The 56614-nt window shown below is 63.5% G+C and carries 53 protein-coding genes (1 of these 53 running past the window's edge); 36 read left to right on the top strand and 17 right to left on the bottom strand.

All coding sequences use genetic code 11. From position 1 onward, the window contains the following. Positions 1 to 14 precede the first annotated feature (14 nt). From ileS to AU381_RS08120, 3 genes are all read left to right on the top strand, one after another. The gene (gene ileS, locus AU381_RS08130; protein WP_064241863.1) at positions 15 to 2924 is read left to right on the top strand and encodes an isoleucine--tRNA ligase; all 2910 of its coding nucleotides are present in this window, start codon (positions 15 to 17) and stop codon (positions 2922 to 2924) included. Between the two features lie 145 nt (positions 2925 to 3069). Beyond that, positions 3070 to 3690 (top strand): hypothetical protein, encoded by a 621-nt coding sequence (locus AU381_RS08125; RefSeq protein ID WP_064241231.1) that lies wholly within the window; start codon positions 3070 to 3072, stop codon positions 3688 to 3690. Between the two features lie 3 nt (positions 3691 to 3693). After that, entirely contained in the window at positions 3694 to 4173 is a 480-nt protein-coding gene (locus AU381_RS08120) for a GNAT family N-acetyltransferase (protein WP_064241230.1), read from the top strand. Between the two features lie 10 nt (positions 4174 to 4183). Here AU381_RS08120 and AU381_RS08115 read toward each other — a convergent pair whose 3' ends face one another. Further along, a complete protein-coding gene (locus AU381_RS08115) occupies positions 4184 to 4633 on the bottom strand; it encodes a nucleoside deaminase (protein WP_064241229.1) in 450 nt (149 codons plus the stop codon). A gap of 72 nt (positions 4634 to 4705) precedes the next feature. Here AU381_RS08115 and AU381_RS08110 point away from each other — a divergent pair, with 72 nt between their 5' ends. From AU381_RS08110 to AU381_RS08100, 3 genes are all read left to right on the top strand, one after another. After that, positions 4706 to 6544 (top strand): pseudouridine synthase, encoded by a 1839-nt coding sequence (locus AU381_RS08110; protein ID WP_064241228.1) that lies wholly within the window; start codon positions 4706 to 4708, stop codon positions 6542 to 6544. Positions 6545 to 6550: 6 nt separating this feature from the next. Then, the gene (gene rsmD / locus AU381_RS08105; protein ID WP_064241227.1) at positions 6551 to 7111 is read left to right on the top strand and encodes a 16S rRNA (guanine(966)-N(2))-methyltransferase RsmD; all 561 of its coding nucleotides are present in this window, start codon (positions 6551 to 6553) and stop codon (positions 7109 to 7111) included. Between the two features lie 69 nt (positions 7112 to 7180). Continuing rightward, positions 7181 to 8065, top strand: a complete 885-nt coding sequence (locus AU381_RS08100) for a patatin-like phospholipase family protein (RefSeq protein WP_064241226.1) — start codon at positions 7181 to 7183, stop codon at positions 8063 to 8065. 29 nt (positions 8066 to 8094) lie between these two features. Here the strand turns inward: AU381_RS08100 and AU381_RS08095 are convergent, their stop codons facing one another. Beyond that, positions 8095 to 9954, bottom strand: coding sequence for a monovalent cation:proton antiporter-2 (CPA2) family protein (locus tag AU381_RS08095; protein WP_064241225.1), 1860 nt, complete (start codon positions 9952 to 9954; stop codon positions 8095 to 8097). Between the two features lie 152 nt (positions 9955 to 10106). Here AU381_RS08095 and AU381_RS08090 point away from each other — a divergent pair, with 152 nt between their 5' ends. The 6 genes from AU381_RS08090 (at position 10107) to lpxK (ending at position 15874) form a co-directional block, all read left to right on the top strand. After that, entirely contained in the window at positions 10107 to 11453 is a 1347-nt protein-coding gene (locus AU381_RS08090; RefSeq protein ID WP_064241224.1) for a TldD/PmbA family protein, read from the top strand. A gap of 63 nt (positions 11454 to 11516) precedes the next feature. Next, on the top strand, positions 11517 to 12335 hold the full coding sequence (locus tag AU381_RS08085; RefSeq protein WP_064241223.1) for a 3'(2'),5'-bisphosphate nucleotidase CysQ: 819 nt from the start codon (positions 11517 to 11519) through the stop codon (positions 12333 to 12335). 58 nt (positions 12336 to 12393) lie between these two features. Continuing rightward, positions 12394 to 12630 (top strand): DUF4170 domain-containing protein, encoded by a 237-nt coding sequence (locus AU381_RS08080; protein ID WP_064241222.1) that lies wholly within the window; start codon positions 12394 to 12396, stop codon positions 12628 to 12630. A gap of 33 nt (positions 12631 to 12663) precedes the next feature. Next, positions 12664 to 13977: a lipid IV(A) 3-deoxy-D-manno-octulosonic acid transferase gene (gene waaA, locus AU381_RS08075; RefSeq protein WP_064241221.1), complete on the top strand. Its 1314-nt coding sequence runs from the start codon at positions 12664 to 12666 to the stop codon at positions 13975 to 13977. An 18-nt stretch (positions 13978 to 13995) separates the two neighbouring features. Then, on the top strand, positions 13996 to 14709 hold the full coding sequence (locus AU381_RS08070) for an HAD family hydrolase (RefSeq protein WP_064241220.1): 714 nt from the start codon (positions 13996 to 13998) through the stop codon (positions 14707 to 14709). Positions 14710 to 14833: 124 nt separating this feature from the next. Beyond that, positions 14834 to 15874: a tetraacyldisaccharide 4'-kinase gene (gene lpxK / locus AU381_RS08065; RefSeq protein ID WP_064241219.1), complete on the top strand. Its 1041-nt coding sequence runs from the start codon at positions 14834 to 14836 to the stop codon at positions 15872 to 15874. Between the two features lie 9 nt (positions 15875 to 15883). Here the strand turns inward: lpxK and AU381_RS08060 are convergent, their stop codons facing one another. Together AU381_RS08060 and mutL are read right to left on the bottom strand one after the other, a co-directional pair. Beyond that, on the bottom strand, positions 15884 to 16117 hold the full coding sequence (locus AU381_RS08060; RefSeq protein ID WP_064241218.1) for a DUF2093 domain-containing protein: 234 nt from the start codon (positions 16115 to 16117) through the stop codon (positions 15884 to 15886). Positions 16118 to 16254: 137 nt separating this feature from the next. Continuing rightward, positions 16255 to 18072, bottom strand: coding sequence for a DNA mismatch repair endonuclease MutL (mutL, locus tag AU381_RS08055; RefSeq protein WP_064241217.1), 1818 nt, complete (start codon positions 18070 to 18072; stop codon positions 16255 to 16257). A gap of 464 nt (positions 18073 to 18536) precedes the next feature. Here mutL and AU381_RS08050 point away from each other — a divergent pair, with 464 nt between their 5' ends. The 3 genes from AU381_RS08050 (at position 18537) to AU381_RS08040 (ending at position 22771) form a co-directional block, all read left to right on the top strand. After that, complete coding sequence (locus AU381_RS08050) at positions 18537 to 19031, top strand: nucleoside deaminase (protein ID WP_064241216.1); 495 nt, start codon at positions 18537 to 18539, stop codon at positions 19029 to 19031. Between the two features lie 400 nt (positions 19032 to 19431). Then, complete coding sequence (locus AU381_RS08045; RefSeq protein ID WP_064241215.1) at positions 19432 to 21156, top strand: response regulator; 1725 nt, start codon at positions 19432 to 19434, stop codon at positions 21154 to 21156. A gap of 274 nt (positions 21157 to 21430) precedes the next feature. Continuing rightward, the gene (locus tag AU381_RS08040; protein WP_064241214.1) at positions 21431 to 22771 is read left to right on the top strand and encodes a putative bifunctional diguanylate cyclase/phosphodiesterase; all 1341 of its coding nucleotides are present in this window, start codon (positions 21431 to 21433) and stop codon (positions 22769 to 22771) included. Here the strand turns inward: AU381_RS08040 and AU381_RS08035 are convergent. After that, on the bottom strand, positions 22744 to 23718 hold the full coding sequence (locus AU381_RS08035) for a LysR substrate-binding domain-containing protein (RefSeq protein WP_064241213.1): 975 nt from the start codon (positions 23716 to 23718) through the stop codon (positions 22744 to 22746). The two genes, AU381_RS08040 and AU381_RS08035, sit on opposite strands and share 28 nt — an antisense overlap. A gap of 90 nt (positions 23719 to 23808) precedes the next feature. Between AU381_RS08035 and AU381_RS08030 the strand changes: the two genes are divergently transcribed. Continuing rightward, complete coding sequence (locus tag AU381_RS08030; protein WP_064241862.1) at positions 23809 to 25359, top strand: trimethylamine methyltransferase family protein; 1551 nt, start codon at positions 23809 to 23811, stop codon at positions 25357 to 25359. A 122-nt stretch (positions 25360 to 25481) separates the two neighbouring features. Here AU381_RS08030 and AU381_RS08025 read toward each other — a convergent pair whose 3' ends face one another. The 6 genes from AU381_RS08025 to AU381_RS08000 all read right to left on the bottom strand — a co-directional run bounded on the left by AU381_RS08025 (position 25482) and on the right by AU381_RS08000 (position 31473). Further along, positions 25482 to 26132 (bottom strand): PRC-barrel domain-containing protein, encoded by a 651-nt coding sequence (locus tag AU381_RS08025; protein WP_064241212.1) that lies wholly within the window; start codon positions 26130 to 26132, stop codon positions 25482 to 25484. Positions 26133 to 26402: 270 nt separating this feature from the next. Next, a complete protein-coding gene (locus AU381_RS08020; protein ID WP_064241211.1) occupies positions 26403 to 28127 on the bottom strand; it encodes an IlvD/Edd family dehydratase in 1725 nt (574 codons plus the stop codon). A gap of 126 nt (positions 28128 to 28253) precedes the next feature. Beyond that, a complete protein-coding gene (locus AU381_RS08015; RefSeq protein ID WP_064241210.1) occupies positions 28254 to 29138 on the bottom strand; it encodes an SMP-30/gluconolactonase/LRE family protein in 885 nt (294 codons plus the stop codon). Continuing rightward, entirely contained in the window at positions 29135 to 29773 is a 639-nt protein-coding gene (locus AU381_RS08010) for a 2-dehydro-3-deoxy-6-phosphogalactonate aldolase (RefSeq protein ID WP_064241209.1), read from the bottom strand. The genes AU381_RS08015 and AU381_RS08010 overlap by 4 nt, the downstream gene beginning before the upstream one ends. Before the next feature lie 12 nt (positions 29774 to 29785). Next, positions 29786 to 30703: a 2-dehydro-3-deoxygalactonokinase gene (locus tag AU381_RS08005; protein WP_064241208.1), complete on the bottom strand. Its 918-nt coding sequence runs from the start codon at positions 30701 to 30703 to the stop codon at positions 29786 to 29788. Then, positions 30703 to 31473: an SDR family NAD(P)-dependent oxidoreductase gene (locus tag AU381_RS08000; protein WP_064241207.1), complete on the bottom strand. Its 771-nt coding sequence runs from the start codon at positions 31471 to 31473 to the stop codon at positions 30703 to 30705. The genes AU381_RS08005 and AU381_RS08000 overlap by 1 nt, the downstream gene beginning before the upstream one ends. Before the next feature lie 128 nt (positions 31474 to 31601). Between AU381_RS08000 and AU381_RS07995 the strand changes: the two genes are divergently transcribed. The 12 genes from AU381_RS07995 to AU381_RS07940 all read left to right on the top strand — a co-directional run bounded on the left by AU381_RS07995 (position 31602) and on the right by AU381_RS07940 (position 43478). Continuing rightward, the gene (locus AU381_RS07995; RefSeq protein WP_064241206.1) at positions 31602 to 32414 is read left to right on the top strand and encodes an IclR family transcriptional regulator; all 813 of its coding nucleotides are present in this window, start codon (positions 31602 to 31604) and stop codon (positions 32412 to 32414) included. Positions 32415 to 32613: 199 nt separating this feature from the next. Further along, the gene (locus tag AU381_RS07990; RefSeq protein WP_064241205.1) at positions 32614 to 33354 is read left to right on the top strand and encodes a LuxR family transcriptional regulator; all 741 of its coding nucleotides are present in this window, start codon (positions 32614 to 32616) and stop codon (positions 33352 to 33354) included. A 155-nt stretch (positions 33355 to 33509) separates the two neighbouring features. Next, the gene (locus AU381_RS07985) at positions 33510 to 34265 is read left to right on the top strand and encodes an autoinducer binding domain-containing protein (protein ID WP_064241204.1); all 756 of its coding nucleotides are present in this window, start codon (positions 33510 to 33512) and stop codon (positions 34263 to 34265) included. Between the two features lie 472 nt (positions 34266 to 34737). Continuing rightward, a complete protein-coding gene (apbC, locus tag AU381_RS07980) occupies positions 34738 to 35889 on the top strand; it encodes an iron-sulfur cluster carrier protein ApbC (protein WP_064241203.1) in 1152 nt (383 codons plus the stop codon). A gap of 358 nt (positions 35890 to 36247) precedes the next feature. Continuing rightward, complete coding sequence (locus tag AU381_RS07975) at positions 36248 to 37225, top strand: magnesium transporter CorA family protein (RefSeq protein ID WP_064241861.1); 978 nt, start codon at positions 36248 to 36250, stop codon at positions 37223 to 37225. A 15-nt stretch (positions 37226 to 37240) separates the two neighbouring features. After that, complete coding sequence (locus tag AU381_RS07970; protein WP_064241202.1) at positions 37241 to 39142, top strand: potassium transporter Kup; 1902 nt, start codon at positions 37241 to 37243, stop codon at positions 39140 to 39142. Positions 39143 to 39334: 192 nt separating this feature from the next. After that, a complete protein-coding gene (locus AU381_RS07965; protein ID WP_064241860.1) occupies positions 39335 to 40516 on the top strand; it encodes a cell wall hydrolase in 1182 nt (393 codons plus the stop codon). A 286-nt stretch (positions 40517 to 40802) separates the two neighbouring features. Continuing rightward, positions 40803 to 41162: an AtpZ/AtpI family protein gene (locus AU381_RS07960; RefSeq protein WP_064241201.1), complete on the top strand. Its 360-nt coding sequence runs from the start codon at positions 40803 to 40805 to the stop codon at positions 41160 to 41162. Positions 41163 to 41222: 60 nt separating this feature from the next. Next, the gene (locus tag AU381_RS07955; protein ID WP_064241200.1) at positions 41223 to 41975 is read left to right on the top strand and encodes a F0F1 ATP synthase subunit A; all 753 of its coding nucleotides are present in this window, start codon (positions 41223 to 41225) and stop codon (positions 41973 to 41975) included. An 83-nt stretch (positions 41976 to 42058) separates the two neighbouring features. Beyond that, positions 42059 to 42286 (top strand): F0F1 ATP synthase subunit C, encoded by a 228-nt coding sequence (locus AU381_RS07950; protein WP_026612986.1) that lies wholly within the window; start codon positions 42059 to 42061, stop codon positions 42284 to 42286. A 75-nt stretch (positions 42287 to 42361) separates the two neighbouring features. Next, complete coding sequence (locus AU381_RS07945; protein WP_064241199.1) at positions 42362 to 42979, top strand: F0F1 ATP synthase subunit B; 618 nt, start codon at positions 42362 to 42364, stop codon at positions 42977 to 42979. 13 nt (positions 42980 to 42992) lie between these two features. Beyond that, positions 42993 to 43478, top strand: coding sequence for a F0F1 ATP synthase subunit B (locus AU381_RS07940; protein WP_064241198.1), 486 nt, complete (start codon positions 42993 to 42995; stop codon positions 43476 to 43478). Positions 43479 to 43813: 335 nt separating this feature from the next. Here the strand turns inward: AU381_RS07940 and AU381_RS07935 are convergent, their stop codons facing one another. Continuing rightward, on the bottom strand, positions 43814 to 44512 hold the full coding sequence (locus AU381_RS07935; protein ID WP_064241197.1) for a ribonuclease HII: 699 nt from the start codon (positions 44510 to 44512) through the stop codon (positions 43814 to 43816). Between the two features lie 174 nt (positions 44513 to 44686). Continuing rightward, positions 44687 to 45844, bottom strand: coding sequence for a PA0069 family radical SAM protein (locus AU381_RS07930; RefSeq protein WP_064241196.1), 1158 nt, complete (start codon positions 45842 to 45844; stop codon positions 44687 to 44689). A 173-nt stretch (positions 45845 to 46017) separates the two neighbouring features. On the opposite strand from AU381_RS07930, the gene AU381_RS07925 reads away from it, so the two are divergent. After that, positions 46018 to 46557 carry a glycosyltransferase family protein gene (locus AU381_RS07925; RefSeq protein ID WP_064241195.1) on the top strand — a complete coding sequence of 180 codons (540 nt, stop codon included), beginning with the start codon at positions 46018 to 46020 and terminating at the stop codon, positions 46555 to 46557. A gap of 304 nt (positions 46558 to 46861) precedes the next feature. Here the strand turns inward: AU381_RS07925 and moaB are convergent, their stop codons facing one another. From moaB to AU381_RS07905, 4 genes are all read right to left on the bottom strand, one after another. Then, the gene (gene moaB / locus AU381_RS07920) at positions 46862 to 47404 is read right to left on the bottom strand and encodes a molybdenum cofactor biosynthesis protein B (RefSeq protein ID WP_064241194.1); all 543 of its coding nucleotides are present in this window, start codon (positions 47402 to 47404) and stop codon (positions 46862 to 46864) included. Between the two features lie 3 nt (positions 47405 to 47407). Then, positions 47408 to 48319 carry a 4-(cytidine 5'-diphospho)-2-C-methyl-D-erythritol kinase gene (locus AU381_RS07915; protein ID WP_064241193.1) on the bottom strand — a complete coding sequence of 304 codons (912 nt, stop codon included), beginning with the start codon at positions 48317 to 48319 and terminating at the stop codon, positions 47408 to 47410. Positions 48320 to 48322: 3 nt separating this feature from the next. Further along, positions 48323 to 50155, bottom strand: coding sequence for a tetratricopeptide repeat protein (locus tag AU381_RS07910; RefSeq protein ID WP_064241192.1), 1833 nt, complete (start codon positions 50153 to 50155; stop codon positions 48323 to 48325). Between the two features lie 165 nt (positions 50156 to 50320). Next, positions 50321 to 51337, bottom strand: coding sequence for a polyprenyl synthetase family protein (locus tag AU381_RS07905; RefSeq protein WP_064241191.1), 1017 nt, complete (start codon positions 51335 to 51337; stop codon positions 50321 to 50323). A 111-nt stretch (positions 51338 to 51448) separates the two neighbouring features. On the opposite strand from AU381_RS07905, the gene AU381_RS07900 reads away from it, so the two are divergent. From AU381_RS07900 to AU381_RS07870, 7 genes are all read left to right on the top strand, one after another. Next, positions 51449 to 51670 (top strand): putative signal transducing protein, encoded by a 222-nt coding sequence (locus AU381_RS07900; RefSeq protein WP_064241190.1) that lies wholly within the window; start codon positions 51449 to 51451, stop codon positions 51668 to 51670. A 46-nt stretch (positions 51671 to 51716) separates the two neighbouring features. Continuing rightward, positions 51717 to 52490 (top strand): tRNA1(Val) (adenine(37)-N6)-methyltransferase, encoded by a 774-nt coding sequence (locus AU381_RS07895; RefSeq protein ID WP_064241189.1) that lies wholly within the window; start codon positions 51717 to 51719, stop codon positions 52488 to 52490. A 78-nt stretch (positions 52491 to 52568) separates the two neighbouring features. After that, positions 52569 to 53435, top strand: coding sequence for a S49 family peptidase (locus tag AU381_RS07890; protein ID WP_064241188.1), 867 nt, complete (start codon positions 52569 to 52571; stop codon positions 53433 to 53435). 110 nt (positions 53436 to 53545) lie between these two features. Next, on the top strand, positions 53546 to 53737 hold the full coding sequence (locus tag AU381_RS07885; protein WP_064241187.1) for a hypothetical protein: 192 nt from the start codon (positions 53546 to 53548) through the stop codon (positions 53735 to 53737). 226 nt (positions 53738 to 53963) lie between these two features. Next, the gene (locus AU381_RS07880; RefSeq protein ID WP_064241186.1) at positions 53964 to 54926 is read left to right on the top strand and encodes a glycine--tRNA ligase subunit alpha; all 963 of its coding nucleotides are present in this window, start codon (positions 53964 to 53966) and stop codon (positions 54924 to 54926) included. A 572-nt stretch (positions 54927 to 55498) separates the two neighbouring features. Beyond that, on the top strand, positions 55499 to 56047 hold the full coding sequence (locus AU381_RS07875; RefSeq protein WP_064241185.1) for a LemA family protein: 549 nt from the start codon (positions 55499 to 55501) through the stop codon (positions 56045 to 56047). Positions 56048 to 56072: 25 nt separating this feature from the next. Further along, on the top strand, positions 56073 to 56614 hold the beginning of the coding sequence (locus tag AU381_RS07870; protein ID WP_064241184.1) for a DUF2207 domain-containing protein. It continues 1396 nt past the right edge of the window; 542 of the gene's 1938 nt are visible here — the first part of the coding sequence; it begins with the start codon at positions 56073 to 56075; its stop codon lies beyond the right edge, outside the window.

Below are 56614 nucleotides of genomic sequence, written 5' to 3'. Positions count from 1 at the left end.
GAATGCAAAAGACCATGACAGAGACCGCTGAAAAGATCGACTATTCCTCGACGCTCTACCTGCCGCAGACGGAGTTTCCGATGCGCGCGGGCCTGCCGCAGAAGGAGCCGGAATTCGTCGCCCGCTGGCAGAAGATGGAGCTCTACAAGAAGCTTCGCGCTTCCGCTGCCGGCCGCGACAAGTTCGTGCTGCACGACGGCCCGCCCTATGCGAACGGCAACATCCATATCGGCCATGCGCTGAACAAGATCCTCAAGGATGTCATCAACCGCTCGTTCCAGATGCGCGGCTTCGATGCCAACTATGTCCCGGGCTGGGACTGCCACGGCCTGCCGATCGAATGGAAGATCGAGGAGAAATACCGAGAGAAGGGCAGGAACAAGGACGACGTTCCGGTCAACGAGTTCCGCAAGGAGTGCCGCGATTTCGCCGCCGGCTGGATCGAGGTGCAGACCGAAGAATTCAAGCGCCTTGGCATCGAAGGCGATTTCGAGCGGCCCTACACGACGATGAACTTCCATGCGGAGGCGCGCATCGCCGGCGAATTGATGAAGATCGCCAGGGCCGGCCAGCTCTATCGCGGCTCGAAACCGGTGATGTGGTCGGTCGTCGAGCGAACCGCGCTCGCCGAAGCCGAAGTCGAATATGCCGATGTCGAAAGCGACATGATCTGGGTGAAGTTCCCGGTCACCGAAGGACCGGATGCACTTGCCGGCGCCTTCGTCGTCATCTGGACCACGACGCCCTGGACGATCCCCGGCAACCGGGCGATCGCCTATTCGTCGCGCTACGCCTATGGTCTCTACGAGGTCGCCACCGCCGAGAACGATTATGGCCCGCAGCCGGGCGAAAAGCTGATCTTCGCCAAGCGTCTTGCCGAAGAGTCCGCAGCCAAGGCAAAGGTGACGTTCAATTTCGTCCGCGATGTCGAAGCGGGCGAGCTCGCGGCGATCACTTGCGCTCATCCGCTGCACGGTCTCGGCGGCGGCTATGCCTTCCATGTGCCGTTGCTCGATGGCGACCACGTGACGGACGATGCCGGTACCGGCTTTGTCCACACGGCTCCGGGCCACGGCCGCGAGGACTTTGACGCCTGGATGGATAGCGCGCGGGCACTCGAAGCACGCGGCATCTCCTCTGCCATCCCCTTCACCGTCGACGATGCCGGTTACTTCACGGCCGAGGCGCACGGCTTCGGACCCGATGCCGAAGGCGGCGCCGGACGCGTCATCGACGACAAGGGCAAGAAGGGCGACGCCAACGATCGCGTCATCAAGGCGCTGATCGCCCGCCATGCGCTCTTTGCCCGCGGCCGGTTGAAGCATTCCTATCCGCATTCCTGGCGCTCGAAGAAGCCGGTCATCTTCCGCAACACGCCGCAATGGTTCGTCTACATGGACAAGGACTTCGGCGACGGCACGACGCTGCGCTCGCGGGCGCTCAATGCAATCGACGAAACCCGTTTCGTGCCCGGCGCCGGGCAGAACCGCCTGCGCGCCATGATCGAGCAGCGCCCGGACTGGGTGCTGTCGCGCCAGCGCGCATGGGGCGTGCCGATCGCGATCTTCGCCGACGACCAGGGCGAAATCCTCTTGGACGAAGCGGTCAACGCCCGCATTCTCGAAGCCTTCGAGAAGGAAGGGGCCGACGCCTGGTTTGCCCAGGGTGCCAAGGAGCGCTTCCTTGGAAACGACCACGACCATGGCCGCTGGCACCAGGTCATGGACATCCTCGATGTGTGGTTCGATTCCGGCTCGACCCACACCTTCACGCTCGAGGACCGTCCTGACCTGAAATGGCCGGCGGACGTCTATCTCGAAGGCTCCGACCAGCACCGCGGCTGGTTCCACTCCTCGCTCTTGGAAAGCTGCGCGACCCGCGGCCGTGCGCCCTACAATGCCGTTGTCACCCATGGCTTCACCATGGATGAGAAGGGCGAGAAGATGTCGAAGTCGAAAGGCAACACCGTCACGCCGCAGGAGGTGATGAAGGATGCCGGCGCCGACATCCTGCGCCTCTGGGTGATGACGACCGACTATTGGGAAGACCAGCGGCTCGGCAAGACGATCATCCAGACCAACATCGATGCCTACCGCAAGCTCAGGAACACCATCCGCTGGATGCTCGGAACGCTCGCCCACGACGAGGGCGAGGTGGTCGCGACCAGCGACATGCCGGAACTCGAGCAGCTGATGCTGCATCGTCTCGCCGAGCTCGACCGGCTGGTGCGCGAAGGCTACGACGCCTTCGACTTCAAGAGGATCGCCCGCGCGCTGATCGATTTCTCGAATGTCGAACTTTCGGCCTTCTATTTCGACATCCGCAAGGACGCGCTCTACTGCGATGCGCCTTCGTCGCTCCGCCGCCGCGCCGCGCTGCACGTCATCCGCACGCTGTTCGATTGCCTGGTGACCTGGCTGGCGCCGATGCTGCCCTTCACCGCCGAGGAAGCCTGGCTTTCCCGCAATCCGCAAGCGGTCTCCGTGCATCTCGAGCAATTCCCCGACGTGCCGGCGGAGTGGCGAAACGATGCGCTGGCCGAGAAGTGGCGGAAGATCCGTGAAGTGCGCAAGGTCGTCACCGGGGCTCTCGAGATTGAGCGCAAAGACAAGCGCATCGGCTCCTCGCTCGAGGCCGCGCCGACCGTCCACGTCGCCGATCCGGATCTGAGAGTAGCGCTCGACGGTCAGGACTTCGCCGAAATCTGCATCACCTCGGCGATCGAGATCGACGACGCCGAGGGGCCGGGCGCCGCCTTCACCCTGCCTGAAGTGGCAAAGGTCAGCGTCGTGCCGAAGCTTGCCGAAGGCCGCAAATGCGCACGCTCCTGGCGGATCACCACGGATGTCGGATCCGATCCGCTCTATCCGGACGTGTCGGCGCGCGACGCAGCCGCATTGCGGGAGCTCGGCTTCAAACCTTGATCGACGTTTTACCGGGTGAATTGCGCTTGCCGCATTCATCCGGTACAACCTGCCCGAAATTTGGCGGATTTTTCCGCCATGGGGGCGCGTGAATGGCCGCGGCGGGCGCGGCGCGGCGGGGGCTTAGGGGGCTTAAAGGAAGTTCATGGAAATGACGCGAGCGTTGCGGGTGTTTGCGGGCATCGCTGCTGTCGTGGCAGGGAGCCTGGTGCTTTCCGGCTGCATCGGCGGCCCGACCTATGGAACCGACAAGACGGCAGGCGAACAGCTGGTCGACGACCTCGGCAGCGCCATCAGCCTGGCTCCGCCGAAGAAAGACCCGGTCAAGTACCAGCCGCGCGCGGGCCTGGTGTTGCCGCCTAAAGGCGAGCAGGCCGCGCTGATCCAGCCGCAGCAGTCGCTCGCAAGTCGCGAGGCCAATCCCGCCTGGGTCGAGTCGCCCGAGGAGGTGCGCGACCGGTTGCGCGAAGAGGCCGACGCCAACAAGAACAATCCCAACTACGTCTCGCCGCTTGCAAAGGCGAGCGCCAATGGTCGTCGCCTTTCCGCCAAGGAACAGCAGGCGGCCTATCGCGAAGCCCGCAAGATCGAAATGGGCGCCTATTCGGACAAGCGACGCTTCCTGAGCGACCCGCCGCTCGAATACCGCCGCCTGCCCGAGGGTGCCGAAATGGATCTCGGCGAGGCAGAAAAGGACAAGGAACGCCGGCGCAAGAAGGCGGCCCAGATCGCCAACAGCGGCAGCAAGTGGTACTGGCCGTTCTAAGCCATGGCAATCGGCATTCGCGACGCGGTTCCGGAAGATGCGGCGACGATCCTGCGCTTCATCACCGAACTCGCCATTTATGAGAAGGCCGAGCACGAGGTCGAGGCGACCGTCGAACTCCTGACTGCGTCGCTGTTCGGGCCGGGCTCGATCAGCCGTGCGGTGATCTGCGAGGTCGATGGCGCGCCGGCCGGCTTTGCCATCTGGTTCTACAATTATTCGACCTGGCAGGCGCGCAAGGGCCTCTATCTCGAGGATCTGTACGTGACGCCGGAGCACCGCGGTTCCGGGGCGGGCAAGATGCTGCTCAAGCACCTGGCGCGGATTGCAATTGCCGAGGGTTGCGGCCGCTTCGAGTGGAGCGTTCTCGATTGGAACGAGCCTGCCATCCGTGTCTACGAGGCGATTGGGGCGGAACCGCTCTCGGAATGGACACGCTATCGGCTGGTGGGCAAGGAACTCGAAGCGCTCGCCGCCAGCTGACGACTCCCTGTCAGCGTCGGGCGGCGAAAAAATCTCGAAGAATATCGCCGGCCTCTCGCTCGGCGAGGCCGGAATAGACATCCGGAACATGGTGGCACGTCGGCGAGCCATAGAACCTGACGCCGTTCTCGACGGCGCCGCCTTTCGGATCCTCGGCGCCATAGTAAAGGCGGCGTATGCGCGCAAAGGAGATCGCCGCCGCGCACATGGTGCAGGGTTCGAGCGTCACATAGAGGTCGGCACCCGATAGCCGCTCGTCGCCGACGGCCGCGGCCGCCTGCCGGATCGCCTCGATCTCGGCATGGGCGGTAATGTCCCGCAATTCGCGCGTGCGGTTCCCGGCCGCGGCAACCACCTCGCCGTCGAGCACCACGACGGCGCCGATCGGCACCTCGCCGCGCGCCGCCGCTCTCCGCGCCTCCTCGAGCGCCGCATCCATGTAGCGCTTCGTTTCCGCCATCACTTGCTCATAATTTCTCTTAACCCAGGGCCTTCGACCTGATAGGACAGCCGCAAAAGGCAGGCAACAGAAATGACATTCAAAGACAAGTCCACCGGGCCCGGCAAGGGTAAAGGTCGGAAGGGCAATTTTCCTTCCGGCGAGAAGAGGGCCAACGCGGCACGACCCGGCAAGGGCGCGGCGCCGAAGCCCGACGTCGGCATCGACGAGCCGCAGCGCATTTCCAAGATCCTGTCGCGCGCCGGCGTTGCCTCGCGACGCGACGTCGAGCGCATGATCGTGGAAGGGCGAGTCAAGCTCAACGGCGTCGTGCTCGAGACGCCGGTCGTCAATGCGACGCTCGCCGACAGAATCGAGGTCGACGGCCATCCGATCCGCGGCATCGAGCGGACGCGCCTTTGGCTCTATCACAAGCCGGCCGGTCTGGTGACAACCAATGCCGACCCTGAAGGCCGCCCCACGGTGTTCGACAACCTGCCGGATGAGCTGCCGCGCGTGCTGTCGATCGGCCGCCTCGACATCAATACCGAGGGCCTGCTGCTCCTGACGAACGACGGGGGACTTGCCCGCGCCCTTGAATTGCCGGCGACCGGCTGGTTGCGGCGTTATCGCGTCCGCGCGCATGGCGAGATCGACCAGGAAGCGCTTGACCGGTTGAAGGAGGGGATCGCCGTCGATGGCGTCCTCTACGGGGCGATCGAGGCGACGCTCGACCGGGTTCAGGGATCGAATGTCTGGATCACCATGGGCTTGCGCGAAGGCAAGAACCGCGAGATCAAGAACGTGCTCGGAGCCCTCGGCCTCGATGTGAACCGCCTGATCCGCATCTCCTATGGTCCGTTCCAGCTGGGTGACCTGCCGGAGGGCCATGTCCAGGAAATCCGCGGCCGTACGCTGAGGGAACAGCTTGGCCCGCGCCTGATCGCAGAGGCGAAGGCGAATTTCGACGCGCCGCTCTACAACGACCAGCCGGCCGCGGCGGAAAGGGAGGTCCACGGCGAGGACGTTCCTGACAAGGGCAGGCCGGAACGCGGCACTTGGCGCGAAAAGCCCGAGGACAAGCGTGAACGTGCGCTTGCTCGCCTTGATACGCAGCGAGATGACAGCCGCTCCCGCGATCGCAGGGAACGCCCCCGCGAGAAGTTCGAGGATCGCCCCGCCCGGGCGCCGGCAAAGCGCAGCCGCACGGCGAATGTCTGGATGGCGCCTGGCGCGCGGCCGGTCGCTGAGAAGAAACCGAAAACGCCCGAGGAAGAGGCTTCACCGAAGCCAGCGCGTCGCGAGCGTCCGGAAGGCGCGCCGAAGGCAAAGCGCTACGGCCGCACGAAGGACGGCTCGGCCACGAGAACATCGGCAAAGTTCGATCCCGACCGCAAGGCAAGTGCGAAAGGCTCTGTCCGGCCGGACCGTGCCCCGCGGCCGCCGGTCAAACGCGCCGACGAGGATGGCGACTGGATCAGCGCCAGTGAGCCGGTCCGCCGCAAGGATGATGCTCGCGATGGCGGATTTGAACGGCGCCGGCCTTTCGATCCCAGCGAACGGAAATCACGCGACCACGGCGATCGCCCGCCGCGTCGCGAAGGCAGCGAGCGCCCTCGTGGCGAGCGTCCGGCGCGGGCCGGAGGCGACAATCGCGCATTTTCGGAAAAGCCGCGGACAAGCCGCGGCAAGGACGACGCCCGCGAGAGCCGCGAAGGTGGAGATCGTCCCTTCGGCGATAAGCATCGTGGAAAGCCGGGCGGCGGCAAGCCAGCGGGGGGGAAGTCCTTCGGCCAGCGTTCCGGTGGTCCGCGTGGCGGCAAGCTTGGGGGCGGCAAGCCCGGCGGTGGCAGGCCGGGCGGCGGCAAGCCTGCCGGTAGCAAGCCCGGCGGTCGCACGGGCGGCGGCAAGCCGCGCGGCAAGGGGAAGTAATCGGTCGTGCGCATCGTCGGCGGAGAGTTTCGGGGACGCACACTCGTCACGCCCAAATCCAACGATATCCGGCCGACCACCGACCGGACGCGCGAGAGCCTGTTCAACATCCTGAGCCACAGCTACCCCGAAGCGCTCGACGGCGCCCGTGTACTCGACCTCTTCGCCGGTACGGGTGCGGTTGGACTCGAGGCCCTGTCGCGAGGCTGCCGGCAGGCGCTTTTCGTCGAACAGGGCGTCGAGGGCCGCGGGCTCATCCGCGTCAATATCGAAGCGCTCGGCCTGCAGGGCCGCGCCAAGATCTTTCGCCGCGATGCGGTGGATCTCGGCTCGCTGGGTACGATGGACCCGTTTCACCTGGTTTTCGCCGATCCTCCCTATGGCAAGGGTCTCGGAGAGCGCGCGCTCGAGTCTGCGGCGGCCGGCGGCTGGCTTGTTCCGGGCGCCCTGGTGGTGCTCGAAGAGCGGGCCGATGTGCGTCCGCAATTGCCCGCAGCCTTTGAGCCGCTCGACGACCGCGCTTTTGGCGACACGCGAATGCATTTCTACCGATTTCTTGGCGCCTGATCTAAGTTGGGCCGCTTGAGACTTCCAGGTCCGGCCCCTGACTGAGGTGCTGGCTGTAGGAGAATATCGATGGAGCAGCACCTTTCCATACGACAGGATCGGCCGGCCACGAAGGGTGAGCCGACGATCGCAATCGCGCTTGGCGGTGGCGGCGCGCGCGGCCTTGCCCATATCCATGTCATCGAGGCACTCGACGAAATGGGCATTCGGCCTTCGGCGATTGCCGGCTCGTCGATCGGCGCGATCATGGGCGCTGGCATGGCCGCCGGCATGACCGGCCGGGAGATCCGGGACTACACGCTGTCGACCGTCGGTAATCGCAGCGAAGTGCTCAACCGCCTGTGGCGGCTGCGTCCGAGTAGCTTATCCGAGGCCGTATCGAGCGGCTTCCGCTTCGGACAGTTCAACATCGAGCGGGTGCTGAAGGCCTTTCTGCCGGAGGCTATCCCGCTGTGCTTTTCCGACCTGCTGATACCGTTGAAAGTCACGGCGACGGATTATTACGGGCAAACCGAGCACGTCTGCGAAAACGGCGATCTGCACAAGGCGATCGCCGCGTCCTGCGCCCTGCCGGCGATTTTCATACCCGTGAAGATCGAGGGCCGCGTGATGATCGATGGCGGCATGTACAATCCGGTTCCCTTCGACCACCTGCGCGAACTCGCCGACGTCGTTGTCGCCGTCGACGTCGTCGGCGGCCCCGATGGCGACGGCAGGACGATACCGAGCCGCATCGACAGCCTGTTCGGCGCGAGCCAGTTGATGATGCAGTCGATCATCGCCATGAAGATGAAGGCCGGCGCTCCGGATATTCTGCTCCGCCCGGACGTTGGTCGCTTCCGCGCGCTGGATTTCCTGCATGCCCGGGAGGTGCTGGCCGCCACGGCTGCGACGAAGGAGCAGCTGAAACGGGCGCTCTCCGAGCGGATCGATCACTGGCAGGCGGGACGCTGATTTCTGCCCGCGCCGCACGGCAATCCTCTTCAGTCGGCCCCGGCCAGCCTCTCGCCGGCTTTCTCATCGTCGCCAGCCGGGAGTTGGGGCAGCAGTCGCTCTTCGGTCTCCGCCGTGTGGTTGACGTCCCGTTTCGGCTTGACCAGCGGTTCCGGCCGCACGGGCTGTGAATGCAGCATGTGGCGGCCGGCCGTGATGCCCTCGGCCTCCTGCAGCACCAGCCGCGCCTCGTCGCGGCGGCGGATGTCGTCCATGATGGCGATTGCCTCCTCGCCGCCGACGCCGAGCGCTTCGATCGTCTTGCGGCCGAACAGCAGGCCGGATTCGAACGTCTCGCGCAACTCGTACTCGACACCCTTGGCGCGCAACTCCAACGTATGCAGGCGATCGTAGGAACGGGCGAAGATGCGGGCATTCGGGTATTCCGCCTGGACGAGGCTGATGATCTTGTCGGTGATCTCCTTCTTCTGGGTGCAGACCGCGACGATTTTCGCCTTCTCGATGCCGGCCGCCCGCAACACGTCGAGCCGCGTGCCGTCGCCGAAATAGATGCGGAATCCGAAGGTCGCAGCCTGGCGGACGCGCGCGGCGGAATGGTCGATGATCGTAACGTCGCGGCCGCCGGCCAACAGGATCTGCGCGGCGATCTGGGCGAAGCGCGAAAAGCCGATCATCAGCACGTCGGCGCCGGCGCCTTCGAAATCCTCCTCGATCTCGTCTTCCATGTCATCCTGCTCGCGCAGCAGCCGCCTCGACAAGACCGCCGCAACGGGCGTCAATGCCATGGAAAGCGTGACGACCGCGACAAGCAGGGAGGCGACGCCTTGCGAGAAGACGCCCGCGACAGCGGCGGCCGTGAAGAGCACGAAGCCGAATTCGCCGCCCTGCGGCAGAAGCAGGCTGATGCGCACCGCGTCATTGTGGTGAGAACCCGTCGCGCGGCAAAGGCCGTAGAGGACCAGGCTTTTCACCGCCATGAGCAGCGGCACGGCAAAAAGGATCAGCAGATAGTTCTCGGCGACGACCCCGAGTTGCAGGGACAGCCCGACCGCCATGAAGAACAGCGCCTGGAGGATACCGCGAAACGGCTCGATGTCGGCTTCAAGCTCGTGGCGGTAGGACGATTCCGCGAGCAGCACGCCCGCGAGGAAGGCGCCCATCGCCATTGAAAGGCCTGCCAATTGCATCATCGTCGCCGCTCCCATGACGACGAGCAGCGCCGCGGCGATCATCACGTCACGGGCCCCGGTGCGGGCGATGACCTGAAACAGCGGATTGAGAAGATAACGGCCCGCCGCATAAAGCGCAGCGATTGCGGCGATCGCAATGGCGAAGTCCTCGAAGGGCGTTGTCGTGGCCTCCGGCGCGCGCGTCGCCATCAACGGGATCAAAGCGAGCAGGGGGACGATCGCCAGATCCTGGAGCAGGAGGATGGAAAAGGCCCGCTGACCGTAGCGCGTGTTGGTATCGTTGTTTTCGTCGAGGATCTGCATGGCGAAAGCCGTCGACGAAAGCGCCAGGCCAAAGCCGGCAATCACACTGCCCCTCCATTCGAGCAGGCTGAAGAACTCGATGAGGAAGGAGAGAACGAGGCCTGTCACCACCACCTGCGCCGTGCCCAGGCCAAAAATGTCGCGGCGCATCTGCCACAGTCGCGATGGCTTCAGCTCGAGGCCGATGATGAACAGCAGGAAGACGACGCCGAGCTCCGAGACGTGAAGGATCTCTTCGCCCTCGGTAATCGACTGGGCAACCGGACCGATCACGATGCCGGCGGCGAGATAGCCGAGAATCGTACCGAGCCCGAGGCGCTTGAACAGCGGCGCTGCAACGACGGCGCCGCCGAGCAGCATCAGCGCCTGGGTGTAGAGGATCGGTGTCGTTTGCATTGCTCGCGGCTTTCATCATGGAGGCTCTCGACTTCCCCTTGGTGAGGGGAGGCGAGACGGAATGTCATACTATGCGGAGAGGGGAATCATCGCGATGCCCTTGATGCATGCTCCAGTGCACAATAAATGGGGCAGGAATGAAAGGTCTAGTCATGTCCGAGACGATCGATTCCGCCATCCTCGAAAAACGCGCCGCCGAACTGGTGGATCGAGCGCGACAGGCCGGTGCGGAGGCCGCCGACGCCGTCGTCGTGCGCGGTCGCTCCCGCTCGGTTTCGGTGCGGCTGGGTAAGGTCGAGGCGACCGAGGCCTCCGAAAGCGACGATTTCTCGCTTCGGGTCTTCGTGGGCCGGCGCGTCGCCAGCGTCTCGGCCAACCCTGGCTTCGACCTGAAGCTCCTGGCGGAGCGTGCCGTCGCTATGGCCAAGGCTTCGCCGGAGGACCCCTATGCCTCGCTCGCCGATCCCGATCAGTTGGCGAGATCCTATCCGGATCTCGATCTCTTCGACAGTCGCGAGGTTTCGAGCGAGGCGCTGACCGAAGCGGCGCTCGCGGCCGAGGCGGCGGCGCTTTCGGTCGCTGGCGTCACCAATTCGAGCGGCGCCGGCGCCTCTGCCGGCATGGGCGGGCTCGTGCTGGTGACGTCGCACGGGTTCTCGGGCTCCTACATGGCGACCCGGTTTGGCCGTTCCGTCAGCGCGATCGCCGGCGAAGGCACCAAGATGGAGCGCGACTACGATTATGACAGCCGGCTCTATTTCGACGAGCTCCGCAGCGCCGACGATATCGGACGCGTAGCCGGCGAACGGGCGGTGGCGCGCCTCAATCCGCGCCAGGTCGCAACCGCCAGGAACGTCACCGTCGTTTTCGATCCGCGCATGGCGCGCGGCTTCGTCGGTCATCTGGCGGGTGCCATCAACGGTGCGTCGGTCGCGCGCAAGACGAGCTTCCTGCGCGACATGATGGGCAAGCAGATCATGAAACCGGGCATCGCCGTCACGGACGATCCGCTGATCGTGCGCGGTCCCTCGTCACGCCCCTTCGATGGCGAGGGAGTCAGCGGCTCGAAGCTGTCGATGGTCGAGGATGGCGTGCTCAAGCACTGGTTCCTCTCGACGTCCGCAGCGCGCGAACTGGGGCTCGAGACCAACGGACGGGGCGTGCGCGGCGGCCCGACGGTCAATCCAGCCTCGACCAATCTTGCCCTCGAACCGGGGACGATTTCGCGCGACGATCTGATCCGCGGCGTCGGCACCGGATTCTACGTGACCGAGCTCATCGGCCAGGGGGTCAACATGGTGACGGGCGAATATAGCCGCGGCGCCTCCGGCTTCTGGATCGAGAACGGCGAGATCACCTTCCCCGTGTCGGAGGTGACGATCGCTTCCAATCTCAAGCATATGTTCATGGCCTTGACGCCTGCCGACGACATAGACCGGAAGTTCGGCATCGCCGCGCCGACCTTTGCCATCGAAGGCATGACGCTTGCCGGAACTTGAGCGCGGGGCCGTACGTTCCGCCAGATCGAAGCGCGTGGGCTCGCCCCGCGCCTGAGGAGTCGAATGTCAGAAGCAGTCCTTCAGACCGCGCCCAACTGGGACGAGGATCTCAAGCTCATCCTCGCCGCAGCGGTGGCGGCAGGCGATACGGCGCTCGGATATTTCCGAAAGACCGTCGACGTTCGCTGGAAGAATGAAGGCCGCTCACCCGTGAGCGAGGCCGATCTCGCCGCAAACGACATCCTGAAGACGAGACTGCTTGCCGCGCGGCCCAATTACGGCTGGCTCTCCGAGGAGACCGACGACGATGCGACGCGCCTTTCCCGCGACACCGTCTTCGTCGTCGATCCGATCGACGGCACGCGCGCCTTCATCTCCGGCAAGGACCTCTGGTGCGTCAGCGTTGCCGTTGTTCACCACGGCCAGCCGACGGCGGGCGTGCTCTATGCGCCGGCGCTCGGAGAAATCTTCCAGGCAACCCGTGACGGAGAGGCGCGAAAGAACGGCGGGGCGATTGCGGTGCGTGACCCCGTGCCAGACGAGAGGTTGCAGGTGGCGATGGCCGAGGACATTGCCGGCAAGCTTGCCGCCCCCTATCGCCAGAGAATGGCGCGCGTGCCGCATGTGCCGTCGCTCGCCTATCGCCTGGCGATGATCGCCGACGGCCGCATCGACGGTACGATCGTCAGGAAGAACGCGCATGATTGGGACCTGGCCGCGGCCGACCTTATCCTGGCGCGGGCAGGCGGAGCACTCCGCGGGCTTGACGGGCTGCCTCTGTCCTACAATCGCCCGATTGTCAGCCATGGAGTGCTGGGGGCCGGATCGGGGCTGGCACTGCCGGCCTTGCTGGCAGCCTCCAGGCCGTTCGACGCCCATTGACCTTTGGGTGCGAATGCCGCAAATCAACGCCGACGTTTCAAAGAACAATGGGAACACAATGGCTCAGAACTCCGAGAAGAAGCAGCTCCTGCACCTCGTCTTCGGCGGCGAGTTGACGACGCTTACCGACGTGCAATTCCGCGACCTCAACAATCTCGACATCGTCGGCATCTTCCCCGATTACGAGAGCGCCCATGTTGCCTGGAAAGCCAAGGCGCAGATGACCGTCGACAACGCTCATATGCGCTATTTCATTGTCCACATGCACCGGCTCCTCGATCCGGAAAATGATTGAAGTCTCGGTAGGCGCGGGTAAGGGCGAGCGTTCATGAGCAGCCTGCGCGCACGGCTTGCGCTTTCCACCTACCGCTGGCTCGGCACGGCGATCTACCCCTTTGTCGGATCCTACCTGGCCCTGCGGGCGGCGAAGGGCAAGGAGGATCCGGCGCGGCGCCGCGAGCGCTACGGCCATGCGAGCGTACCGCGCCCACCGGGGCCGCTCGTGTGGTTTCACGCCGCCAGCGTCGGCGAAACGGTAGCGGTGACCCCGCTGATCAAGGAAATCCGCCGCCGCGGCATCGCCGTGGTGCTGACGACCGGGACGACGACCTCGGCGCGGGTTGCCGCCGAACGTCTGGGCGAAGCCGTCATCCATCAATATGTGCCGCTCGATTTCAAGCCGGCTGTAAGCCGCTTCCTAGAATACTGGCAACCGGATCTGGCGATCATCGCGGAATCTGAAATCTGGCCGATGACGATCGTCGAACTGGGCCGGCGCCACATTCCGCAGGTTCTGGTCAACGGGCGCCTTTCGGACCGGACATTCGCCCGTTGGAAAAAGCGGCCGGCGCTCGCCGATGCCCTCTTCGAGAACCTCGCGCTCGTCATCGCTCAGTCCGATATTGATGCGGAACGTTTCCGCACGCTCGGCGCGCTGCCGGTGATGGTGTCCGGCAATCTGAAGGTCGATACCGACGCGCCGCCGCACGATCCGCAGGCACTGCGCGAATATTCTCAGCAGATCGGTTCGCGCAAGACCTGGGCCGCGATCTCCACCTTCGAGGGCGAGGAAGAGGCGGCGGGGGTGGTTCACCACGCCCTGAAGGGGCGCAACGGCCTCTTGACGATCGTCGTTCCGCGTCATCCCGAGCGCGGCGATGCCGTTGAAGCCGCATTGTCCGCCAAGGGGCTCAAGGTTGCGCGCCGGACGCGCGGCGATCGCTTGACGCCGGACGTCGATATTTTTCTCGGCGACACGATCGGCGAAATGGGCCTCTATCTGCGGCTGACCGAGGTCGCCTTCGTCGGCCGTTCGCTCTTCGCTGAAGGCGGACAGAACCCGCTGGAGCCGGCGATGCTCGGCTGCGCGGTGCTTTCGGGCGGCAACGTCCAGAACTTCCGCGAGACCTATCAGATGCTCGCCAAGAACGGCAGCGCCAAGATCGTCCGCGATGTCGAAATGCTGGCGAAGGGCGTCAACTACCTGCTCGGCAACGACGACATGCGCCGGTCGATGATCGACGCGGGGCTTGAAACCGTGCAACAGATGCGAGGCGCACTGACGGCGACGATGAAGGGGCTCGAACCCTATATCAATCCGCTGGTGGTGAAGGCGCGGCTGGAGCCGCGTGGAGAGAACTGACAACATTCGGATGGGACCATGGCTGCGGGCAACGGCATCGCCGGCATATTGTTCGACAAGGACGGGACGCTTCTCGACTACGTGAAGAGCTGGGTTCCGGTGAACTACGAACTGGCGCGCATCGCCGCCAAGGGCGACGAAACTCTCGCTAGAGTTCTGCTTCAGGCAGGCGGGATGGACCCGGATACGGGCTACGTCGCGCCGGACAGCCTGCTCGCCGCCGGCAATACCGTGGAGATTGCGACGGGCATGGTCAATGCCGGTGCGCCGTTCACGGTTAAGGAACTGACCACGCTGTTCGACGGCCTGTTCGCGCAGTCCGCCGACTATGCGGTGCCGGTGACCGATCTCGGCACGTTTTTCGCCGCGCTGCATGCGAAGGGCTATCGCCTTGGCGTCGCATCGAGCGACAACGAGCGCTCCATCCGGGAAACCGCAAAGCGCTTCGGCTTCGAGAACTATCTGCACTACGTCGCGGGCTACGACAGCGGCTACGGCGTCAAGCCGGAGCCGGGCATGGTACTCGGCTTCTGTACGGCGACGGGGCTTGCGCCTGAGCAGGTGGCGGTGGTCGGGGACAACAATCACGACATGCATATGGGCCGCGCCGCCGGTGTGGGCCTGACCGTCGCGGTGCTGACCGGCACCGGCTCGCGCCAGTCGCTGGCGGAGGCTTCCGATCATTGCCTCGCGGATATCACCGAACTCGAAGCAGTCCTCCGACTCCGTTGACCCGCTTGCCTTTTTTCGCATTCTGAAGTCTCTTGTGGCGTCGCCGGCCGGCGGCCGGCAAGAGCACGGTCAGGAGCGCCTCGCGGGCGCATGGAGCAGCAAGCCGCGGAGGCAGCACAGTCAAATGGTTTCCGAAGCGCCTCCGTTCTGGTGGACAAAAGCCGATTGGCGCGCCTATGCGCTGTGGCCCTTCTCCTGGGTCTACGGCCGCATCGCCGCAATCCGGATGGACCGGGCCCGCCGCGCGATGCCGCCCGTGCCGCTGATCTGCGTCGGCAACTTCACCGTCGGCGGGGCGGGCAAGACGCCGACCGCCATCGCGCTGGCGCAGGCCGCAAAGGCGCGGGGGCTGAAGCCAGGCTTCCTCAGCCGCGGCTATGGCGGCTCGCTGGACGTCACGACGATCGTCGATCCCGGCCATCACCGGGCCCGGGACGTCGGCGACGAGCCGCTGCTGCTGGCGCGCGAGGGCCTGACGGTCGTTTGCCGGCGTCGCGTCGACGGCGCCCGGCGGCTCGCGGCCGAAGGCGCCGACATCATCATCATGGACGATGGCTTCCAGAGCGCCCGCCTCACCTTCGATTTCGCGCTGCTGGTGATCGACTCCGTCCGCGGCGTCGGCAACGGTCACCTGGTGCCGTCCGGCCCGGTCCGGGCGCCAATCGCCGACCAGCTTCGGCACGCCACTGCACTTTTGAAGATAGGTCACGGGCCGGCTGCCGATCGCCTCATCCGGCGCGCCGCACGCGCCGGCAAGGCCGTCCACGTCGCGGATACGGTGCGGCTCGATGACGGATCGCTGTCCGGCGTCAAGGTTCTGGCCTGGGCCGGCATCGCCGATCCGGAGAAGTTCTATCGCACGGTCCGCGAGGCGGGGGCGATAGTCGAGGAGACGCGGAGCTTTCCGGATCATCACCATTTTTCAGAGGACGAGATTGCCGATCTCATCGATCGCGCCGCAAGCCAGGGCTATACCCTGGTAACCACGGCCAAGGACATGGTCCGCCTTGAGCCCGGCCATGGGCGGGCCGCGGAACTGGCCGCCAGGAGCAGGGTCATCGAGATCGAAGTGCGTTTCGATGATCCCCTGGCGCCCGCCAAGATCATCGAGGCGACGCTTGCCGCCGCGCGGGCGCGCAAATTGCGTGCGAGCGGGAAGGTGTGAAGTAGCCCGTCAGGGCTGCTGCATCGGCAGCGCCCCGGCCCGCCGTTCCGCTTCGAGCGAGGCGGCCGCGTCGATATAGGGCTCCTGCCGCACGACGCTCCAATAGCGAAGCTCATCCACCGGAATGGCCTTGCCGGTCATTGCGCAGACGACATGCGAGCCGGCCAGAACGATCTGAAAGTCCCCGTCGAGATAACGGACTTTCGCTTCGCGAGAGGAATTTCCGTCAAAACGGTTCATCATGTTGCGTGCTTGCCTTGTCACTGCTCGTTACCCGATCTATCCCGCCTGACGCGAAAAGACCAGTGGAATTCCAAATCCGGCGCCATCGTGGCCGCGACCCGCGAAGTCTCGGCTTCGCGTCCCGACGCGCCCGGTCTTCAACTCCGGCCAAAGAGCCTTTCGATATCGGCGAGCTTGAGCTCTATGTAGGTCGGTCGGCCGTGATTGCACTGCCCTGATCCGGGCGTCGCTTCCATCTGGCGGAGCAGCGCGTTCATCTCCTCCGGCCGCATCCGCCGACCGGAGCGGACGGAGCCGTGGCACGCCATCGTCGCGGCGAGATATTCGAGCCGCCCGGTAAGCCCGTTGGCCGTGTCCCATTCGGCAAGTTCGTCGGCGAGCTGCCGCACAAGCCCTGAAGCATCCATCTCGCCGAGCATCGCGGGCGTCTCGCGCACTGCGATCGCGCCCGGCCCGAAGCGCTCGATGGCAAGCCCGAGCCGCAGGAACTCCTCCGCATGAACCATCAGCCGGTCGCAGTCGTCCTCGGCAAGATCGACGATCTCCGGGATGAGCAGCGCCTGCGCCGGCACCGGCCGTGAATGCAACGCCGTCCGCATTGCTTCGAAGACCAGTCGTTCATGCGCGGCATGCTGGTCGACGATCACGAGGCCGTCGCCGGTCTGTGCGACGATATAGTTCTCGTGGAGCTGCGCGCGTGCCGCACCGAGCGGGAAGGTGGGCTCGCCCGTGCCGTCACGGGCCGTCGTCTCGGCGGCCGGTGCGGTGTCACGCGCCGATGGCTGTGCAAATTCCGCGAATGCCGCTTGCGGTGCCTCGGCAAAGCCGCGGGCGGGCTCGTCGAACCCCATCGGCCGGTAGGGCGAGGCGGCCGCCGTCCAGGGCGCCTGCGCCCTCGGCTGTTCTGCCCGGTACGCTTCCGTGCGGAAGGCGCGCATGATCCCCTGGGCGCCGGTCGTCGCCGCCCGGTCGCCGCCGCGCGTCAAAGCCTCGCGGATCGCGCCGATGATAAGCCCGCGGACCAATCCGGGATCGCGGAAGCGCACGTCCGATTTGGCCGGATGCACATTGACGTCGACGAGGGCAGGGTCGAGCGTGATCGAAAGCACGGCGACCGGATAACGCCCCTGCGGAATGGTTTCGGCATAGGCGGCCCGGATGGCGGAGAGGATGAGCTTGTCCTGCACCGGCCGGCCGTTGACGAAGGCATATTGCTGCAGCGAGTTGCCGCGGTTGAAGGTCGGCACGCCGGCAAATCCCGTCAGCCTCGCCTCTTCGCGCTCCGCATCTATCTCGATGGCATTGTCGCGGAAGTCCTTGCCGAGCACCTGCGCCATGCGCGCCAGCCGATCGTCGCCGGTCGCCGGAAAGTCGAGCGTCGAGCGATCCGAACCGGACAGCACGAAACGCACCTTCGGAAACGCGATCGCCATGCGGCGGACCACTTCGGAAATCGCCGCGGCTTCCGCTTTCTCCGACTTCATGAATTTGAGCCGCGCCGGCGTGGCGAAGAAAAGGTCGCGTACCTCGACGACGGTCCCGACATTGGCGGGCGAGGGACGGACCGGCTCGGTCCTGCCTCCCGTCACCGAAATCGCCGCCCCCTCGCCGGCGCCCGCGGTCCGGGTAGTGATCGACAGGCGCGCCACCGATCCGATCGAGGGCAAGGCCTCGCCGCGAAAGCCGAGCGTGCGGATGTCCGTGAGCGCGATGTCGATCTTGGACGTGCAATGCCGGCGGATCGCCAGTTCGAGATCGGCGGGCGACATCCCGCTGCCGTTGTCGGTCACCCTGAGCAGCGTCTTGCCGCCCCCGGCCGTGGCGACCTCGATCCTCGTCGCGCCCGCATCGAGCGCATTCTCGATCAGTTCCTTGGCGGCGCTGGCGGGCCGCTCGATGACTTCACCGGCGGCGATCTGGTTGATGAGCGTTTCCGAGAGTTGCTTGATGGCCATGGCCCATTTTCCAAGATTCGGCGAAGGAGGGAAAGGGGGCTCCGGCGAGCCTTCGGTCGCTGGGGCGTAAGCGCGCTGCCAAATGCGGATCGACGCCAGCTTGGTGAAGGCAAGGTAGTTTGCCGCGAGCTTGTCATAACGACTTGCATCGCGCAGTCCCGACCGCAACTTAATCCCGTTGCCGAATTGCGCGGCTCGGCTATTCTGATTCCAGAGATGACTGCATGAGAGCTGGAGCCTTGTCTCACAAAGAGGGTCTTCGCGGCAGTTCGTGTAGTGGCGGGGACCGGCTTTCCCGACAAAGTCAAAAAGAATCGAAATTGATTTTTCGATACCTGTCCATCGGGGAATGTCCGGTAATCGGCACTGGCGACCTTCTACTTGGCGGAGAACACGAATTACCCGCTCCGTTACTGGGAAAATTTGATGGTGAATGAACTGCGATAATTCTCAGGAGCTCACAAATGGCAAGCACCAAACGGCCCTATGATGAGTCACTTTTGCGGAAGGCCTTCGATGTGGCGCGGCGTTCGCGCGAACGCGGGGATCACCCATTTGGTTCAATTCTCGCCGACCATGATGGCAATGTTTTACTGGAACAGTGCAATGGCTACAGTTCGGAAGGTGGCGACCGCACCGCCCACGCGGAGCGGCTTCTCGCCACGCGCGCAGGCAAAGCCTATGATTTGGACTTTCTTGCCGGATGCACGATGTACACATCCGCGGAGCCATGCGCCATGTGCTCAGGCGCGATCTATTGGGCAGGCATAGGGCGCGTCGTGTTTGGCCTGTCCGAGAGAGAGATGAAACAACAGATAGGCGATAACCAGGAAAATCCGACGCTTGATCTCCCCTGCCACATCGTGTTCGCCGCCGGTCAGCGCCCAACGGAAGTCGTCGGCCCCATGTTGGCGGGCGAGGCCGCGAAACTCCACGAAGAATACTGGTCTCGCCGTTAAGGGCCCTTCTGCCGCATGGCAACGGTAGAATGCCGGCTTTCGCCTCTGAAGCAGACATAAGTGCATGATCTAGCCATGCCCGTTTGTGAGTTCTCGCCCGACTGTAGGTTCTCGTGCGGCAGATCGGCAAAAATCGGAAGCTGATTTAATTCAGCTTTAACGTTCTGCTGCGATTTTCCACAACAACCTGAATGATCAGGGGTTTTGTTCTTTGGAGCACCACGGCGTTGCTGGACGCTGCTAAGGTTTCCGCCCGAAGAGTGCCGTCAAACGGCCAGCCAGCATGTCCCGAAACCAAACCGCCGATGCAGCGCCGCGTGCAGACGCACAAAGGCTGTCAGACTTCAGATTGCTGCATGGCCTCGCAGGTCCACGCAGTCGGCGAGACGAGGGCAGTGTAATGAACGATGTGGCGTCGGCCGGCGCGGACATCAGCAGGATCGTTCTGGAGGCGAGTTGTGACGCGCTTGGCCTTGCTCTGCTCGTCTGCGGGCGGGACGACACCATCCTTTATGCCAGCGCCCCGATGTTGCAATTCTTCCCCGTCCAGCCTCACCTGCTGAAGCCCGGCGCGCGGCTTCGGGATTTCCTCGGAGCGGTCTACGATACTGGGCTTCGACCCGGAACGCTGCCCGAGAACAGCCGGCGCCGCGCGAACCGGGAGGACTGGATCGCCGAGCAAATGGGGCTCCATTGGCGCGAGCGCTACGAAAATGTCGAGCGGGCCGGCCGTACGCGTTGGGTCTGCCTGCGCAAGCGCCGCCTGTCGAGTGGCATCGGCATATTGTCGGTCAGCGATGTCTCCGATCAGAAGAAGCGCGAGGAACAGCTTCAAACCGACTTGGAACGTGTCGAACTCACCGAACAGATCCTCGATGCCCAACCCAATCCCATCTGCGTCAAGGATCGGAATCTGAACTATATCGCCGCAAACAAGGCGTTCTGCGCCATTCACGACGTGGCGCCGGAGGCGATCCTCGGTCGTTCGGCCTGGGATGTCGTGGACGCAGAGCTTGCGGAACGCTTCGAGCAGTCGGATCGGCACGTGCTGGCCACCGGCCGGCCGCATTCCGAGGCGGAGCATATCGTCCGCGCCGATGGCAGCGACTTGTGGGTCGTGACGCGCAAGTACCGCGTCGGTGTGCCGGGACGCCACTTCGTCGTCACCTGCATGAACGACGTCACGGACATAGCCGCCTGGTATCATGGCGCGGAAGGCGGTGGCATCAGTGCGGGACTGCAGATCCGCGACTACAGCATCTTCACCCCAGCCCAGAATTTCTACGACCCGTTCCGGGCCCTCAACGTCCAGCAGCTCGTCGAAGCCGGTTCGATGATCGAGACGCTGCCGGCCCGCGGTCTGCGCGTGCTTGTGGCGACGGCGCAGAGGGAAATGGAGGCGCGGATCGTCGCACGCCTGCGCGGTTCGGGCCTCGATGCCTGCGCCGTGCGCAATCGGGAGGAACTCGAAGCTTTTGCGGCCGCCGCCGAGGACCGCGGCGTGAAGCTCGATATTCTGGCGTTGGACACGGCAATCTCGGGCAGGGACGCCATCCTCGCCGGGTGGAAGAGCTGCCCACTGCTCGAAATCTCGTCGGACGCCGACGCCACCACCCTGCTCGGCGAGATATTCAGGGCTTGCACCGACCGGCAGCAGGCACGCTCGCAGTTTTCGCAGGCAGATTGGGAGGTCTCTTTCGACGGGGAGGCGGCGATTCGGACAGGAGCACCCGAGGTGGATGTGCTTGTTGCCGAGGACAACCAGATCAACCAGTTCGTCTTCGCGCAGATTTTGGACGGTCTCGGCGTGTCCCATCGGATCGCGGCGAACGGCAGGGAAGCGTTGGAACTCTGGCACGAGCTTCAGCCGTCGCTCGTGCTGATGGACATATCGATGCCCGTCATGAACGGGTTCGACGCCGCAGCGGCCATTCGCGACGCGGAAAGGCAGGCAGGACGGCGCACGCCGATCGTTGCCGTCACCGCGCAAGCCCTCGACATCGACCTGCAGCAGTGCGAGACATCCGGAATGGACGATCACATCATGAAACCGATCAGTCCGGATATGATCGAAGCGTTGCTGCGGAAATACATGCGACCGGCAAACCTGCGGTCGACGGCCTGATCGGATCGGGGTCGCATCGACGAGCCTCGACACCACAGATTTGAGGGTCAGTCGATATCGGATTGTTAACCGCCGATTGTCATCGTTGGCTCTCAAGGTTCCTTTTATCGGCACCTCCACCCGGGAGAAACTGCCCAGTCGTTCTGCAAGAGTTGAGCATCACAGGAATGAGCACGTCGCCCAAACAGCCAATTCCCCGGTCGGACATCGGTTCCGGCGGACGGGGTGTGCGGCGTGCGGGACCGGCTCGCACTCCGGCCGGGAGCGCACCGCAATGATGCTCACCGAGCTTGCGACCGAGCCCCACGGTCCGGACAGGCGACGCTTCGTCGATCCGCTGACGGGGCTCGGCAATGCAGAGCAATTGCGGCACAAGGTCTGCGAACTTGCCGCCGAGCGCGCCAGCGATCCGGCCCCGTTCGCAATCGGTCTCACCAATCTCGACGGCTTCAAGCCTATCAACGATCTGTTCGGGCCCGAGGCAGGCGACCGGATCCTTTGCCAGGTCGCGCAGAGATTGAGGGCCTGCGTTCCGGAAGGAGCGACGGTGATGCGCACGGCCGACGACGAGTTCGCCTTCGTGCTGCCGCTGGTCTTCGAGCGGAAGGGCGCCGAGAAGCTTGGCCAGATGCTGAAGGAAATCCTCTCTGCTCCCTTCGATCTCGGCGACCGCACCGTTCGGCTGTCCGCCTCGTTCGGCTTTGCCGTCTATCCCTTCGCAGGTGACGTCTTCGAGGATCTCTTGAAAAGCGCCGACACGGCACTTTACCGTTCGAAACGGCGCGGCCGCGGCCAGATCACGGTCTATTCGCAGGAGATCGCCCAGGAGATGAAGCGGGCGACGCAGCTTGAGCAGGCCTTGCGCAACGCGATCATCGCCGAAGAGATCGACGTCCATTTTCAGCCGATCGTCGATCTTCGCAACGACGGCGTTGTTGGTTTCGAAGCGCTTGCCAGATGGTGCGATCCGGATTTCGGCTATGTCTCGCCCTCGGTCTTCGTGCCGCTGGCGGAGGAACGCGGCTTCATCGAGGCTCTCGCTGAAATGTTGCTGCGCAAGGCGGCACAGGCGGCCCTGGCATGGCCGAAGGAATTGTTCCTCTCTTTCAATCTGTCGTCTGCGCAATTGATGGACCCGGCGACGAGCGGCCGCCTTTTGGCGATCGTCGGCCAGGTTGGCCTCGACCCGCGCCGCCTGGAACTGGAGATCACCGAAACGGCCGTCATGGCGGATGCCGATGTGGCGCAGAAAATCGTCTCGGAATTGCGGGCAGCCGGCGTGCGCGTATCTCTCGACGATTTCGGCACCGGTCAGTCGAGCCTCTGCCGGTTGCGTGATTTCTCGTTCGACAAGGTGAAGATCGACCGCGCCTTCGTTTCGCGGATTTCAGCCGACCGGGCCTCGGAACATATCGTCAGAGCGATCGTGTCGATGTGCGAAGGCCTGGAACTCGAGGTCGTCGCCGAGGGCATCGAGGACTTTTCCGAGGTGCTGAAGCTGAAAGCGCTCGGCTGCGGCATGGGACAGGGCTATTTCTACGGCAAGCCGGCCGATGCGGTCGCCACCATGCGCTATCTCTCAGACCGTCACCGCGAAGCCGCCGTGGCGCGCTGAAGGCCGGCGCGCGCCGCCGCGTCATCGATCTGCGAGCGGTCGCGCGCGCCCTCCTTCAGCAACCAGTCGCGGATCCGTCCAGCCTGGCTGTTGAGTTCGCGCGACCTCGGCCAGACGACGTAAAAGGCCTGGCCGGTCCGCAGCACGTGCCCCCCGACCGGAACGAGGGCGCCGGAGCGCACTTGTCCGGCGATCAGATGGTCCCAGCCGAGCGCGATGCCTTCGCCGGCAAGCACGGCCTGGATCACCAGAACATAGTCGTTGATCGCCAGCCGCTTGCCCTGGGCGGGATAGGCGAGGCCGGCGCTTGCGAACCACTCGGTCCAGTCGCAGGCGCGCCTGACCGGCTCTTCGAGATGGATGAGGCTGTGCCGCAGAAGGTCCTCGGGCGTCTCGGGCATGCCGTGGGCCTCGATATAGGCCGGCGTCGCTACGGCATTGATCACCTCGTCGGCGAGCAATGCCGCGTGATAGCGCGGCCATTGGCCGGGATCGCCGCCGCGCACGCCCAAGGGTATGGGTTCTTCGTCGAGGTCCAGGTCACGAACGCTTGTCTGGATGCGAAGATCGATCTCCGGCAGATCCTCGCGCAGCCGGTTGAGGCGCGGCAGCATCCACATCGAGGCGAAGGCCGTCGATGCGGCCAGGGTGACGTTGGTCTCGCGGCCCTTGGCGCGAATGTCTTCCGCCGATTTCTGGATGCGCGCCAGCCCGACCGATACATCGGCATGAAACTTCTCGCCGGCCTCGGTGAGTTCGACGGCCCTGTGCACCCGATGGAAGAGCGAAACGCCGAGCTGGCCCTCGAGGCCCCTTATGGCATAGGAGACCGCCGCCTGCGTCATTGCGAGCTCGGCGGCGGCGCGGGTGAAGTTCTGATGGCGGCCGGCCGCCTCGAAGATGATGAGGCTGGCGGCGGAAGGAAGCAGGCGGCGCAGGTTTTCCATAAACTCTGCTTATATCATGCGTGGAATTTTTCCAGCGTTACAATGGCCTTTCCCGCAAATACCATCATCGAAAATCATGGGAGATCAATGATGGCACTGGCGAGTGCGGCGGCCGGCGAGGCCCCGAAGCGAACGCGAAGCGGACGGCCGCAGCGGCGGGAAGGCGGCGGCAAAAGCCTTGGCGTTCCCTATATCGTCCGCAACATACCGACCTACGATATTCTCGGAGAGGAGGGGCTTGAGCGGATCGAGAGGACCGCTGATCGCATCCTCGCAGAGGTCGGCATCGAGTTTCGCGACGATCCCGCAGCACTCGACCACTGGCGGCGCGCCGGTGCGAAACTCGATGGTGTCCGGGTCACCTTCGAGCCCGGCCTGCTGAAGGAGATCGTCCGCTCGGCGCCGTCGCAATTCACCCAGCACGCCCGCAATCCCGCCCGCAGCGTCGAGATCGGCGGCCGAAACGTGGTCTTCTCCCCGGCTTACGGCTCTCCCTTCGTCATGGACCTCGACAAGGGGCGGCGCTACGGCACGATCGAGGACTTCCGCAATCTGGTGAAACTCGCCCAGGCGAGCCCCTGGCTGCACCATTCCGGCGGAACGATCTGCGAGCCGGTCGACGTGCCGGTCAACAAGCGCCATCTCGACATGGTCTACAGCCACATCAAATATTCCGACCGCGCCTTCATGGGCTCGATCACGGCCGAGGAGCGTGCCGAGGATTCGATCGAGATGGCCCGCATCCTCTTCGGCGCCGAATTCGTCGACGACAACTGCGTCATTCTCGGCAACGTCAACGTCAACTCGCCGCTCGTCTGGGACGGCACGATGACGAAGTCGTTGAGGGCCTATGCCCGCGCCAACCAGGCCGCCGTCATTGTGCCCTTTATTCTCGGCGGTGCGATGGGCCCGGTCACCAACGCCGGCGCCATCGCCCAGTCCTATGCCGAAACGCTGGCCGGCTGTGCGCTGACGCAGCTCGAACGCAAGGGCGCACCGGTGATCTTCGGCAACTTTCTGTCCTCCATGTCGCTCCGCTCCGGCTCGCCGACCTTCGGCACGCCGGAGCCGGCAATCGGCAGCATGGTCGTCGGCCAGCTCGCACGCCGGCTGGGGCTGCCGCTGCGCTGCGCCGGCAACTTCTCGAATTCGAAGCGGCCGGACGCGCAGGCGATGCAGGAAGGCGTCATGTCGATGCTGTCCGCTATCCATTGCGGCGCCAATTTCATCCTGCATTCGGCCGGCTTCGTCGACGGCCTGCTCGCCATGTCCTACGAGAAGTTCGTGATGGATACCGATTTCTGCGGTGCGCTTCACTCCTACCTTGCCGGCGTCGTCGTCGACGACAATTCGCTTGCCATGGATGCTTTCCTCGAAGTCGGGCCGGGCAATCATTTCCTCGGCTGCGCGCACACGATGCGCAATTATCAGACCGCCTTCTGGGACAGCGCGCTTTCCGACAACGAGCCTTTCGAGAAATGGGTGGAGCAGGGCGAAACGGACATGGCGCTGCGGGCCAATCGTCTCTGGAAGAAGACGCTCGCCGAATACGAAGCGCCGGTCTTGGACGTGGCGATCGACGAAGCGCTGACCGATTATGTCGCCAGGCGCAAGGCGAGCATGCCTGACGCCTGGTACTAGGCGGTCATCCTCAGCGGCGATTTTCCGGCAGTCTGGACGGGCGGATATATTTGCTCTGAGGACAGAAGAGCGGCGCCGGGGCGCCGCTCTGGGATTTCCGAAGGGCTGAAGCAGCCCTCAGCTTACTGCTGAGGTGCCGGTTGTGCGGGCTGAACAGGCTCAGCCGGCGCCGGGGTCGTGCCGGTCGCGGAAGTTGTTGACGTGTCGACCGGCTGCGCCGCATTGCGCTCAGCCATTACCTGCGACTTCGTCTTGAATTCCGGTGCGGCCTTCAGCGACTCGGCCGTTTCAGTCGTCGACAGCTTCAGCGCATCCGAGTCCGGTTGTTCGGCGATGGAAATGCTGTCAAACGGGACAGCCACGTTCTTCTCACCGATTCCGAGGAAACCGCCGACTCCGACGATGGCAGCAGCGATTCCGCCTTCCTTCTCGATGATCAGGTCGTTGATTTCGCCGATGCTGTCGTCATTGGCATTATATACCGACTGACCGATATAGGTATTGGCGGAAATCTGGTCCTCAGCCTGTTCGGTAAGGTAGCCCGGTTCAGCCTGAGCGGTGTCGGTGGCCTTGTCTGCAGGTGCAGGGGTCTGGGCCTGTTCACCCGGTGCAGGGGTCGCCGGAGCCGGTGTTGCCGGAGCGGGTTCCATGGTCTGGGTCTCCGGCGCCGGTGCGGGCGGCGTGGTGGTTTCCTGCGCAAAGCTCATCGGAGCCGTGGCAACGCCCACGAGAAGCGCGCCGGCAGCAACGGAAGATATAAGCATCTTTTTCATATCAGTGCCTTTCGTTGACGTTGTCGGAAGACGCAGCCCCAACGGCTGGCCGGTAGCGCTGCGCCGGTGATATCCAAGCAACGTCCGGCACTGGAAACTGTTCCGGAGAAAGTTAAATTTTGAAGCCGGCGGTTGTTGCGTCCATGACATGGTTCAACCTGTAGAGACAAACAAAAACGCCGCGCGCCAAAAACGACACGCGGCGTTCCAATCCGTCGGCTTACTACGTTCTTCGCGTCATCCGGCCAGGGCGCGAGGTGGCGCAAAGGGCTAATGGCTTTCGCGATGCACCTCGCTACCGCTATTGCCAACGAGGAAATCGAGATCGGCACCCTTGTCGGCCTGCAGCACGGTGTCGTGGTAGAGCTTGTAGTAGCCGCGCTGCCATTTCTGCTCCGGCGGCTGCCAGGCTGCCATACGGCTGGCGAACTCCTCCTCGCTGATCAGAATGTTCAATTCGCCCTTCATGGCGTCGAGGCGGATGCGGTCGCCGGTCTTGACGATCGCCAGCGGGCCACCCGCATTGGCTTCGGGGCTGACATGCAGCACAACGGTGCCGAAAGCGGTGCCGGACATCCGCGCATCCGAGATGCGCACCATGTCGCGAACCCCCTTTTCCACGAGCCGGCGCGGGATCGGCATGTTGCCGACCTCGGCCATGCCGGGATAGCCCTTCGGGCCGCAACCCTTCAGCACGAGGATCGTATCCTCGGTGACCGGCAGGTCCGGATCGTCGATCTTCGCCTTGAGGTCTTCGATCGTCTCGAAGACATAGGCCGGCCCTTCATGGGCAAGCAAGTGCTCGCTTGCCGCCGACGGCTTGATCACCGCGCCGTTCGGCGCGAGGTTGCCCTTCAGCACCCGGATGCCGGCAGCGGCGCGGAGCGGATTGTCGAGCGGCCGGATGACGTCGTCGTTGTAGACCTCGGCACCTTCCCAATAGTTGCTGATCGGCACGCCGAACACCGTCGGCGCGTCGGCATGCATCAGGTGCTGGATGCGGTTCATCACCGCCGGCAGGCCGCCCGCATAGGCGAGGTCCTCGATCAGGTACTTGCCCGAGGGCATGCAGTTGACGATGCAGGGCACCTGGCCGCCGACGCGGTCGAAATCCTCCAGACAGAGATCGACGCCGGCGCGTCCGGCAATTGCCAGGAGATGGACGACCGCATTGGTCGAGCCCCCGACGGCGGCGTTGGCGATGATGCCGTTCTCGAAGTTCTGCCGCGTCAGGATCTTCGACAGCCTGAGATCCTCGTGCACCATGTCGACGATCCGCTTGCCGGTCATGTGCGCCAGCGCCATGCGACGCGCGTCGACGGCCGGCAGCGCCGCATTGGTCGGCAGCGAAAGGCCCATCGCCTCGACCACCGAGGCCATGGTGGTTGCCGTGCCCATCGTCATGCAGACGCCGGGCGAGCGCGACATGCCGCTTTCGGCGGCCATGAATTCCTGCAGGCTCATTTCGCCGGCACGCACCGCTTCGGAGAATTTCCACACATCGGTGCCCGAACCGATATCCTTGCCCTTCCATTTGCCGTTGAGCATCGGGCCGGAGGAAACGACGATCGTCGGCAGATCGACGGAAGCCGCACCCATCAGCTGGCCCGGCGTCGTCTTGTCGCAGCCGCCGAGAAGTACCACGCCGTCGATGCCGTAGGCGCGGATCGCCTCTTCCACATCCATCGCCAGGAGATTGCGGAACAGCATCGCCGTCGGCCGCATCTGCGTTTCGCCGAGCGACGATACGGGAAATTCGACCGGGAAGCCGCCGGCCTCCCAGACGCCGCGCTTGACGCCCTCCGCGAGGATGCGCAGGTGGCTGTTGCAGGGTGTCAGCTCGGACCAGGTATTGCAGATGCCGATGATCGGCCGGCCGTCGAAGACATGATCCGGAAAGCCCTGGTTTTTCATCCAGGACCGGTGAATGAAGCCATCCTTGTGGGTGCCGCCGTACCAGTGCCGGCTTCTCAGTTCTTTCTTCTTATCGCTCATCCGAGCACTCCCTTTCCATGCGCGATTCACCGCATGGATTAATTGTATGACTTTTTCTCGGCGCCGCCAGCATTTGTTCTGATCTGGGCGCCGTATGAGAGGCCGATTTCCGCCAGCGGCCCTGCACTAGAGCCGGAACGCCGGCTCGAAGCGGCCCTTTACTTCAATGCCGAGTTCGAAGGTCTTGCCGGCGTTGGCATCGGCAGAGCGTGCCGCGTCGTCGAGATCCTGCCAGGCCGAGGTGACCAGCAGCCTGTCCGCTTTCGCGCCGATGAAAGCGGGGCAACTCGGCTGCGTCGCCGGCACGGCGTAGCGTGCAATCTTCCGGCCGTCGGGCTGGTATACCTCGACGGCGCCGGCACCCCAGCGGGCATTCCAGATCAAGCCATCGGCATCGCAGACCGAGCCGTCGATCCCGCCCGGCGCCGCGCTCTCGTCGGAAAGAATGACCGCGTCGCCCGTCGGCAGCGCCGTTGCCGGGTCTATGGCGACGCGCATCAGGTGGTTGACGTCCGTGTCGGTGAAATAGGCGGTGGCGCCATCCGGCGAAAAGCAGATGCCGTTCGGGATGGTGATATTGCCGTAGAGCTTCGTTATCCGGTTGCCGGCGACGTGATAGATGGCGCCCGCATGCTTTTCCGCGCTTCGCCCCATCGTGCCGATCCAGAGAGCGCCTGAGGGATGGACGCGGCCGTCATTGGAGCGGTTGCCAGGCTTCTCCTCGATCCTTGCGAAGGGGCTGAGCCTGAAGCTTGCCGTATCGCGGATGAAGAGCCCCTGGTCCGACGCGAGCAATTGCCGGCCGGGATCGATGGTGGCGAGCACGCTGCCGAGAAAGGGCAGCGGGTGAATGGTCTTGTGTCCGCTTTCGAGATGGAGCTCGTGCAGTTCCTGCCCTTTGATGTTGAACCACCAGGCGGTGTCGGTAGCGGGGTCATAGGTCGGGCCTTCGCCGAGTTCGGACGCGAAGTCGCAGACGATGCGACCGGAAAAGGGAACGAGGTCGGTCATCGCTGGCCTCCATAGACGGTGTCATAGGCCGCAAGCGTCGCCACCGCCCGCTGCCTGACATCCGCGGCGCTCATGCCCGGCTTGTAGAGGCTCGAGCCGAGGCCGAAGCTGCGCACGCCGATCTTGGCGTAATCGCCGAAATTGGCCTCCGAGACGCCGCCGACCGCGGCGATCTCGAGATCGCCCGGAAGCACCGCGCGGATAGCCGCAATGCCGGAAGGCCCAAGGACGCTGGCGGGGAAGAATTTCAGCCCGCTTGCGCCGGCTGCGGCTGCCGCGAGTGCTTCCGTCGGGGTGAAGACGCCTGGCATCGTCACCATGCCTTTCGCCGCGGCAAGCCGAATGACCGAGGGCTCGACATGGGGGCTGACCATGAGGCGCCCGCCGACGTCGCCAAGTCGTTCGACCTCGGCCGTCGTCAACACCGTGCCGGCGCCGATGAGGCAGTGGGCCGGCGCCATTTTTACCGCAGTTTCGATGGAGCGGAACGGGTCGGGTGAGTTCAGCGGGATCTCGATCGCTGTAAAGCCCGTTTCGATCAACGCGCCGACGACGCTTTCGGTCTCTTCCGGCTTCAACCCGCGCAGGATCGCAATCAGCGGATATTTCATTGGTGGCAGGGCAATGCGGTTCATCTTCTTCTTCCGTCAAAGGGGCCAGATGGCTTGGGCAGCGGCCGAAAGGCCGGCCCGCACCGCCTCATCGGCGTCGACAACCCGGACTGTGAGCCCCTGGCTTTCGAGCGCCGAACGGTAGAGCGCGCCAAGCCTTCCCGAGCCGACCAGGCAAATGCCGTCCACCGAGCCCGCAGAGGCGAGCGCTCCGGCGATCTCAAGACCAATCAGCGTGCCGGACAGGCGAGCCTTGGCGTCGGCGGCGCTCAACCCATGGAGCAACTGTCCCGCCCGGACGGAAAAGAGGAGATTCGTCGTCAGCGCCGGCCTTTCCCGCGCCCGCGTGACGGCTTCGGCAAAGGCAGCACTGTCGGCGGCGATGGCATCCGCCTCGGCCACGGCATGGCTCAAGATCGTGTGCTTCGAGATGACTTCGAACAATTCGCCGGTCATGAACGTCGAAAAACCGTCGACCGTCTGGCCCGAAAGCCGGACCCATTTGCTGTGGGTTCCAGGCATGCAGACGAGGTGGCGGCCGTCGTCTAGCATGCCGGCGGCCCCGAGCAGCTGCGTCTCTTCTCCGCGCATGACATCCGGGTGCCGGTCGTCGCGCTGCGCCAGGCCCGGCAGGATGCGGATGTCGCGATCCACATCCGGGACGGCGATTGCGTTTCCTGCGATGGCGCCAAGCGTTGCCGGTGTTTCGAGGTAGCCCGCTTCTCTCCAGCCCTGGCGCGCGCCCGCCATCCCGCAGATGATGATCGGCAGATGGGCAGGCGCCGAGACGGCGGCAAGATGGCCGTCGAGGACGGCGTGGAAGCCGGTCCTTGCCGCGGTCGTCATGCCTTCCGCGCTGCGGCGTTCGGCGAGCACCGCCCCGTCCTCTCCGATGAGCCACAAGCGGAAGCTCGAGGTCCCCCAGTCCACCGCGGCATAGTAGCCCGCCGTCATCAAAACACGCCTCCGTCGATGATCATTGTCTGCGCCGTCATTGCAGCGGAGCAATCGGACGCCAGAAAGAGGCAAGGGCCGACGAGATCTTCGGCGACCAGAATGCGTTTCAGGCACTGCTTCTCCTGCATCTGGGCGATCGAGTCCTCCGTGAGCCAGAGCCGTCTCTGCCGTTCGGTGACGATCATGCCGGGCAGGATGGCGTTGACGCGGATATTGTCCGGCCCGAGCTTTCCGGCAAGCGATTTGGTGAGCCCGATGATGCCTGCCTTCGCCGTCGAGTAGGCCGGCATTTCGGGCATGTTCAGCATGAAGGCGATGGACGAGAAATTGATGATCGATCCGCCGCCGGTTTGACGCATCTGCGGCGCGATCGCCTGGGAGAGGAAGAAGAAATGGCTGAGATTGACCGCCAGGCTTTCGTCCCAGCTATCCTCCGTCACCGCCTCGAGCGGCTGCCGGTCGTCCCGTGCGGCATTGTTGACGAGCACGCCAATGGACCCGAGCGCCGCGATGGCAGCTGCAGCCGCCTCCTTTGCGGCTCCGACGTCCCTGAGATCGGCGGCAATGAATTCGGGCCGCTGCCCAGTCTCGGCGGCAAGCTTGTCTGCGAGCGCCCGGCTCGCGTCCTCGGCAATATCAATGAAGGCGACGCGCGCCCCCTGCCGCAGAAAGCCCTCCACCAGAGCGGCTCCTATGCCGGAGCCGCCGCCGGTCACCAACACGCCGCGATTGCGCAAGTCGGGAAACTGGCCGCTCGGCAGTGTCATGGTTCGGGCCCCTCCTAAATCGCGTCGCGTGCAGTTGTTCCAATATGTGGAACACCGTGTTATTTTCTGGAATTATCGCGCCAGAGCTTTTATCCTGTCAAGGCAGCAAGCGAACGAAAGCGGATGAAATGGACCGGAAGAATGTAGCCGATCTGGAAAACGAAGGGCCGGGGACTGGAACGCTGGGGAAGGCGATGTCCGTGCTCGAGGCCGTCGCGACGGCCGACCGGCCCCAGCGCTTTACCGACATCCTTCAGACCGTCCGCCAGCCGCGCGGCACGCTGCATCGTCTGCTCGGCCATCTGGTCGATGAAGGCCTGCTGGTGCAGCGAGGCGATCTTTCCTACGAGCCGGGGCTACGGCTGCTGAAGCTTGCCTATAGCTCCTGGTCCGGCAATCAGTTTCGCGACGTCGCCGAACCGCACCTCCTTAATCTGCATGAACTGACCGGCGAGACCGTTCATCTCGGCATATTGCGCGAAACCGAGATCATCTATGTGGACAAGGTCGAAAGTCGCCAGACTGTGCGCATGAGCTCGCAGATTGGCAAAGCCTCGCCGGCCTATTGCACAGGGATCGGCAAGGCGGCCCTGTCATCGCTTGCTCAGAGCGAGCTGCAGCGAATCGCGGCAAAGATGCACTTCATTCCATTCACCGATCGGACGCATCGCTCGGCCACTTCGTTGCTTGCCGAAATTGAAGAAATTCGCCGCGAAGGGCATGCTTTCGACCGCGAGGAGCATGAAGCCGAAATCTGTTGCGTGGCTGCGCCGATCGTTGTTCCGGAGCACGAACTGGTTGCAGGCATTTCGGTGACCGGGCCGTCCTATCGCGTAACCATGACCCAATTGGCAATCTGGGCAGCGGATGTGCGCAATTCGGCGAGGCAGATCGAAGAGGAGGTCCGTATCCGCCTGGGTCCCGGACGAGGCGGGGGCTAGCATCGCTTACGGTAAATTAGAAGTTTCGACTGGACGAGGCGGCTATAGATCGCTAGCTTCAACCGACTGGGCCCGCCTCCACGATTGGTTGTAGATTCGCGGGATCCGGTTCTTGGCGGAATTGCCGGGAGCGGTTTATGACGGTGAACCAGCCGGGGCTCGCGATGTAGCGGGCAGGCTGCGGGAGGCGAGCGGAACTATGATAGATTTCAGCGCGGACATTACCTCACTGGCTCTTCCCAATGGCCGCTTCATCGACGGCGCGATCGGCAATGAGGACGATGTCAAGCGCGTTCTCGACCAGGTCTCGGACGCTTACGGCTTCCGTGGCTTCATGGTATTGGCCATTCCGGATTCCGGTTGCCACAGCCTGGCTGCGCAGGCGCTGCTCACGTCGTGGCCAGCGGAGTTCCTGCGGCGTTACGACAGCGCCGGTCTGATCGAGGGAAGTCCCGTCATCCACCGGTTGCGCCGGAGCACCATTCCCTTCACCTATGATGCGCATTTGCTGGCGCGCAGGCGCATGGACGGCAAGGGCGAGGCCGCCATCGGCGTCTTCGAAGAGGCCGGCATGCCGCGCGGTGTCTACCTGCCGGTTCACGACGTGAAGGGGGGGCGCGCGGCCATTGCCTTCGGCGGTGACAGGGAGGTGGTCTCGAGCGACGAAATGCAGGCGCTCAACCTCTGGGCAGGGCTTCTCTACAGCCGGCTTTCCGAAGTCAGGGCGCGCGACAGGCGCCGGCCGGGCAGCCTTTCCCGGCGCGAGATCGAATGTCTGCGCTGGGCCGCGGCCGGGAAGACCACCGTGGAGATGGCGCGAATCATGGCGCTTTCCGAATACACGGTGAACCACTATCTGAACCGCGCGACCCGCAAGCTCGACTCGGTCAACCGCGTTCAGACCGTCGCCAAGGCGATGCGGGCCGGTCTCATCAATTAGTCTGACACGCCTCGCCCGGCCCGTTGCTCGTTCGGCCGCATGCATTCGAAATACACAGCCTTTTGCCTCCGACGGGAGAACATTGCCGATCATCTGTTGGCAATGACGCGCGGCTCAGGCTATTTGATAAACGATGATTGTCATGGAACGCGCGAATGCCAGATACGATGACGACCGGGATGACTGACGTCGATCTACCCCGGGGCGGTGATTTCGCGTCTGAAATCGCAAGGCTGGAGACGCAGTTCGACATCATCCGCTATATGCGGCGCGTCACGCATATCTTCGGCTTCAAGACGTTCCTCATCTGCTCGATCCCGCCTGTCGACATGGAGCGGCTCTCCGCCGCCACCGTTATCTCCAATATGCCTGCGGAGCTTCTCAACAAATACGACAGCCTGTCGATGCTGCGCTTCAGCACGGGCGTTCGTCGCTTGCGGGAGACCACCACGCCCTTTCAGATCGCGCTTGCGGACTGGGAGAAGGAGGGCGGCAAACCGGTCTCCGCCGCGGATTACATCGCGATGCTGCGCGAGAACGGCATCTTCCAGGCAAACTACTTCCCGGTCCATGATGCAGAGGGCGGCCGCGGTGCCGTCATTCTCATGGGCCCGCAGGCCGATTTGCCGATGACCGCGGCGATGGAATTGCAGATGATCGCGATCCATGTCTACAACCGCCTTGCCGAGATCGGTTCCGTCTGGAAGAACAGCAGCACAACCCTCTCGGAGCGGGAAATCCAGTGCCTGAGCTGGACGGCAGCCGGCAAGACCAGCGCTGAAATCGCGGGGATCCTCGGCCTCTCCGAGCACACCGTCAATCACTACCTCAACCATGTCACCAAGAAGCTCGACGCCGTCAACCGCACTCAGGCGGTCGTGAAGGCGATGAAGAAGGGCTATATCAGCTAGCCTTCTGCCGGCCCGCCATACGAGATTGCTCGTGTTCGGCCCTTCCGTTTTGCCTAAAAAGCACCCATGCTCAGGAATTAGGCGGAAGGCCTCCAGCGTCTCGGCCGACCTACCCGCTTTTCCTTGAAAACACCCGCGTTTCCCGCTGTTTTGCAACTGGCACGCTTTCTGCATGTTCATTGCCGGTCCACAGAGGGGACTAAAAATAAGACAGCGCCCAAGAAGGTCGCGAAGCAAAGGGCTGCCGCCAACCGCCCGTGATCCCGGATGTACGGACACGACGGTTGGCTGGCGGCCCTTCATTTTCTCATCTCCAACATTGGCGAAGTGCCCCGCCTCGATTATCTACTGCATATGTTTCCTTGGATCGGATTCGATTTGAGGATGACTTATGCAGGCATTCAAGGCGTGCCGCAGCGCCTCGCCTAAACGGCAGGGCCTTGCCGACGCTGCAAATGGACAAGAGGACGAGATGCCGGATGTGACCAGGGAAATGGTTCTTGAAAGGCTGCGGAGCGTGCGCGGCCCGGACATGGAAGGCAACATCGTCGATCTGGGCCTTGTCTCCGATGTGTTCATCTCCGACGGCAAGGCCTATTTCTCGATCACGGTGCCGGCGGACCGGGCGAAGGAGCTCGAACCAATGCGCGCTGCTGCCGAACGGGTCGTGCGCGAAATACCGGGTGTGAAGGCCGCAATGGTCGCGCTGACCGCCGACCGCAAGGCGGCGCCTCAGGCCGCCCCCGTGCAGCGGCCGGCGCCGCCGTCCGGGCACGCGCACGCTCAGAGACCGGCCGGCGGCGCCGCGGCAAAAGCGGGCATTCCGGGCGTTGGCGCCATCATTGCGGTTGCCTCCGGCAAGGGCGGCGTCGGCAAGTCGACGACTTCGGTAAACCTGGCCTTGGCGCTTCAGGCGAACGGTCTCAAGGTCGGGCTGCTCGACGCCGATATCTATGGCCCCTCGATGCCGCGCCTCCTGAAGATTTCCGGCCGGCCGCAGCAGATCGAGGGACGGCTCATTCGGCCGATGGAAAATTACGGGCTGAGGGTGATGTCGATGGGCTTCCTCGTCGACGAGGAGGTCGCGATGATCTGGCGCGGGCCGATGATCCAGTCCGCTCTCCTGCAGATGCTGCGCGAAGTGGCCTGGGGCGATCTCGACGTGCTCGTCGTCGACATGCCGCCGGGCACCGGCGATGCGCAGTTGACGATGGCCCAGCAGGTGCCGCTCGCCGGCGCCGTTATCGTCTCGACGCCGCAGGATCTGGCTCTTGCCGACGCTCGCAAAGGCATCACGATGTTTCGCAAGGTCGAGGTTCCGGTGCTCGGGATCGTTGAGAACATGAGCTATTTCGTCGCCCCCGACACGGGCAAGCGCTACGATATCTTCGGTCATGGCGGCGCCCGCAAGGAGGCCGATCGAATTGGCGTGCCCTTCCTCGGGGAAGTCCCGCTCACCATGGCTATCCGCGAAACCTCGGATGCCGGGACGCCCTTGGTGGTTTCCGAACCCGAAGGTGACGTGGCGCGCATTTATCGCGGCATCGCCGAGCGGGTCTGGGAGCAACTCTCGGCGGGGCAAGGGAACAAGAGCCGCACAATGCCGAACATCGTCTTCGAATAAACCTTCGGTGAGGCGTTGGCGCCAAACCCTATGGCCTTCTCTTCAAGAGGCGTATCGCTTCCGGAAATAATGAAGTAGGGTCCGGCCCTGTTCGGATCGAGACGGGAGATGCCGCGGGGACGGCATGCGCAAAAAGCATTGATTTTAGCGGAGCATTGCGCCATATGCCTTGCCGCTCGCGCGGAGGCAGGCGCTCAACGCCCTCGCCGGGAGATTTTCGCCCTGACGACAACCAGGAGGGGATGTCGCAAGGCGGAAGTCTGCATCAGATGAATCGGCATTGTGGAAATCCTGTGGCGGCTGATCGTTTCAAACCTTCATGGTTCGTCCTTATCGGTCCCATCCAGAAAGCGGCCGCATGATCTCAGGATATTGCGTCAATGGCGAAGCTGTCGCTCTCTCGACGGCCGAACCGCCAGCTGTCCTGCGCCCGGACATCGTCTGGATCGACCTCGTCGAGCCGACCAGGGCCGAAGAACTGATGATGGAAGGGCTGCTCGGACTTTCCATTCCGACCCGGGACGACCTCAAGGGAATAGAGCCGTCGAGCCGCCTTTATGTCGAAGAGGACGCCGTCTTCATGACGGCCTCGCTGGTCTATCGCAGTGAAACGCAGATTCCCGGCCTGACGGATGCCGGTTTCATCCTTTCCGGAGGACGGCTGGTGACGGTCCGCTACGCGGAGCCGCGCGCCTTCGGCCTCTTCAAGGCCGGTATGCATCGGATTCCCGGTGGCTGCCGAAACGGTATGGTGATTTTGACCCGTCTGCTCGAAACGATCACCGATCGGACCTCCGAAATTCTGGAGCATGCCGTCGACAAGATCGATGACCTGTCGATCGAGGTGTTCGGCGAAAGGGCCGCTGGCCGACGCAGGCCCCCGCAACTGCTCGAGGCACGCCTGCGCGACGTGGCGGGCTTTCACAGGCTGGTTGCGAAGACGCGCGACAGCCTTGCTTCGCTGTCAAGGCTGCTCACCTTCGTCTACACCCTGCCGGAAGTGCAGGAAGACAAGGATAGTCGCGAGCTTTGCCGCTCGATTTCCCGGGATATCCAGTCGCTTTCGGAACATGCCGCCTTCATTTCGGGCAACATCACGTTTCTGCTCGATGCCTCGCTCGGTCTCATCAATGTCGAGCAGAATGCCATCATCAAGATCTTCTCGATCGCTTCGGTCGTTCTCCTGCCGCCGACGCTGGTTGCGTCCATCTATGGCATGAATTTTCGGGTCATGCCGGAACTCGAATGGCAGTTCGGCTACCCTTGGGCACTTGCGGCCATGGTGCTCTCGGCCGTCATCCCGTTTTTGTTCTTTCGCTGGAAAGGCTGGCTTTAGGAGCCCGTTGCACACATGTCCCAATTGTCTGCGCCTGCCGTACAAGGATCTGAAAATGCGCGTCGCCTGCTAGGCTTGGCGCTCGGATCCATCGGCGTCGTCTATGGCGACATCGGTACGAGCCCACTCTACGCTTTCCGCGAAGCGCTGCGCCCGGTTGCGCATGACGGCGTGACGGACGTGGAGATCATCGGCCTGATTTCGCTGATGATCTGGTCGTTGACGATCATCGTGACGATCAAATACGTGCTCTTCCTGTTGCGGGCCGACAACCAGGGGGAGGGCGGAACGCTCTCGCTCCTGGCCTTGTTGATGAAGACGGCCAACGGCCACACGTGGATTCTGTTTTTCATGGGGGTCGCTGGAGCGGCGCTCTTCATCGGCGACGCGATGATCACGCCGGCGCTCTCGGTTCTCTCGGCTGTCGAGGGCCTGAAGCTGGTGACGCCGGCGCTCTCGGATTATGTCGTTCCGATCGCCGTCGTCATCCTGCTGCTCCTGTTTGCCGTGCAATCGAAGGGAACCGCAGCCGTCTCCAATTTCTTCGGGCCGATCACGCTCGTCTGGTTTCTGGTGATGGGCGGCATCGGTCTCGTCCATATCGCCGACGATCTGTCGATCTTCTCGGCTTTCAACCCTCTCTACGCCGCGACCTTCCTCTTCAACGAAGGCTATGTCGGCATCATCGTATTGGGGGCTGTCTTCCTGACGGTTACGGGGGCCGAAGCGCTCTATGCCGACCTCGGCCATTTCGGCCGGCGGCCGATCCAATGGGCCTGGTTCGTCATTGTCTTTCCGGCGCTCACCTTGAACTATCTCGGGCAGGGGGCCTTCATCCTCGAGCATCCCGAGGCGATGTCCGACCCGTTCTTCCTGATGTTCCCCAAATGGGCGCTGCTTCCCGTGGTCATCCTCGCAACGGCCGCGACCATCATTGCCAGCCAGGCCGTGATCACCGGCGCCTTCTCGCTGACGCGCCAGGCGATCCATCTCGGCTTCCTGCCGCGCATGGCGATTTTCCATACGTCGGAGACCCATACGGGCCAGATTTACCTGCCGAACGTCAACACGCTGCTGATGTTCGGCGTCATGGCGCTCGTATTCGTCTTCGGTTCGTCCGAGGCGCTCGCGACCGCTTATGGCATCTCCGTCACCGGCGCCATGGTGGTGACCACCATGCTTGCCTTCGAATTCCTGCGGGTGCGCTGGAACTGGTCGGCCTTGTGGGCCGCCGCGGCGCTGCTGCCGCTCCTCGTGCTGGAATTCGTGTTCCTGGGCGCGAACATGCTGAAGATCCACGACGGCGGCTATGTGCCGATCCTGATTGCGGCGACCTTTATCATCGTCATGTGGACATGGAAGCGCGGCACCGCGATTCTCCATGCCAAGACGCGCCACATCGACATTCCGCTGGCAAGCTTCATCAAGTCGATCGAACGCAAGAGCGAGCATGCGCCGGTCGCCGTGCCGGGCACGGCGATCTTCCTGACGAGCGATCCGGATTCGACGCCGGCCGCCCTCCTGCACAACATCAAGCACAATCACGTGCTGCACCAGCAGAACTTCATCCTCACGGTCCGCACCGCCAACACCCCCAAGGTGCCCAAGGAAGAGCGCGTCAGCGTTCGGCCGCTGTCGGAGCGCTTTACCCTCCTCGAGATGAGATTCGGCTACATGGAGACCCAGAACGTCTCTCAGGCGCTCGGCCTCTTCCGCAAGTCGGGCCTGAAGTTCGACATCATGTCGACGTCCTTCTATCTCGGCCGCCGCAAGCTCGTGCCCGACGCCCAGTCCGGCATGCCGCACTGGCAGGATCGCCTTTTCATCGCGCTCGCCAACGCGGCCATCGACCCGTCCGACTATTTCCGACTGCCGACCAACCGTGTCGTCGAACTCGGCTCCCACGTGATCATCTGACGAGCCCTCGCCGGACTACGGCGCATTAACCAAACATCAAGGTTAATGCTTCATTTTCGAGGCACCAACGAAGCGGTCCCGGCCAGCCGTCTGACCGCTTCAAGATCTTAGCGTCCCTGCATGCAAGCTTCGAGCCGGCTTCGCCGGCTTGCGAGAACGCGTGCGCGAGTAAGAGTTGCGTGGAGCGGTATGATGCGTAGGAGTAAGAAGTCGCGTCGCAAGTTTCGCATGTCCTTCTCGGCCTGGCGCGCCCCGGCGATCATCGGTCTCGCCATTTTCCTCGGCTTTCCTACGGTCGCCGCCTATTCCGATCTCGCTACGTTTCTCTCCGGCATCAACCGCGGCGACGGCGAGCGTTGGCGCATGTATCTGACCCGGTCTCCGGCCGGATCGGTTCACGACGTCGAGATGGTATTCGCCGATCCGGTCACGACCGGCGGGCTCGACGGCGGCGCCGGGATGACACTGCCCGACGGCAGACGAGTGGCCGTGACCGCCGAATCAAAGCATCAAGGGGGCACGCCCGACGAGGACCGCGTAACCCGCAAGCTGAAGAAGGGGCGCATCGTTGCCGTCAGTCCGGTGACGCCGCCAAAGGACTTCAGCGCCGGCTCGATCCTCAGGCGAACAAGCTTTCTGACGGAGCCGGATTTCGACGGGGCTGCGAAGATGGCCTTCGTCAAGCCGAACATCAAGGGCAAGGAAATCGAGATCGCAACGGCCTTCTATCGAAGAAAGCCGCCAAAGCCCGATCCCGGCGTTTCGCCGATGCTCGCCAAGCTGGTCACCAACCGCGAGGCCGATATTCTCGCAACCGCTTACGTCCGGCCCGAGCCGGACTATGCGCGCGAATCGCCCTTCGATTCGATCCTTCGGGACGACAAGAACGGTGGGCGCTTCATCCCCGACATCGCGCCCGACGATCATGCCTGGGCGGCGACGGCTTTGCCCGCTTCCGCCTTCAGCAAGGAGGAGCAGACCTGTCTGGCCGAAGGCATTTACTTCGAGGCGCGCAGCGAACCCGTAAAAGGCCAGGCGGCGGTCGCGCAGGTGATTCTCAATCGAGTCCGCAATCCGACCTATCCGAAGACAATCTGCGGTGTGGTCTATCAGAACAAGGCCTGGCGCAACCGCTGCCAGTTCTCTTTCGCCTGCGACATGATCCGCGACCTCATCTATTCCCGATCGCATTGGAAGACGGCGAAGGAGGTCGCGATGGCGGTCACCGCCGGAAAGATCTGGCTGCCGGAAGTCGGCTCTGCGACGCATTACCATGCGACCTATGTAAAACCCGCCTGGGCGAAGACCATGAAGCGGGTGGGGCAGATCGGCCTGCACATCTTCTACCGGACCTATGGCGGCGGCTGGAGTTGACCGGAAACGCGATTCCGGTCGACGGGCGGGTGCAGAGCGACCATGAGGTCCCATGAACGGGGACGATTCCCGTTGCAGTTTGTCGCAGGTGCCGCTAATCTCTCGTAACTCTTTGAAACTATAAAAGAATATTGTCCACCTTCAATGCCCCTGCATGCCTTGACTATGCGGGTGCCTAAAACTATGTTGCGCGCGACTTCAAATGGGGCCGAACCGTGGCTTGAACACCGGCCGTTTGTATGACCGAGATCGCGTTCGACCGCGTGGGGCTGCAAAGGGGAGCCATGTGACGGAGAAGCCGGAAGAAAGTCTGGACGCGCGGCTGAAGCGCCTTGGCGAAAACATCGCGTCGAAGCGCGCGGATGTTTCGGACGAGGCCGAGGTTCGCAGTGCGGAGAGCCGCAAGGGCTACGCAGCGGCGATGAAGCTCTCGAGCGAGTTCATCGCCGGTATCGTGGTCGGGGCGTTCCTGGGCTATCTTTTGGACCATTTTGCGGGTACAGGGCCGTGGGGCATGATCGTCCTCCTGCTTCTTGGGTTCTGTGCCGGTGTGTTGAACGTGCTGCGTTCTGCCGGTTTGGTGGCGACACCCGACCAGAGCGGAGGTGGCTCCGGGAATGAAAAGAAGGACGGTGACGGCGCCTGAGGCGCCGTCCTGAAGAACACGGTTTCCGCTTGCGGGCGGGCAGAACGAAAGAGAAGCGCGGTGTCAAACGATCCGACCCACCAGTTCCTGGTCAACAAGATTGTCCCGATCGAGATTGGCGGAATTGACTTTTCCTTCACCAATGCGTCGCTGTTCATGGTGGCGACGGTCGGTGCGGCCGCGGGCTTTCTCTACCTGACGACCTCTCAGCGCAGCGTCATCCCGACGCGCATGCAGTCGGTCTCTGAACTGTCCTACGAGTTCATCGCCTCGATGCTTCGCGAAGGGGCGGGTAGCCATGGGATGAAGTTCTTCCCGATGGTCTTCTCGCTGTTCATGTTCATCCTGACGGCGAACCTGCTCGGCATGTTCCCGTACTTCTTTACCATCACCAGCCAGATCATCGTCACTTTCGCGCTCGCCGTGTTCGTGGTCGGCACCGTCATCCTCTACGGCTTCTACAAGCATGGACTGGGCTTCCTGAAGCTTTTCGTGCCGCATGGCGTACCGGGCGCGCTTCTGCCGCTCGTCGTCGCGATCGAAGTCATCTCGTTCCTCTCCCGACCCATCAGCCTCTCGGTCCGCCTCTTCGCCAACATGCTGGCCGGCCACATCACGCTGAAGGTTTTCGCAGGCTTCGTCGCCTCGCTCAGCGCTTTTGGTGCGCTCGGCATCGGTGGCGCGGTCCTGCCGCTCATCATGACCGTCGCTCTCACCGGTCTTGAATTCCTGGTCGCCTTCCTCCAGGCGTATGTCTTTGCGGTGCTGACCTGCATGTACCTCAATGACGCCGTCCATCCGGGAAGCCACTAAGGAATAACAGTCGCTCGCTTCCGGTCGGCTCAGCCGCCGGAGGCGCAAATCCTAAGCCGCAACACCATTCGAAGGAGTCAATCATGGACGCGGAAGCAGCAAAGTTCTTGGGTGCAGGTCTTGCATGCCTTGGTATGGCCGGCACGGCTCTCGGCCTCGGCAACATCTTCGGCAACTATCTCGCCGGCGCTCTGCGCAATCCGTCGGCTGCTGACGGCCAGTTCGGCCGCCTCGTATTCGGCTTCGCCGTTACGGAAGCTCTGGGCATCTTCTCGCTGCTCGTAGCCCTGCTCCTCCTCTTCGCCGTCTGATAACGGCTGAAGTTTTGGCCGCGATCCTTCGGGATCGCGGCCGCGCATATCTTTAAGTGCACCTTGGAGGTGAGCATGTTTGTGACCGCGGCCTATGCCCAGCAGTCAACCACCACTGAAGGCGCCGAAGCACACGATGCCCCTGCGGCCGGTGAGGTGCACACCGAAACCGGTGTGGCCCACGAAGGCGAGCATGGTTCCGGCGTGTTCCCGCCCTTCGATTCGACCCATTTTGCTTCGCAGCTGCTCTGGCTGGCGATCACCTTCGGGCTTTTCTATCTCCTGATGTCGAAGGTCATCATTCCGCGCATCGGCGGGATTCTCGAAAAGCGCCATGACCGCATCGCCCAGGATCTCGACGAGGCCTCCCGCCTCAAGGGCGAGGCCGATGCCGCGATCGCTTCTTACGAGCAGGAACTGGCAAACGCCAAGGCCAAGGGCCACTCGATCGCCGACACGGCCCGCGAAGAGGCCAAGAGCAAGTCCAATGCCGACCGCGCTGCCGTCGAGGCCGAGCTCGCAAAGAAGATCACCGCTGCCGAAGCGCGCATCGCCGAGATCAAATCCAAGGCGCTTGCCGACGTCGGTGCGATCGCCGAGGAGACGGCCACGGCCGTCGTCAAACAATTGATTGGCGGCGACGTCACGAAGACCGAGATCGCGGCGGCCGTCAAGGCTTCGGCGGGGAACTGAGGAGCAGGGAACAATGGCACTTGATGCGACTTTCTACGCCCTCGTCGGCCTGATCCTCTTCCTCGCTCTCATCGCCTATCTCAAGGTGCCGGGCAAGATCGCCGAAGCGCTCGATGCGCGTGCCGACAAGATCGGCAACGAACTGGCGGAAGCCAAGCGCCTGCGCGAAGAGGCGCAGAGCCTTGTTGCCGAGTACCAGCGCAAGCGCAAGGATGCCGAGGCGGAAGCCGCCAGCATCGTCGCTGCCGCCCAGCGCGAGGCGGAGATGCTGACGGCGGAAGCCAAGCAGAAGACCGAGGACTATGTCGTCCGCCGGACGGCACTTTCCGAACAGAAGATCAAGCAGGCAGAGAGCGACGCGATCAACGCGGTTCGCGCGGCAGCCGTTGATCTCGCCATCAGCGCGGCAGAAAAAGTGCTTGCGACCAAGACCGACGCCAGCGCACAGGAAGCGCTTTTCAAGAAGGCGCTCGGCGAGGTCAAGGGACGCCTGAACTAGGCTTCGAGCGCGGTTTGCGAAGTTGAGAGCCCTGCCGCTTGGTGGGGCTTTTTCTTTGAGGCGAACCTGTCAAGCACAGGGATGAGGGCGGCGTCGCGTCTGCGGCGCGGAAAAGCCATTTTTCAGCCCAAGGACCTGGGCCGCTGGATTCCTGTGACAAGCACAGGAATGAGGATCGGGGGAGAAGCCTCGCCGCAACCGGCGCAGCAGGGCTACTGTCGTATACGGTGATCAGGCGCACAGGGACGCTGTAGCACTTTGACTCTCCCATGCTTTTATCCTTCAATCGGCTACGATTAAGGAAACATGCGAGCAGCGCAGCAACGGCGTTGCCGTCAGGAGTTGGCGTCGAGCGGTTCAGCGCTCATTGCCACGGGCTGCTCCTGGTCCTGCCGAAAGGGGCGGAAGCTCATGCGATGCAATGAACAAGGTCCGTGACTGTCGATGGCGTTGCGGTGCCTGACGGTGGCATAGCCTGCGTGCAGCGCGAAGCCATAGGCGGGGAAGGTCGCATCGGCACGGGCCATCATGCGGTCGCGCGTGACCTTCGCGACGATGGAGGCGGCGGCGATCGACACGGAACGGGAATCGCCCTTGATGATCGCTTTCGCGTGGCAGGGGAGGCCCAGTGGAACGTCGCGGCCGTCGATGAGCGCGAAGCGCGCCGCAATGGATAGGCCGTCGATCGCGCGACGCATGGCGTCGAGACTGGCCTTGAGGATGTCGGTCGCGTCGATATGTCCGGCCGAGGAGGAGGCGATCGATACGGTCGCCGTCGCCATGATCTCGCCGAACAGCGCTTCGCGCTGTTCGACTGTCAGGAGTTTGCTGTCGTTGAGGCCGGCAGGCACGGCATCGGGGTCGAGGATCACCGCTGCTGCCACCACCGGGCCGGCGAGCGGTCCGCGGCCGGCTTCGTCTGCGCCTGCGACCGGCCAAAAACCATCCCGCTTGGCGGCGATTTCGAAGCTGAAGTCCGGAAGGACCGGGTCGAGTTGAAAAAGCGGGGAATCGGGCGACTTGCGACGTGACATGCGGGGGACCCTCGCATATTCGCCCGATTCCCTTCAAGCCCCCCGGTAACGTGTGCGGCGGTCACCGGGAGGAAAGCCAGCGCATCCTGAGGCAAGGGAGGCGCCGGAAACAAAAATTGTGATAACTTCTAACCACTCACCCTCAATCACGCGCCCGTGCGTGCCGGCGGCCTCCTACAGCAACGACAGCTGCACACCCATCCCCAGCGGGGGCACGAAGATATCGTGCCGCAACTGGCGGCGGGTGAGGTTGAGCTCCAGGCGCTTGGCGGCAAGTTCGAACCGGCGGCCGATCTGCCACGCATAGGGGCCGGCACCCTTCATGCGCTTGCCGAACTCGGCGTCATAATCCTTGCCGCCGCGCATCGAACGGACAAGCGACATCACATGCCTGTAGCGGTCCGGATAGTTTCGGAGCAGCCAGTCGCGGAAGAGCGGGCTCACTTCGAGCGGCAGGCGCAGGAGCACGTAGCTTGCTTCCGTGGCGCCTACCGTTTTCGCTGCATCGAGCACGCGTTCGATCTCGTGGTCGTTGAGAGCGGGAATGATCGGCGCCACCAAGACGCCGGCCGGAATGCCTGCTTCCGAGACTTCGCGAATTGCTTCGAGCCGCTTGGGCGGCGTCGAAGCCCGCGGCTCCATGGCGCGCGCCAGCTTGCGGTCGAGCGTCGTCACCGAAATGCCGACGCGCGCCAGGCCCTTTTCCGCCATCGGGGCGAGCAGATCGATGTCACGCGTCACCATGGCAGACTTGGTCACGATCATCACCGGATGATTGGCAGCCTTCAGAACCTCGAGGATCTGGCGCATGATGCGCCACTCTTTCTCGATCGGTTGATAAGGGTCCGTGTTGGTGCCGATCGCGATCGGACGCACCTTGTAATCCGGCTTCGCCAATTCACGTTCCAGCAAGCGGGGTGCGTCCGGCTTGGCGAAGAGCTTCGATTCGAAATCGAGCCCCGCCGAGAGTCCCATATAGGCGTGCGTCGGCCGAGCGAAACAATAGATGCAGCCGTGCTCGCAGCCTCTGTAAGGATTGATGGAGCGATCGAAGGAAATGTCGGGCGACTCGTTGCGCGTGATGACGTTGCGGGGTTTTTCGATCTGAACTTCCGTCTTGAACGGCGGCAATTCCTCGATGGTCTGCCAACCATCGTCGAAGGCATCTCGCGTCCGCGGCTCGAAACGGCCACCCATATTGAGGGCGGCACCGCGTCCCCTGCGGCGATCGATTTCTATTCTGACGCCTGTCCCGGTGACGATGGCTTCCGCCAGCTCTGCGCTATTGCCGGGCGCGAAAGCACCCTGCCTGAGTTGAGACAGCTCGGTCATGGACATCTCCTGGGAACCGATTTGCGACTCCGTTCCGCTCTGATTATTTTCCTACCGCACTGATTGGAACAAAGCAAGAACAAAATGCCGCTGCGGCTCGTAATCGCCGAGTCAGGCCGCTAACACCCCCCAAGAATTGTGGTATTAGAACCGGCGATGCGCTAGGAGACAGTATGCTGACGATCATAATGGAGACAAGGGACAACGAAGCGGAACTCGCGCAGACATTGTCCGTGCTTGTCGCCGGGGCAGTCGAGGGGCTTGTCAGCGACGTCATCATTCTGGATCACGGCTCCAGAGATGGTTCGGTGCTTGTCGCCGATGCGGCCGGCTGCCGCTTCTGCGCCGAATGGGACCTTGCCGACATCGTTCGTTCGGCGCGCGGCGATTGGCTGATGCTGCTTGAGCCGGGCGCTCGTCCCATCGGGCGCTGGGTGGACGAGCTTATCGAATATGTCTCGCTAAACAAGGATCCGGCGCGGTTTTCACCTTCTCGCATGCATAGGCGGCCGCTCCTCAAACGTCTGTCGCAGCGGAGTGCGCCGCTCGAAGCTGGGTTTCTGATGCGCAAGCAGGACGCCGTAGCGGTGGCGCGCGCCGATATGCGGCTCGGCGACATTGCCGCCGCCCGGGCGGTCCGCAAGCTGGCGACCGAACTCGTTCCGGCCTGGGTTGCTGTCGGGCATCGATCTGCGGCGGCCGAGCGGGTGTGAAAGGCTCTAAGCCTTTCAACTTGGGTGTTGCCGTCACAAAAGGGGCTGCCTTGCGGTACCCCCTGAAGAGCTTCTCAAATAACCTTGCCGACAAAAGGTCTTGCCATGTTGCCCCATCTCAACTTTGGCGGAGCACCATGTCCTATGGCTTCGTAGGTCTCTTTCCAGGAGATGAGACGGAAAGAGGCGTCTTCGCTTCGCCCGATACGAATGCTGGCTACGTACATGCCTTCCGGCGAGCTGACGTGCAGCAATATAGCGGCTTCAACCGTGAGTGACTGTTCCAAACGGAACAGTAAAGCTGTCAGCCGCGTTTCAGGTGCTCATCCAGCCGTGGCATGATCTCGACGAAATTGCAGGGCATGTGCCGGTAGTCGAGCTGCTGCTTCAGGATCCCATCCCAGGCATCCTTGCAGGCGCCCGGCGAACCGGGCAGCACGAAGATGAAGGTGGCATTGGCAACGCCGCCCGTTGCCCGCGACTGGATCGTCGACGTACCGATCTTGTCGTAGGAGATCCGGTGAAAGACCTCGGAAAACCCGTCCATGCGCTTCTCGAAAAGCGGCTCCAGCGCTTCGGGCGTCACGTCGCGGCCGGTGAAGCCGGTCCCGCCGGTGGTGATGACGACGTCGATCGACGCATCCAGCGTCCAGGCCTTCACCTGACCGTAGATCTTCTGCCGGTCGTCCGTCACGATTGCGCGCGCCTCGAGCCGATGGCCGGCTTCGCGTATGCGTGCCTCGAGCGCGTCGCCGGACTTGTCGTCAGCGCGCGTGCGCGTATCCGAAATCGTGAGGACGGCTATGCCGACGGGAATGAAGGGGCGTGTTTCGTCGATGCCGGGCATTGCCTATCCTCGCTTCCCCGAGGTTCGGGTGGCTAGAACGTACCACCCGGGATGATCGGCGGAAATGCGTTGCGCCGCCGCAGCCGCCTTTTCGTCGCCGTCGAACAGGCCGAAGCACGTGGCGCCCGAGCCCGACATCCTTACGAGATCGGCATCCACGGTCTGCAAGGCGCGCGACACCGCCTCGATCGTCGGCTCCAGGGCTCGCGCCGGCCGCTCCAGATCGTTGCGCATCCCGGCGAGTGCCGCCAGCCAGTCCGCCGCCGTGCGGGCGCCGTGCGGGAGGGTCAGGGGAGGATTGCTCTTCTCGGCGAGCATCCGGAAGATGACGGGCGTCGAGACGGCGACGAGCGGATTGACGAGGACGATCGCGAAGGTCGGCAGATCGGCAAGGAGGGCTATCTCTTCCCCGATCCCCTTGGCAAGCAGCGGCCTGCCCTCGAGGCACATCGGCACATCGGCGCCGAGTTCCAGGGCGAGGCTGATGAGCCTTTGCGGGGCGATCTCTGCCTTCCACAGCGAAAGCAGACCTCGCAACGTCGCTGCCGCATCTGCCGAGCCTCCGCCGATGCCGGAGGCGATCGGCAGGTTCTTCTCCAGGTGCACATGGACAGGGGCGGCAGCGTCGCCCCGCCCGATCAGTTCCCGCCGCAACAGGTCGCGAGCCCGCAGCACCAGGTTGCCGCCCTTGCTATCCGCCGAAACCGGCAGATCGCGTGAAAAGGGGCCGGATACTGTGAAGCGGTCGGCATCCGCCGGCGCCAATGCTATCCGGTCGCCGCACTCTGCAAAGGTGACGAGACTTTCCAGAAGGTGATGTCCGTCGGCGCGCCGGCCGACGACATGCAGTGCCAGATTGATCTTGGCCGGCGCCGCGCAGGTCAGCGCGAAGCCGGCTATGCCATCCGTCTGCATGGATCAGGATTTCTTGCCCGGTGCGGCGACTTCGGGGCCTGGCTTCTTCGGCAGCGTCTCCTTGGCGTCCGCCGCGGCCGGGACCCGCTCCTTGAGCGGCGGCAAGCCTTTCTCGATCTTTGCCTGGATCTTCGGAATTTCCGCTTCCTCGGGCTTCATTTCGAGCGCCTGGTTCCACTGGAAGACGGCCTCGAGCTTGCGTCCGACCCTCCAATAGGCATCGCCGAGATGGTCGTTTATCGTCGGGTCGCCGGCCATCAGTTCGGCGGCGCGCTCCAACTCGGTCACGGCCTCGTCGAAGCGGTTCATGCGGAAATAGGCCCATCCGAGCGAATCGACGATGTAGCCGTCGTCGGGCTTCAGCTCGACCGCCTTGCGGATCATCTCCAGGCCCTTGTCGAGATTGATGTTCATGTCGACCCACGAATAGCCGAGATAGTTCAGCACCTGCGGCTGGTTCGGGTTGAGCTCCAGCGCCTTCAGGAAATTCGGCTCCGCCTTCGCCCAGATCTTCTGCCGTTCATAGGCGATCCCCCGCTGGAAGAACACCGTCCAGTCGCTGCGCTTCGGCACCGGGCCGATCGCCTCGACGGCGCGGTCGTAAAGATCGCCCATCTCCTTGTACGCCTTGGCGTCGGAAAGCACGCTGCCATAGGCGAGATAGTTGCGGATGTTCTTCGGATCGACTTCGATCAGCGCCTGCAGGTGTTTCTTCGCCTCGTCGACCTTGCCGACGCCGGCAAGCGCCAGGCCGAGCTGAAGCTCGGAGACGCGGCGCATCGGCGAATCCGCCGGCACGCTCTTGTAAAGCGCAATCGCCTCATCCTGCTTCTTCAGATTTTCAGCGATGCCGCCGAGCATGACCAGGATGTCGGCGCTTTGCGGATCGAGGTGCCGTGCCGTCTGCAGGTAGAGCGTGACGATGTCTTCAGCTCCCTCGCGGTTGAGGGCGCCGCCGATTGAAAAGAGGACTGCTGCAGCCCCCTGCGCGGCGTTGCGCACCTGCTGCTCCTGGGGCTCACCCTCTTCGATGCTCTTTCTGAGCGCCTCGAGCGGCGTGTAGTTGTTGACGAGGCTCTCGCCGACGGAAACCGTGTCCAGCGCCTTCTGCCGGTTGCCCTCGCTGGCTTCGAAGCGTGCCAGCGCCTCGACGGCGCGCATGAAGGTATCCGGTGCGGCACCGCCGCCCTCCCGGTCGAGAATGGCGTCGTTCAGCCTGCTGCGGGCGGTCGCCTTGTCGCCAGCCGCAAGAGCGATCGCACCGGCATGGTAGTTCTTGAACACCCGGAACCATTCCGGCCCTTCGAGAGCCTTGATCTGGGCAATGGCCTCCTTCGGCCGGCCCTGCCCGAATTTCGCCCAGGCTGAAAGGAGAGTGCTCATCAGCCGGTCGAGATCGTTCGGACCCTGGTAGTTCAGGAGCTTCTGGGCACTGCGATATTCACGCTTGCGGATCGCTTCGATGGCCCGGGCGGTCGTGGTGATCCGCTCGACGGCCGGATCGGATTTCAGCGCCTCGGCGATCTTGACGCCTTCGTCGAACTTGCCGCTCATCAGCAGCGTGATCATCAGCCGCTGCTTGACCTCGGTATTGTCCGGGTCGAACCTGAGGGCGATGCGGTAGAGTTCCGTCGCCGTTGCGAAATCGCGATCGACGTCGGCGGTCCGCGCCGCCAGGAAGGCGCCGGCGAAGGTATTGACGCTCCTGATGTCGAAAGGCCGGGCATCCTCGACGGCCGCCTTCTCTTCAGCAAAGGCTTGGTGGCTGCCGGTCACGCACAGGAGAGCCAGCATTGCCGCGCCGCCGAGGAGGCGAAGGAATGTATTATGCCGCATGTCAAACCTTTCGTTGCCGATCGTCTCGGCTCGCCGCGTCTCTACTGTTTGTTCCGGAGTCGATCGCAAGTTGCCGAACGCAAGTATTGAAGAATAGAATGGCTTTTTTGGCGCAACGCGGCAAGAAATTCCTCCGCGGGAGAATATTGCGTCTCGCCCTGGCGCTCAGCTCACCCGATCGATGCAGAAATCGATCACCTCGATCAAGGCCGACTTCCAGGGAGAAGCCGGCAGCGGTGCGAGAGCATCGCGCGCAATCGTCCCGTAGTGCTGGGCGCGCGCGATCGTGTCGGTCAATCCGCCGTAGCGGCGGATGAGACCGAGCGCCTTGTCGAGGTTGACCGCATCGCTGGCGCCGCCCTCGATGGCTTCGCGCCAGAAGGCCCGATCCTCCGGCGTGCCGCGACGGTAGGAGAGGATGACCGGGAGCGTGATCTTGCCCTCGCGGAAGTCGTCGCCGACATTCTTGCCGAGATCACTCGACGAGCCGCCATAGTCGAGAACGTCGTCGACGAGCTGGAAGGCGAGGCCGAGGTTCATGCCATAGGATTTCAGCGCGTTGCGGTCGGCCCGGCTGGCGCTCGCAACGATCGGCCCGACCTCGGCGGCAGCGGCGAAGAGCGCCGCGGTCTTGGCGCGGATGACCTGCAGGTAATCGTCCTCGGTCGTCTCCATGTTCTTGGCGACGGAAAGTTGCAGCACTTCGCCTTCGGCAATCACCGAGGCGGCGGTCGACAGCACATCGAGCGCGTCGAGCGAGCCGACGTCGACCATCATGCGGAAAGCCTGTCCGAGCAGGAAGTCGCCGACGAGCACGCTCGCCTGGTTGCCCCAGATCGTCCGCGCCGTCGATTTGCCGCGTCTGAGGTCGCTTTCATCGACCACGTCGTCGTGGAGCAGCGTCGCCGTATGCATAAATTCGACACTGGTTGCGAGCTTGACATGGGCGTCGCCCTCGTAGCCGAACATTGAAGCGGCAGCGAGCGTCAGCATCGGCCGCAACCGCTTTCCGCCGGAGGAAATCAGGTGGTTGGCGACCTCCGGGATCATCTGCACGTCGGAGCCCGCTTTGGAGAGGATGAGCTGGTTGACGCGCTCCATGTCAGACGCCGTCAGGTCGACAAGCGGCTTCACCGACGCCTGTTTGTTTTTATTGTCTTCCAGCGGTATCACTACGCCCAACGCCCCGGACTCCTGCTTCGTTGTCGGGTTTGACAATAGAAAGCGGGGCTTCGGGCGGCAAGAGGCGAATTGCCTCGCCCGCTGCAATTTAAGACGGGATCATTGAGACAAATGATAGAACTGATCCGCACCAACGACGCCGTGCTTCTCTCCTTTGCGGAAAGCCTGATGAAGGATGCCGGCATTGCATGTCTCATTGCCGATCGGGACATGAGCATCCTCGAAGGCTCGCTTGGTCTCTTGCCGCGGCGATTCCTGGTGGCCGAAGAGGATGCCGAGAGAGCCCGGCGCATTCTGATCGATGCCGGTCTGGAAAAGGAACTCCGGCAATGATGCCTCGCCTGCCGCAGAGCGGCTGGCCATCCGAGGGGCAGCCGCAATGACGACGACGGCGGAAACCGTGGATGCGTTTCACCGCGGCAGGTTCCATCTGATCCAGCCGCTCGGCCAGGGCCATCGCTCGGGAATGGATGCGATGCTGCTTGCTGCGCTCGTTTCGTGCGAGCGCTCCTGCCGTGTCGCCGATCTCGGTGCGGGCGCGGGTGCGGCCGGCATGGCGGTCGCCTCGCGGCTCCCAGAGGCTGAGGTGCTGCTCGTCGAGCGTTCGCCGCTCATGGCGGACTTTGCCCGCCGCAGCCTTGCCTTGCCGGAGAACACGCGCTTCGCCGCGCGGGTCGCCGTGCTCGAGGCGGATGTCGCGCTGAACGGCAAGGCGCGTGTTGCAGCCGGTCTCCCGGACGACGCCTTCGATCACGTGATCATGAATCCGCCGTTCAACGACGCCGCCGACCGCAGGACGCCGGATCGGCTCAAGGCCGAGGCGCATGCGATGAGCGACGATCTCTTCGAGACCTGGATCAAGACGGCCGGGGCGATCACGAAGCCGGGCGGGCAGCTTTCGCTGATCGCGCGGCCGGAATCGATCGCCGAGATCATCGCGGCCTGCGGCCGCCGCTTCGGCGGCATCGAGATCACGCCGCTCTTGCCGCGCGCCGGCGAGAATGCGGTCAGGATCCTGGTGACGGCGATAAAGCAGAGTCGCAAGCGCCTGGTTCTCCGGGCACCGCTGACCATGCATGCTGAAGGGACGCACCATTTCTCGCCCGAGGTCGATGATCTCAACAATGGCCGCGCCGCCTATTGCCGCCGATGATTAACGGTAAGCGTGCCATTGCGTTTGCGGCGCCAATGCATACATGCAGGGACAAGTTCGTATCGGGCAGGAGTTGAAATGGCCGGGTTCTTGAAAAAGCTGATGCCGAGACGTTTTCGCAAGGACGGGATTGCGATCCCGGCGATCCGGCTTCACGGCACCATCATGTCCGGGGGCGGGCAGTTCCGCCCGGTTCTCAACCTCGCAACCGTCGCGCCCCTTCTCGAAAAGGCCTTCTCGGTCAAGGAGGCGCCGGCCGTTGCCATTTCCGTCAATTCGCCCGGCGGCTCGCCCGTCCAGTCCCGGCTGATCTATCAGCGCATCCGCGATCTTGCGGATGAGAAGAAGAAGCGCGTGCTGATCTTCATCGAGGACGTCGCCGCCTCGGGCGGTTACATGATCGCGCTCGCCGGCGACGAGATCATCGCCGATCCGAGCTCGATCGTCGGCTCGATCGGCGTCGTGTCCGGCGGCTTCGGCTTTCCGGAGCTTCTGAAGAAGGTGGGCGTTGAACGGCGCGTTTACACGGCCGGCGAAAACAAGGTCGTTCTCGACCCGTTCCAGCCGGAAAAGGAGCGTGACGTCGAGTTCCTCAAGAGCCTTCAGCTGGATATCCACGACACCTTCATCCAGCTTGTCAAGGCCCGCCGCGGCTCGCTGCTTGCCGACCATCCCGATATATTCTCCGGCCTCTTCTGGACCGGGCGGCGCGGCCAGGAACTGGGCCTCGTCGACGCTCTCGGCGACATGCGCGGAGAGGTGAAGAGACGCTACGGTGAAAAGGCTCGCCTCGAGCTGATGCAGCCGACCCGCAGCCTCTTCGGACGCCGCCAGCCGGGTGCCGCGGTCGCCGGGTCACTCGCCGCACCCTTGGCGGCTTCGGCCGCCGCGGGCCTGATGGAGGCGATCGAGGAAAGGGCACTTTGGGCCCGCTTCGGCCTGTGAGACAATGGTAACTGGTCGGTGACATCGGGTCAGGCGTGCAAGGCCGCTGTAACACGAGGTGCTGCATCTCCCGTCCGGCATCCGGTCCAAGGAGGAGCAGAGGAGAAACCATGCCGCAGATCATCCTGCTCTTGATCGTCGCCCTCATTGCCTGGATCGGCTACCGCAAGTTCATCGCCGATGCCCGGAAAGTGACGCGTCACCAGGAACGCTTGCGCCGGGAGCGCGAGACCGGCGCCAACGGGACGCTCGTCAAGGATCCGAAAACCGGAGAATACCGCCTGAAGCGCGAGGACGAGTGACGTCCGCCGAACTAATGCATGTCGCCCAAAAGCGTGCAGCGGTTTGGGACAACGATATGCATAAAAACAAAGACCTAAAGCGCGTCGCCTGAACCCGTTTGAACGCGACGCGCTTCAGGGTCAGGACCTATCGCTCCCTTCGGCGCATCGGGCCAAGGCGCTTGACCCTTGCCCTGCGGCATGGCACCTGTCCCGGCGAGATTTCGAAGAATTCGGACCTGATCCCATGACCACCGCCTCCCTGCCGGACCATATGAACCCGAAGCGTTCCTTCCAGGCCCTGATCCTGACGCTGCACAATTATTGGGCCGACAAGGGCTGTGCCGTGCTCCAGCCCTATGACATGGAGGTCGGTGCCGGGACGTTCCACCCGGCGACGACGCTGCGTGCGCTCGGGCCGAAGCCCTGGCGTGCGGCCTACGTCCAGCCCTCGCGCCGCCCGACCGACGGCCGCTACGGAGAGAATCCGAACCGGCTCCAGCACTATTACCAGTACCAGGTGTTGTTGAAGCCGAATCCTTCGAACCTGCAGGAGCTTTACCTCGGCTCGCTGGAGGCGATCGGCCTCGATCCGCTGCTGCACGATATCCGTTTCGTTGAGGACGATTGGGAAAGCCCGACGCTAGGCGCATGGGGGCTTGGCTGGGAGTGCTGGTGCGATGGCATGGAAGTCTCGCAGTTCACCTACTTCCAGCAGGTCTGCGGCATCGAGTGCTCTCCGGTTTCCGGTGAATTGACCTATGGCCTCGAACGCTTGGCGATGTATGTGCAGGGCGTCGACAATGTCTACGACCTGAACTTCAACGGCCGCGAGGGTGCGGAGAAGATCACCTACGGCGACGTGTTCCTGCAGGCCGAGCAGGAATATTCTCGGCACAATTTCGAATATGCCAACACGGCCATGCTGCATCAGCATTTCATCGACGCCGAGAAGGAATGCGTGGCGCTGCTCGCCGCCGGCGCGCCGGGAGACGCCGGCAACAACCGCCTGCACAAATGCGTTCTTCCCGCCTACGACCAGTGCATCAAGGCGAGCCACGTCTTCAATCTTCTGGATGCCCGCGGCGTTATCTCCGTGACGGAACGGCAGAGCTATATCCTGCGGGTGCGCACGCTGGCCAAAGCCTGTGGCGAAGCCTTCCTGCTCACCGACGCAGGGGGTGCGAACTGGAACAGGGAAGCCGCCTGATAGGCGACGACGCTGATCCTCCGTCCGCAGGGCCGGACGCCCTAGTCACCGTCCGCGCGGCGGAAGACGCCTCCCTGCATTGCAAGCAGAAGAACTCGCTTCCATCGAGCCGCCACATCGCTTCCAGCGTCATATAGGCGCCGTTCGATAATTCGCCGGCATAGATTTGCAGTGCGCGGCGGATACCGGCCGGCCTCTCGACCGGTGCTGCGCTCGCGTGGGCAGTGAACAGCGCCGTAAAGGCGACGACGTTGATGAAAGTGGTGAGCGAAGTCATGGTCTTGTCTGCATGTTGCGGTTGTTTGATGATTTGAGTATCGGACACAAGCGCTCGTCGCGCCGTTACCGGCGGAACAGCTCGCCGCTGGCCAAAGGGCGACATGAAAACTGCTGCCAGGCATTGATTTTTAGTCGGTCCGACGGGGCGGGCGGCAATCTTGCGGCCGAGCCGGTTCGATCGCGGAAATGCCTTCGAATTGGAGCGGGGAAATGTATGCTTTTTGCCGGCGCGTCCTGTATATCGCACGCGGAGTCGGTGCTAACCTCCGGCGGGTTCTGAAGGAGGGCATTTTATGATCGGGCTGGCAATCGGGGTCGCCGTGATCCTCTACCTGGTGTTCGTCTACAACGGCCTCGTCAAGGCGCGGCAGATGGCCGAAGAGGCCTGGTCCGGCATCGACGTGCAGTTGAAGCGCCGCGCCGACCTCATCCCCAACCTGATCGAGACGGTGAAGGGCTATGCGGCACACGAGAAGTCGACGCTCGAGGAGGTCGTCGCCTTGCGCAACCGGGCCCAGGCTGTCCCGGAGGGCGACATCGCCGGGCGAGCGGCTGCGGAAGGGGCGCTCTCGCAGGCGCTCGGCCGGCTCTTTGCGCTTGCCGAAGCCTACCCGGATCTGAAGGCCAATGAGAATTTTGCCGAGCTTCAAAGCTCGCTGGAGACGATCGAAGGCGAGCTCCAGATGTCGCGCCGTTATTACAACGGCGCTGCCCGCGATCTCAACGTCAAGGTCGAAAGCTTCCCATCCAACCTGATCGCCAACACGTTCCGCTTTGCCAAGGCCAGCTATTTCGAGATCACCAACGAAGCGGATCGCGCTGTGCCGTCGGTCAGGTTCTAAGCCGGCGCGGAAGAGGAAAATCCTGATGAGGCGGCTTCTCGCGGCGCTTGCGTTCGTGCTTCTGGTCATTGCCGCACCGTTCTCGGCGGCGGCGGAAGAGATCATTTCTTCCTACCATTCGGTCATCGACGTCGCCAAGGACGGCACCCTCGCGGTGACCGAAACGATCACCGCGAACGTCGAAGGCAATCAGATCCGCCGCGGTATCTATCGTGATTTTCCCTTGACCTTTCTCGACCCGAACGGCCAGCGCGTCCGGGTGGATTTCAAGCTTGTTTCCATCGAGCGCGATGGCGAGCAGGAGGACTACCGCACCGAAACGATCAGCGGCGGCATCCGCATCTACACAGGCAACGCCGACGTCTTCCTGCCGCGCGGCGAACATATATTTCAGATCACCTATGAGACCGGCCGCCAGATACGCTTCTTCGACGATCACGACGAGCTCTACTGGAACGTGACCGGAACCGGATGGGCTTTCCCGATCGAGGAGGCGACCGCGACCGTTACATTGCCGGACGGAGTCGTGGCCCAGGCGCTCGACGTCTTTACGGGCGGCTACGGCGC

It is taken from the genome of Sinorhizobium glycinis (genome assembly GCF_001651865.1).
In the GTDB taxonomy this organism is placed as follows: Bacteria; Pseudomonadota; Alphaproteobacteria; order Rhizobiales; family Rhizobiaceae; genus Sinorhizobium; species Sinorhizobium glycinis.
The sequence above is the reverse complement of the archived record's forward strand: the minus strand, read 5'-3'. Positions and strand labels throughout refer to the sequence as shown.

Excerpts from the sequence above, each read along its gene's own strand:
- AU381_RS07875 (WP_064241185.1), top strand. The coding sequence starts at position 55,499 with ATGATCGGGCTGGCAATCGGGGTCGCCGTGATCCTCTACCTGGTGTTC.
- AU381_RS08090 (WP_064241224.1), top strand. The coding sequence starts at position 10,107 with ATGTCCGAGACGATCGATTCCGCCATCCTCGAAAAACGCGCCGCCGAA.
- apbC (WP_064241203.1), top strand. The coding sequence starts at position 34,738 with ATGCCGGATGTGACCAGGGAAATGGTTCTTGAAAGGCTGCGGAGCGTG.
- AU381_RS08050 (WP_064241216.1), top strand. The coding sequence starts at position 18,537 with ATGGCAAGCACCAAACGGCCCTATGATGAGTCACTTTTGCGGAAGGCC.
- AU381_RS07910 (WP_064241192.1), bottom strand. The coding sequence starts at position 50,155 with ATGCGGCATAATACATTCCTTCGCCTCCTCGGCGGCGCGGCAATGCTG.
- AU381_RS07930 (WP_064241196.1), bottom strand. The coding sequence starts at position 45,844 with ATGACCGAGCTGTCTCAACTCAGGCAGGGTGCTTTCGCGCCCGGCAAT.
- AU381_RS07975 (WP_064241861.1), top strand. The coding sequence starts at position 36,248 with ATGATCTCAGGATATTGCGTCAATGGCGAAGCTGTCGCTCTCTCGACG.
- AU381_RS08035 (WP_064241213.1), bottom strand. The coding sequence starts at position 23,718 with ATGGAAAACCTGCGCCGCCTGCTTCCTTCCGCCGCCAGCCTCATCATC.
- AU381_RS07945 (WP_064241199.1), top strand. The coding sequence starts at position 42,362 with ATGTTTGTGACCGCGGCCTATGCCCAGCAGTCAACCACCACTGAAGGC.
- AU381_RS08125 (WP_064241231.1), top strand. The coding sequence starts at position 3,070 with ATGGAAATGACGCGAGCGTTGCGGGTGTTTGCGGGCATCGCTGCTGTC.
- AU381_RS08025 (WP_064241212.1), bottom strand. The coding sequence starts at position 26,132 with ATGAAAAAGATGCTTATATCTTCCGTTGCTGCCGGCGCGCTTCTCGTG.
- moaB (WP_064241194.1), bottom strand. The coding sequence starts at position 47,404 with ATGCCCGGCATCGACGAAACACGCCCCTTCATTCCCGTCGGCATAGCC.
- AU381_RS07915 (WP_064241193.1), bottom strand. The coding sequence starts at position 48,319 with ATGCAGACGGATGGCATAGCCGGCTTCGCGCTGACCTGCGCGGCGCCG.
- AU381_RS08030 (WP_064241862.1), top strand. The coding sequence starts at position 23,809 with ATGGCACTGGCGAGTGCGGCGGCCGGCGAGGCCCCGAAGCGAACGCGA.
- AU381_RS08000 (WP_064241207.1), bottom strand. The coding sequence starts at position 31,473 with ATGACACTGCCGAGCGGCCAGTTTCCCGACTTGCGCAATCGCGGCGTG.
- AU381_RS08095 (WP_064241225.1), bottom strand. The coding sequence starts at position 9,954 with ATGCAAACGACACCGATCCTCTACACCCAGGCGCTGATGCTGCTCGGC.
- waaA (WP_064241221.1), top strand. The coding sequence starts at position 12,664 with ATGAGCAGCCTGCGCGCACGGCTTGCGCTTTCCACCTACCGCTGGCTC.
- AU381_RS08080 (WP_064241222.1), top strand. The coding sequence starts at position 12,394 with ATGGCTCAGAACTCCGAGAAGAAGCAGCTCCTGCACCTCGTCTTCGGC.
- AU381_RS08045 (WP_064241215.1), top strand. The coding sequence starts at position 19,432 with ATGAACGATGTGGCGTCGGCCGGCGCGGACATCAGCAGGATCGTTCTG.
- AU381_RS07895 (WP_064241189.1), top strand. The coding sequence starts at position 51,717 with ATGACGACGACGGCGGAAACCGTGGATGCGTTTCACCGCGGCAGGTTC.
- lpxK (WP_064241219.1), top strand. The coding sequence starts at position 14,834 with ATGGTTTCCGAAGCGCCTCCGTTCTGGTGGACAAAAGCCGATTGGCGC.
- ileS (WP_064241863.1), top strand. The coding sequence starts at position 15 with ATGACAGAGACCGCTGAAAAGATCGACTATTCCTCGACGCTCTACCTG.
- AU381_RS08040 (WP_064241214.1), top strand. The coding sequence starts at position 21,431 with ATGATGCTCACCGAGCTTGCGACCGAGCCCCACGGTCCGGACAGGCGA.
- AU381_RS08010 (WP_064241209.1), bottom strand. The coding sequence starts at position 29,773 with ATGAACCGCATTGCCCTGCCACCAATGAAATATCCGCTGATTGCGATC.
- AU381_RS07995 (WP_064241206.1), top strand. The coding sequence starts at position 31,602 with ATGGACCGGAAGAATGTAGCCGATCTGGAAAACGAAGGGCCGGGGACT.
- AU381_RS08015 (WP_064241210.1), bottom strand. The coding sequence starts at position 29,138 with ATGACCGACCTCGTTCCCTTTTCCGGTCGCATCGTCTGCGACTTCGCG.
- AU381_RS08060 (WP_064241218.1), bottom strand. The coding sequence starts at position 16,117 with ATGATGAACCGTTTTGACGGAAATTCCTCTCGCGAAGCGAAAGTCCGT.
- AU381_RS08005 (WP_064241208.1), bottom strand. The coding sequence starts at position 30,703 with ATGACGGCGGGCTACTATGCCGCGGTGGACTGGGGGACCTCGAGCTTC.
- AU381_RS08100 (WP_064241226.1), top strand. The coding sequence starts at position 7,181 with ATGGAGCAGCACCTTTCCATACGACAGGATCGGCCGGCCACGAAGGGT.
- mutL (WP_064241217.1), bottom strand. The coding sequence starts at position 18,072 with ATGGCCATCAAGCAACTCTCGGAAACGCTCATCAACCAGATCGCCGCC.
- AU381_RS08115 (WP_064241229.1), bottom strand. The coding sequence starts at position 4,633 with ATGGCGGAAACGAAGCGCTACATGGATGCGGCGCTCGAGGAGGCGCGG.
- AU381_RS07940 (WP_064241198.1), top strand. The coding sequence starts at position 42,993 with ATGGCACTTGATGCGACTTTCTACGCCCTCGTCGGCCTGATCCTCTTC.
- AU381_RS07950 (WP_026612986.1), top strand. The coding sequence starts at position 42,059 with ATGGACGCGGAAGCAGCAAAGTTCTTGGGTGCAGGTCTTGCATGCCTT.
- AU381_RS07900 (WP_064241190.1), top strand. The coding sequence starts at position 51,449 with ATGATAGAACTGATCCGCACCAACGACGCCGTGCTTCTCTCCTTTGCG.
- AU381_RS07885 (WP_064241187.1), top strand. The coding sequence starts at position 53,546 with ATGCCGCAGATCATCCTGCTCTTGATCGTCGCCCTCATTGCCTGGATC.
- AU381_RS07985 (WP_064241204.1), top strand. The coding sequence starts at position 33,510 with ATGCCAGATACGATGACGACCGGGATGACTGACGTCGATCTACCCCGG.
- AU381_RS07935 (WP_064241197.1), bottom strand. The coding sequence starts at position 44,512 with ATGTCACGTCGCAAGTCGCCCGATTCCCCGCTTTTTCAACTCGACCCG.
- AU381_RS08070 (WP_064241220.1), top strand. The coding sequence starts at position 13,996 with ATGGCTGCGGGCAACGGCATCGCCGGCATATTGTTCGACAAGGACGGG.
- AU381_RS08020 (WP_064241211.1), bottom strand. The coding sequence starts at position 28,127 with ATGAGCGATAAGAAGAAAGAACTGAGAAGCCGGCACTGGTACGGCGGC.
- AU381_RS07970 (WP_064241202.1), top strand. The coding sequence starts at position 37,241 with ATGTCCCAATTGTCTGCGCCTGCCGTACAAGGATCTGAAAATGCGCGT.
- AU381_RS07925 (WP_064241195.1), top strand. The coding sequence starts at position 46,018 with ATGCTGACGATCATAATGGAGACAAGGGACAACGAAGCGGAACTCGCG.
- AU381_RS07890 (WP_064241188.1), top strand. The coding sequence starts at position 52,569 with ATGGCCGGGTTCTTGAAAAAGCTGATGCCGAGACGTTTTCGCAAGGAC.
- AU381_RS08085 (WP_064241223.1), top strand. The coding sequence starts at position 11,517 with ATGTCAGAAGCAGTCCTTCAGACCGCGCCCAACTGGGACGAGGATCTC.
- AU381_RS07965 (WP_064241860.1), top strand. The coding sequence starts at position 39,335 with ATGCGTAGGAGTAAGAAGTCGCGTCGCAAGTTTCGCATGTCCTTCTCG.
- AU381_RS08110 (WP_064241228.1), top strand. The coding sequence starts at position 4,706 with ATGACATTCAAAGACAAGTCCACCGGGCCCGGCAAGGGTAAAGGTCGG.
- AU381_RS07880 (WP_064241186.1), top strand. The coding sequence starts at position 53,964 with ATGACCACCGCCTCCCTGCCGGACCATATGAACCCGAAGCGTTCCTTC.
- AU381_RS08120 (WP_064241230.1), top strand. The coding sequence starts at position 3,694 with ATGGCAATCGGCATTCGCGACGCGGTTCCGGAAGATGCGGCGACGATC.
- AU381_RS07990 (WP_064241205.1), top strand. The coding sequence starts at position 32,614 with ATGATAGATTTCAGCGCGGACATTACCTCACTGGCTCTTCCCAATGGC.